We start from the raw sequence: 48,964 nt of genomic DNA, 5'->3' as shown, positions 1-48,964 counted from the left end.
GTTCGACGACATGCCCCTGGCTACGGCGTCGAACGTCGTAAAGGCCTCCTCGAGGGGACGACCCAATTCCTCGGCGATCCGGCGGCGGATCTCCGGCGCATCCACGGGCGGGACGGCATCCTGGAGCTTCTCCAGTTCACGGATGTAGTCCTCGCTCAACAGGTCGCCCCGTATGGACAGGGCCTGGCCGAGCTTGATAAAGGTGGGGCCGAGTTCCTGCAAAACCAGGCGCAGGCGCTCGGGAGGCGACCGGTGGAGGATTTCGTCCTTCCGGCCCCGCCGTACCAGGCGGCGCGAGCGGGCGACGAGTTCAGTCCGCCCGAGCTGCGACAGCAGGTAATCGAAGCCGTGCCTGGTAAGCGTACCCGCGATGGCGCGGTAGCGCCGGGCATACCGGTGGTGTCGTCTGATCCAGGAGAACATCCCTATCCATCCCCATCCTTGTGCGGCGGGCCGGAAGACCCCTCTCCCGTTAACATGCGTTTCTAATCTTCACCTTTAATCACGGCCGAAGGATCAGCGCCACCTTGCGCGTCAGCCCGATCTCGGCCAGGGTCTCCACGACGGCGTGAATATCCTTGTAGGCCTGGGGGATTCATCCAGGACCTTCTGCTCGTTCGCGGCACGCAGAACAACTTCTCCCAGGGCTGACCTCAAGGCGAAGTCAGCCTGGCACGCCATGGCGGCCAGGTTGTAACGGCCTTCCTTCGGGTCAATGGGCACGCAGGCCGGCCCCCCGGCCGGGAGGTCTATACCGTAATGAGGCGCCGCCGCGGCCATAGTCCTTGTTAGTCGGTACTGTCTTGCCCTTGGCAGCGAGCATGGATTGTGGTAAGGTGTGGGAAAAACGGAATGGGAGGGCGTTTGCCCTGACACCCGCCCTGCTTCGCAACGGTTTTCTGGCGGCCGTTATCCTCTTTGCGGCGGCGGCGGCCGCCGGCGCTTATTTTTCGGACGCCGTGGGCCGGTTCCTGGAACCATCCCTGGATGGCTTAAAGGAAATGGCCCGGGCCAGCCGGGCGCTGGCCCCGGGCACACGGGAGGCCGTCCTGGCCGCGGGAATCTTCCTCAAGAACCTCTCGGTGGCCCTGATCCTGCTGGCCGTCGGGCACATCCTCCTGGCCCTGCCGGCACTCCTCGTGATCGCTACCAACGGGCTGATGGTGGGCTTTATGGGAGTGGTCCTGGGACAACAGGGCATCTCCCCCTGGGCCTATGTCCTCGGCCTGGCGCCGCATGGGGTGATCGAGTTGCCGGCGCTCCTGCTTGCCGCCGGGTACGCCCTGTCCACAGCCCACCTCCAGCTTTACGGGCGGGATGCGCCGTCCGTCGGCCGGCGGATGGCCTTCCTGCTGAAGGTTGTCCTTCCAATGCTGGCCGTGGCCGCCGCGGCCGAGGTCTACGTCACCCCGCACGTCCTGGCCCGGGTGCTAAGGTAATAACGCGGGGACTAGGCTGAAACCGCCCGGTTCTCCTTTTTCTCCTCCGTTACATCATCCGCCGCTTTTTTTGCCACGGCCTGGACACCGGGGAGACAGCATTTGCTCTTGGCAAGCTGCTCCAGAATGGTGAACGCGATATCCCGTACGAGTTCGCTGAGCTGCTGGTAACTGGTCAGGAACTCCAGGTGCAGGTTGCTGGTGGCTTCCGTCTCCTTGATCCCCTCCGTCAAACGGTGGACGTGTGCCTGCCGCAGTTCCCGAACCAGGGTCGCTATCCGGGGCTGACCGGTTACCGCCTGCTCCGCGAGACAGAAGTCGTCCTGTACCAGCGCTTTGTGCGTCACCCGCATCAGGTCGCTCACCTGGCTGATGACCTTTGACAGTTCGTCCCTGCCCCGCGCGGAGAACTCAACGCCCTGCGCCATTTTGCTCTCGATAAGGAACTTGATATTCCGCTCCACGATGTCAGTGATCTTCTCCAATCCGTCCAGCACGTGTATAAGCCCCATGGCGTACTCCATTTCATCGCGGCTCAGCGGCTGGCGCAGGACACGCGTAAGGTAGGACACCGCCGTCTTGCATAAGGTGTCCATTACTCTTTCTTTATGGGTAATGCGGTCCAGGAGGTCCGTGTTGCCCTCCAGGAGAGCACGTTCCGCGTCGCGCACGACCCTCAATGTCTCGGCGGAAAGGCGTACCGTTTCCTTGCGCGCCAATCCGATGGCCACCGAGGGGGCGCTGATGACCTCCTCGCGGAGGTACTTGGGTTCCAGTTCGGGGATCTTCTTGTCCGGCAGCAGCCTTTCAAGTATCAGACAGCCGAAGTTGCTGAAGGGCAGGAAGACCACCGCCAGCCCCACGTTAAAGAAGGTATGGGCGTTGGCGACCTGGAACGCCACCGAGGGCGTGACGTGGGTTAACAGCGAGCCGTACCAGGGCACGACGGGGAAGAGCAAAGCCGTACCGCCCATCTTGGCCAGAAAATGGGCCATAGCGACCCTTTGCGCCTCCCGGCGGGAACCGATGCTCGCCAGCAGGGCCGTGAAGGATGTGCCCACGTTGGCCCCGAGCAGGAGATAGATGGCCCCGTAGAGGTCGACCATGCCCTTGGTGGCCAGGACCATGACAATCCCGAGCACCGCGGCGCTGCTGTGCACCAGGAAGGTTACCAGGGCGGCCACGATCACGGCCAGCACCGGGTTGCTGCTGACGGCCAGGAGGGTGTCCGTAAAGGCCGGTACATCCTGCAGAGGATGCATCGTGTCGCCGATGATCTTGAGGCCGAGAAACAGCAGGCCGAACCCGGTGATGGCCTGACCGATCCGGCGGTGACGGTCCCTCTTGGCGAAGAAAACGATAGGAGCGCCCAATCCCACGATCAGGAGCGACAGTTCAGTAAACTTGAGGGCGATAAGCTGGGCGGTGATGGTCGTGCCGATATCGGCGCCGAGGATCACCGGCATACACTGCCTCAGGGTAATGACGGCCGCGCTGGTAAGGCCGACGAGGATCACGGTCGTCGCCGTGCTGCTCTGGAAGAGGACGGTGACAACAACACCCGCCAGAACACCAAAAACCGGCCTCTTGGTCACCGATTCCAGCATCTGGCGAAGCTGACGGCCGAGGATCTTCTGCAGGCCGTCACCCATCACCTGGATGCCGTACAGGAGGATGCCGACCCCGCCCAGGAAACCGAAAGCCATGAAAGCCCATGATGCGTCTGTCAAAGCGTATCGCCTGCCTCTATTTGACGATCAGGACGGGGCAACGTGCGCTGTTAAGAACCTTGTAGCTTACACTTCCAAGCAAAACACCCCGTAGCGGTCCTGAGCCGCGGCTGCCCATGACAACGACATCATAGCCCTTCTCCTCGGCGTACCGGATAATCTCCTCCGCGGGGTCACCGAAGACCACCAGCTTTTCGACGCGTACGGGGCGCTCCTTAAGCTTCTCCAGGGCGACGGCGTAGGCCTCTTCGAGGATGCTGTGCCCCTCCCTGGTCGCCGTCTCGATCGCCGCCTGTTCCTGCCGTTCCACCTCGCCCAGCCCTCCGGTCAAACCCCCGCCGGGCCCGTGGAACCATTCCAACGCCGACGGTGCTTTCCCGACGTAAACCAGGGTCAGTGTTCCGGGAGCATCGCGCAGGAGGATGTCTACCGCCACGTGGACCGCACGAATAGAGTTCGCCGAACCGTCAACGGCGGCCAGGATCTTGGTCAGCATTCCAACATCACCCCGTGTAATTTATAGTCATAACAGCTCCGACTTGTTACCGTTTTCACTAACCAATAAGATAATGTGTTTTCTGATTATTTGCAAGAGGGGGGTTGTATGAATAAAGCTGCCCAAGGATAAACAAACTGCACACTAGGTGTTGAGTGATGAGCCATAAGAAGGATTTCGACCGGCTGCGCACCCTGAGGCAATACGACTACTTGCAGTGGGAAACGGCCAAGGAGATAGGGCTGGCCGATGAGAATAAGTCGGTGAACGGTATCGTTCCGCCATCCCAAGCGCCCGACCCCGGGCGCGGACCCGCCGCCCTGGTCGAGGCCGGAGAAGAGGCCCTGGCCCGGGAAGGCCGGTGCAAAGCGGAAGCGAACCTCGCCGACCGGGACAACCGTTAAGAGGGACGGCCCCTCAGGCCGACGGCGTGCCGAAGGCCACTATTCGCCGCTCCGCCGGCAGGGCCACCTTAATCGGCCGGCCCGTCTCGATGTATACCCGGGGCACCCTGGACGAGACGGCGGTCCAGCGGCACTGAACAGTCGCCACGTCGCCCTCCTGGACATCCATGCCGCTTATGTCGACCAGGCAGTGTTGCATGCCAACCCGCCCTACCAGCCGCGCGGGACGACCGGCCAGGCGCACGCCGTTCCCGCGTGACATGGCGCGCCAGCCTTGCAGCCCGGCCATAACCACCCGGCTCAACCAATCCAGCGGGCGCGCCACCGGGCGAACCGGGTCAAGCATGAACCCGTCGGCCAGGCCGACGGCCAGGACGCCGACGGTCATATCGCGGTTGGCGATGAAGTCGCTGCCGTACCCTACCCCCTCGCCCCGCGCCACCCTGCGGACCTGCACCACCCTCGCCTTCAAGCTCCAGGTGAGCCTGACGTCGAGGCCGGAACCATGCGCCCCCACGCCATAGAGAAGGTTCCCCACCCTGACCATGTCGAGATAAGACTCCGGCAGCCCGACGACTCCGGCGCTGTTCGCGGCATGGGCTATGGGCGGCCTGAGCCCCCGCCGTGTCAACTCGGCGAGAACGGACTCGAACTGTTCCAACTGTCTCCTGTTCCTCCGGGCGTCCGGGTGCACGAAGTGGGTATAAACGCCCTCCAGGGCGATCCCTTCGATCTCCGCCAGGCGGGCGCAAAGCTCCGGCGCCTCCGCCGGCCCGACCCCGCCGCGCCGCATGCCGGTGTCCACCTCCAGGTGTACCGGCACGGTCCGTCCCGCCCGCCGGCCGGCGGCGCCCAACGCCCGGGCCACATCCTCGGCGGCCACATTGACCGCCACGTCCAGGGCCACCGCCTCGTCCACCTGCTCCAGGAGCGGCGACGCAAAGACCATGGTCGGCGCCTTGATCCCGGCGGCGCGCAGTTCCCGCGCCTCCGCCAGGCTGAAGACCCCCAGGCGGTCGGCCCCGTGCGCCATGACGACCCGCGCCACCTCGACCGCACCGTGCCCGTAGGCATCAGCCTTCACCACCGCCAGCAGCCGTACCCGGGGGCCGATCATCTTACGCACTTCCCGTACGTTATGGGCCAGGTTGTCCAGGTCAATCTCCACCCAGGTCGGCCCGACTTCCGGTAAAAGCCGCGCTTCGCTCACCGGCGGCCACCCCCCGCCAGGCGCTTCCGCAACTCCGCCAGCCGCCCCCGCCAACGACGGTAGCGCGGTTCGCCCCATTGCCAGAGGTTATAGATAACGGGCGCGAAGACGTAGTCGAACTCGCCGACGAATTCCACGAAGTCACCGTTGAAGCCTTTCTTGAAGCGGTACAGGCCGTAGAGGGGGTTGTCCGGGTTCAGATCGCCCGAAACCCCCCGAAAGTCGTACATCCGGCAGCCGAGTTCCTTCGCCCAGCAGATCATAGCCCACTGCAGGGCGTAGTTCGGCATCGCGTCCCGGTGCCGGTTTCCCGAGGCGCCGTAGATATACCAGGCCTTGTCCCCGATGGTGAAGGCCAGCGTGGCGGCAATCGGCTCCCCCTGGTAATCGGCCATGAACAGCCGCCCGTAGCCGCGCTCGATGATGTGGCGCCAGATGAGGTCGAAATATCCCGCACCCCGGATAAGGAAGCGGTCGCGCTCCGCCGTTTCCCGCAAGAGGGCGTAGAAGGCCGGCAGATCCTCGGCCGTCCCGGTGCGCACCGTCACACCCCGGCGCCCCGCCAGCCTTATATTGTAGCGCGTCTTCGAAGAGAACGAGGCAAAGATTCCGTCCAACTCCCGCTCCAGGGAAAGCCGGAAGACAAACCGGGGCTGCACGCCCTCGAAGTTCGGACCCCGCGCCAGTTCACGGAATCCCTGGTCCAGCAGGAAGGCCGCCGTCGCCGGCTCCGCCGGCAGATCGGGGTCGATCTTCCAGAAAACGGCTCCCCGCTTTTCGGCTAATTCCCGGACCGCCCGGCACAGAGCGGCGAAGGCCTCGGCATCACCGAAGTCGACCACCGGCCCCCGCGGGGAATAAAAAATGGGACGCCTGACGACGGGCAATTCCCGCTCGAGGATGCTGACCGCGCCCCGAATACCGCCATCATCATCTTCCAGCACAAGGCGGTGTGCCCGCCAGCCGGTGCCGGCCTTGACCGCACCCCAGGCCCAGGATTGCAGAATATGACCCTTGGCGTGCCCGGCTACAAAAGCATCGAACCTTTCGCGCTCCTTCTCCTCAAGTACACGCCCCCGCAAACCAACACCCTCCACCCAAACGGCAAACAGCCATACACAAACTCCCCTTGCGGCGCGGCATCTTTCACCGGTCCGAGGGGAAGACGATCACCGTTTTCGAGAATGTTGGACAGGATTCGCCGCACGGGGGGTGGATTCCTGCCTTGCGGATACGGGTCGCGGGAGGCGGGGTACGGATGCGGGCGGATGAAAATCGGGTTGGGTCACCGGGCCGGCACCGCCGCGCAAGGGGGCGGTGAGCCCGGTGCGCGCGCCACGCGGCGCTGTGCCGGCCTGGCTACGTCAGGGCGTCACCAAGGCGCACCGCCTCGGCCCGCACCCCGGGCACACGGAGCAGATCCTGGCGAAACTTCTCGGCGCCGGCTTCGTCAGCCTGGAAAGTGACGCTGATAATCCCCCGTTTCCGCGAGGGGTCCGGAATCCCGCTGCGGTTGAGGATCACCGACCCGTAACGGGTGAGCACTTCCTGCACTTCGGGTCCGTGCACGGCGCGTTCTTCGATCAGGACACCCATCAGGTAGATCCCGTCAAGCATACGTGGACTCTCCCCTTTCCTGTCTCTCCCGTTTGGCACCTAGGGTCACCGGAGAGGCGCAGGAATATGCCAGGCACGCTTATCCTGGTGCGGTTGCCGGATCGCCGGGGGCCCCCTTGGCGTCCGGCGCCTGCGCCCGCTGCAGCAGGTCGACCAGTTCCGCAGGCCCGCCGACCGGAGCCAGGCAATGCCTGCCGATACAGACGTACGCCTGGGGTTTCGCGCCGGCTGCGTATCCGGCTTCCCGCAGCGCCTCGTCGTGGCGCCCGGCCTCGAGCAGGCGCACGGCCTTCCCCGGCCGGTAAGCGGCCAAGGCAGCGCGATGCAGCGCCGCCGTCTCTTTGCCTGGTCGCCCGACCACCCTTACCGTCGTCGCGGGAGCCAGGCATTCGTAAACGGCGAGGGCCAGGCCGGCTGCGTGGATGCCGGCCTCGCGCCCGCCGGCCAGGGCTGTCTTCACCGCGGCGACGGCTTCCCGCCGGTCGTCTTCCGTTCCGGTCAGGGCGGACTGCTCAACCAGCCACCGCGCCGCGCGGGCATTGCTCTGGAAATCGACCAGGGGGACGGCCAGGGCCCCCGGCGCCCCCGGGTCGGGCGGGATATCGTAGAAGCCCCCGTTTGGGGCCCGTAGCCGGGCACGGCAAACGGCGGCCAAAGCCCGCGAACGCTCCAGCCAGACCCCGTCCCCCGTGCCCTGGTAGGCCGCAAGGCAGGCCCTCCCGGTCGCCACCTGGTCTTCAAGCCGGCCCACCAGGCTCACCAGGCCTTTGTCATCGATCACGTGGCCCATCCCTTGCCCTTCACGGTAGGCGCGCCGCCAAAGGGCGTTCAGGGTGGCAAGCGCCATCTCCTGCCAACGGCCCTCCCCCGTCACCCAGGCCAGCTGGCAGAGGCTCCGGACCAGAAGGGCGTTGAAGTCGGTGTAAATGCGGCGGTCGATGTAGGGGCGCCCCATCCGGCGCCGCTCCGGCAGGTCGCGCATATAATACCCCTCGTCGGCGTCCTGGCTTCCGGCCCAGCAACGGGAGTCCGGAAGGTGGAGGTTTTCCTCCAGGTAGCGCATGACGTCCCTGGCCACGTCCAGGAAGTGGACGTCCCCCGTCACCTGGTAGGTCAGCGCCAGTACCCCCAGGAGGCCGGCGTTGTCTTCGAGCATTTTCTCGTAATGAGGAATAAGCCAGTCCCGGCTGGTACTGTAACGGAAAAATCCCCCTTCGACCGGGTCGTACATGCCCCCGCCCGCCATCACCTTCAGGCTGAAGGACGCCATTTCAAGATCATCCTCGCGGGACCCATGGTAATAAAGGTTCAGGGCCATCTCCAGGGCCTCCACCATGGGAAACTTGGGCGCGCGTCCGAACCCCCCGTACCGGCGGTCGAAGGCGCGGCGCAACCGGCCGGCGACACCTTCATAAAACTCCAGCGTGAGTTCCTCCGTTACGGCGAGCTCCGGCCCACGCAGGATCGGCTCATCCGACCGGAAGGCCTCCGGCTCCTCGGCGAACAGGCGGCTCGCCTTCTCCAGCAGCGGGCGGAGTTCGTCGGGCGGCATATAGGTCCCGCCGGTCACCAGCCGACCCTCGGGCGTCAGGATGGCCGTCGTCGGCCACCCGCCGAGGTTGTACCGGGCATTGACGTCCGGCCGCTGGTCCGTGTCCACCCGTACCGGGATGAACCGCTCATTCACGAGAAAAATGATCTCCGGGTCGGAGTAGCTGGTCTCGTCCATAACGTGGCACCAGTGGCACCAGACACCGCTGATCGACAGGAGGACCAGCTTTCGCTCCACCAGCGCTTCAGCGAAGGGGGCATCCCCCCATTCCCGCCAGTTGATCTCGTGCGCCCGGTTCGGGCGCGGTGAAAAGTGAAACCGCTGCTCCGCCACTGCAGACCATCCCTTCGAGCCTAGTTTAACCCCACCCGGCCATAACCCCGACAATCACATCGCTGACACAATCTTCCTGAATCAACCTTACACCAACGTTAAAACCTAAGACATACAAAGTCAAACGAATAAAGGGAGTGACTTTTGCATGGATCCGAAGCTGGCATCATTCCCCAAGGAGATCGCCGAGAAGATCCAGGAGGGCAGAGGAGCCGGGCTCTCCAACGAACAGATCGCGGAAGGAATCGTTCACCTGGGGAACGTCGTCGCCAAGTTCGTTAAGCCTGATTCTCCGGAAGAGGCTTTAATGGAAAAGATGTGGCAGGTCAGCACCGACGAAGAGAAGCGCACCATGGCCAACATCGTGCTCCGCATGGCGGACCGGCTCTAGCACCCGCCTCTTTCATTCCTTTAACGGGCGGATGCCTTGCGGCATCCGCTTCTTTGGCTCCTCGGGATGCCATGCTTTTCCTGGCGCAGTGCCGAGCCGCATGCTACTCTCAGGAGAGAAACCCCGCCGTCCCGGTCAGGATTGCGGGCAGGGGGGCTCGATACCCGCGGGCACAATGAGGAGGGGCTGCCATGAGCGCCAAGGGACTCCCGGTTGTCGAACCGCCCCCGGAAGCCGCGGCGCCCGCTGAACGCTCGGCGACCGTGGCCGTGGGAGGCGTTACCTGCGCGGCCTGCGTGGCGCGGATCGAGCGGCGGCTGAACGCCATGGAGGGCGTGCGTGAAGCGCGGGTCAACCTGGCCGCCGGCAAGGCCACCGTTATGTACGATCCGCGCCGGGTCGGCCTGGCCGCCATCGTCCGCGCCATTACGGACCTGGATTACACCGTCGAGACCGCCACCCTCAACCTGGACATCACCGGGATGTCCTGCGCCGCCTGCGCCGCCCGTGTGGAGCGCCGGCTGGCGGCCGCCGACGGGGTGCTGGCGGCGAGCGTCAACCCGGCCAATAACCGGGCCCTTGTAACCTACCTCCCTGCCGTGACCGGGCTCTCCGACTTGAAACGGGCGGTCGAGGAAACCGGGTACGGCGTCGCGGTTCCCGAATCCCCCCGGGCAAGCGACGGCAAGATTCCCGGCAGCGGCGAGGCCGCCCGCCAGAGATTCTGGCTCATTGTAGCCGCCCTCGCCGCCGCTCCCCTCTCATATGCCATGTTCGCCGAGGTCTTCGGGCTGCCCCTGCCCATGTTCCTTATGGACCGTCTTTTCCAGTTCATGTTGGGCACCGTCGTCCAGTTCGGCCCCGGTTTTCAATTCTACCGCCGCAGCTACCTGAACCTGCGCCATGGCAGCGCCAACATGGACGTCCTGGTCGCCCTCGGGACCACCGCGGCTTATGTCTACAGCGCGGCCAACACCTTTTTCCTCAACGGTTTCGTCTATTACGAGACCTCGGCCATCATCATCACCCTGGTTCTTCTCGGCCGCTGGCTGGAGGCCGTGGCCAAGGGCCGCACCTCACAGGCCATCTCCAAGCTGATCGCCCTGCAGCCCAGGACGGCCCGCGTCATCCGGGACGACGCCGAAATCGATATCCCGGTGGATGAAGTCCGCGCCGGCGATCTGGTCGTGGTCCGCCCCGGTGAACGGCTGCCGGTGGACGGCGTCGTCCGCGAGGGGCACTCCAGCGTGGACGAGTCCATGCTTACTGGCGAAAGCCTGCCGGTGGAAAAGGGACCGGGCGACCGGGTCACCGGCGCCACGATCAACCGCCACGGAAGCCTGATCTTTGAGGCGACCAGGGTCGGGCGGGACACCGCCCTCGCCCAGATCATCCGCGTCGTCGAAGAGGCGCAGGGATCCAAGGCCCCCATTCAGCGTTTCGCCGACGTCGTCGCGGCTTATTTCGTGCCGGCCGTGGTCGGCATCGCCGCCGTGACCTTCCTGGCCTGGTTTTTCGGCACGGGCGCCCTACGACCGGCGCTGCTGAACATGACCGCCGTCCTGGTCGTCGCCTGTCCCTGTGCCCTCGGGCTTGCCACCCCCACGGCGATCATGGTCGGCACGGGCCGCGGGGCGGAGATGGGCATCCTGATCAAGGGCGGAGAATCCCTGGAAAGGGCGTGGAAGCTGAATACCGTCGTCCTGGACAAAACGGGCACCATCACCCGGGGACACCCGGCGGTGACGGACATCGTGCCTTTCGGCCGGGACCTCGACCCGGACGGACTCCTTGCCCTGGCCGCCGCCGGCGAGAAAAACTCCGAACACCCTTTGGCCCAGGCCATTGCAGCCTACGCGGCCGAACGTGATCTTTCCCTCCCGCCGGTCTCGGACTTTGCGGCGGTTCCCGGACTTGGCGTGCGGGCCACGGTCGGCGGCCAAAGCCTGCTCCTGGGCAACCGCCGCCTGCTGGAGGGCGAAGGGATCGCCCTAGGCCCGGCGGATGAGGTGGTATTGGATCGCCTGGAGAAGGAGGGCAAAACCGCCATCCTCGTCGCGGCCGGCGGCCGCCCCCTGGGCACCGTGGCGCTGGCCGATACCGTCAAGGAGCATTCCCGGGAGGCCGTCACCCGGTTAAAAGAGATGGGATTTAACGTCGTGATGCTCACCGGAGACAACGAGCGCACGGCCGGGGCCATCGCCGCCCAGGTGGGCATCGATGAGGTCCGGGCCCAGGTGCTGCCCGAGCATAAGGCCGACGAGGTCGCCCGGCTGCAACGGGAGGGTCGTACCGTGGCCATGGTCGGCGACGGGATCAACGACGCGCCAGCCCTGGCCACCGCGGATCTTGGCATAGCCATCGGCACCGGAACCGACGTGGCCATTGAAACCGCCGACGTCGTCCTGATGGGCGGCGACCTGCGCGGGATCGTATCGGCCATCCGTCTCAGCCGCCGCACCATGGTCAAGATCCGGCAGAACCTTTTCTGGGCGCTGATTTATAACACCCTGGGGATCCCCCTGGCCGCGTCCGGCGTCCTTAACCCGATCATCGCCGCCGCCGCGATGGCTTTCAGCTCGGTCTCCGTTGTCACCAACTCCCTCCTCCTGAGACGTTTCAGTCCTTGAGTCCGGTTCCGGGTTCCACGGTTGACCAACCGGCCAGGTCCATCACGATTCAGTACCGGCTGACCGCCTCCAGGAGCAGGGCGAACCCCACAACGGCGGCCGCGGCCGCCCACCCGGCGGAAACGACGCCCGCCGCCGCCAGGATCAGCAGGCCGGCCCCGAGGATACCCCGAACGGCCTGATCGACACGCCCGATGTTGCGCTCCCAGTCCAGCCGCAACGTCGATACCCCCTTCCATCGCCTAGCGTTTGCGCGCCGCGCCCGGTATATACGAAGGGCATCGGAGGGCGGAGACGGGGGTACGACTAAAAAAAGCAATTCCCGATAGAGAGGAGAACAGCCCATGGCCCCGTTGCGCATCGTCGTCATCGGCGGCGTCGCCTGCGGCCCCAAGGCCGCGGCCCGCGCCCGCCGGCTTGACCCCGAAGCCGAAATTACGGTCCTCGAGCAGGGAGAACACATCTCCTACGCCGCCTGCGGCATACCCTACTACATCGGCGGCCAGACCGAGCACCTGGAGGCGCTGCTGAGCACGCCCGTCGGCATCAAGCGCGACCCCGCCTTCTTCCGCCGCGTGAAGGCCGTTGACTTCCTCACGCGGACCCGCGCCGAGTCAATTGACCGCAAGAAGAAAGTGGTCCACGCCGTTAACCTGGAAACGGGCGAACAGCTTTCCCTGCCCTACGACCGCCTGGTGATCGCCACCGGGGCGCGCCCGGCCCGACTCCCGGTCCCCGGAACCGACCTGCCCAACGTCCACCACGTCTGGACGCCGGACGACGCCCAGGTCATCCGCAGCAAGCTGGCCACCGGTAAGATCGGCCAGGTGGTGATCGTCGGCGCCGGCCTGATCGGCCTGGAGGTGGCCGAGTCGATCCTGCGGGCCCGCGGCCTGCCGGGAGGTCCGCCCCGGGTGGTCGTGCTGGAGGCCATGCCCCACATCACCCCGGCCCTGCTCGATCCGGAAATCGCCGCCCTCGTAACCAAGCACCTGAACATCAATCGCCTGCAGATCCGCGTCAACGAGTTGGTCCAGCGCATCGAACCCGCCGAGAACGGCTCTATGAACGTTATCACACCAAACGGCGCCGTCCCGGCCGACCTCGTCCTGGTGGCCATCGGCGCGCGCCCCAACGTCACCCTGGCACGTGAGGCCGGCCTGGAAATCGGCGGGACCGGAGCAATCAAGGTCAACGAGCGCATGCAGACCTCCGATCCCGACATTTACGCGGGCGGCGACTGCGTCGAGAGCACCCACCTCATCACCGCCAAATCGATCTACACGCCCCTTGGTTCGGTGGCCAACAAGCAGGGCCGGGTTATCGGCACGAACATCGTCGGCGGCCGTGAAACCTTCCCCGGCGTTCTGTCGACCTCGATTTACAAGGTCTTCGACTATACGGTCGGGCGTACCGGCCTGACCGAGAAACAGGCCCAGGACTTCGGCTACCAGGTCGAAACCATTCTCGTCGCCGGCTCGGACCGCGCCCACTTCTACCCGGGGCATGCCGCCGTCCACGTCAAACTGGTTGTCGACGCCCCCTCGCGCAAGCTTCTGGGCGCCCAGATCGTCGGCCCCGGCGAGATCAACAAGCGCCTGGACGTCATCGTCGCCTGCCTGCACATGGGGGCGACGGTGGATCAGCTCGCCTACTTCGACCTGGCCTACGCGCCGCCGTACAACACCTCGATGGACGTGCTGCACCATGCGGCCAACACCTTGCGCAACAAGCTGGACGGCCTGGCCCGGACCATCGAGGTCCCGGAGATGAAGGAGATGCTGGAACGCGGGGAGGATGTCGTCTTCGTCGATGTGCGCACCAACCGCGAGTTCTCGGACGTCCCCCCGATCCGCGACCAGGTCAAGTTCATTCCCCTGGCCAAGATACGCGAACTCCACGAAAGGCTGCCACGGGACAAGACCCTGGTTCCCTACTGCACGGTGAGCATGCGCGCCTGGGAGGCGCAGCGCGTCCTGGATGGACTCGGTTTCAAGGATGTCCGTTTCCTGGAGGGCGGCCTCTCCTCCTGGCCGTACTAACACCAGATGCCTCTTAAACATAACCCCGCCCTCACGGCGGGGTTTTTTGTCACCCTGGACCTCATTTGATTCTTCAGGGAACATCCCAGAGGTCAAGGGCATTACTACGGAAGACATGGCGCAGGGCCATTTCCGGCAGGCTTAGTCTCTCCAGGAAACGGGGGAAGGTTTCGTAGTCACCTTCGATCACCGGTGCGTCGCTGCCGAAGATGATGCGCTCGGGGTAGCGGCGCAGGATCGCCTCCAGGGTTTCGGTCGGCAGCCCCATATGCCGGTCGGTGACCGCGGCCAGGTCGAAATAAAGGTTGGGATAACGGTCGGCAAGGCGCAGAAAGCGCGGGTGCTCCCACATTCCGAGATGAGCGACCTGGACCTTTAGATCCGGGTAGCGCCGCATTAAGGCCGCGAAGCGTTCGTAACCCAGCCAGGGGGTCGGGTAGGGTGCGCCGCCGGCGTGGATGAGCACCGGCCGGCCCCGGTCCAGGGCCGCCTCGTAGACCGGGAAAAGCCGGGCGTCGTCGGCCGCTACCTCCTGCACCGCACAGTGGACCTTGAGGCCCGCGAAACCAAGTTCGTCGAGGCAGCGCCTAGCCTCCGCCGCCGGGTCGGGATCGTCCGGATGGACCGTCCCCAGGGGAAGGACCATCGGGTGTTCACGCGCCAGATCCGCCAGCCAGTCATTGAGGAAGGTGGCCAGGCCCGGTTTGTGGGCGTAGGCGCAGCCCACCGCCCGCGACACTCCTTTGCGCGCGAGGTAAGCCAGGATCTCTTCCCCCATCAACCCGTCAACCGCCAGCCGCCAATCCCGTTCCCGGAACCAGCGGTAGATCGCCTTCTGCACCCCGGGCGGGAAGAGGTGCACGTGGCCGTCAACCAGCCCGTCCCTTACCCCCGGGCGGCTGTTCCCGCTCCAATCGTCCAATGTGCTTGCCCTCCTTAACAAAGAAGCGGCCCTTGCCAGGCACAGACGGGCCGTGCTACCGCCGGCCACAATCGCGTCGACACTAAGAAACCGGCAGCAATAGCAGGGTCAAAAGTACGTATGCGGACCCGGACTTTACCCACCCGTGTTACGGGCTGCCCGGTGAGGCGGGGTTTGCTCACGCCGGAGGACCTGCTGCGGCTGACCGGAGGCACGCCGGCCGACGTCAAGGCGCAGCCGGCACGACGCAGACTTGAAGGCGGCGGCGGCGGGGACCGTCGAATTCGGCGAAGAAGACGCCCTGCCAGGTGCCCAGGGCCAGGCGCCCCCCGGCCACGGGGATGCTTATGCCCGACCCGACCAGGACGGCCTTGATATGGGCATCGCTGTTGCCCTCGGCGTGGCGGTAATCCCCCCGCCGCGGCACAAGCCGCGCGAGGTGGGCCAGGAGGTCCTCAGCCACCGCCGGGTCGGCGTGCTCGTTGACGCAGACCCCCGCCGTGGTATGCGGCACCCACAGGTGGCACACTCCGTCCGGGACCCCGCTCTCGGCAACCACACGGTTGACCTGCGCCGTCACGTCCACCAACTCCTCGCGCGCATGGGTCACGACTTCAACGGACCGCCACGGCATTCGTCCACTCCCCATCCCCCGCCAATCGCGGCAACAACACCGGCAGAAGCGACCGTGCGTCCTCATGCCGCACCGTGACATGGGCCAGGACCTCGACCTCCGGGGCGGCGTTGAACGCTACTCCGAGGCCGACCAGCGGGAAGACCGCGGCATCCCCGGAGCCGTCGCCGACCATCGCCACTTCTCCCGGCATGACCCCGAAACGGCGGCAAATCGTCGGCAGTTGCCCCGGCTTCCCGTCCCACCCCACGTTAATGGTAACCCGGCCGTCAATGACTCCGCCGGAGAAACCCAGCTCATTACAAATACAAAGATCAAATCCAAGCGGGTCGGCCACCCGGCGCACGAGAAGGTCCAGGCCGGAGGAGAGAACCGCCAGGCGGCAGCCCCGCTCCCGCAGGGTATTCACCAACTCCGGCACCCCGGGGCGCAAAGGGATGGCGGCCACCGCCTCCTCCAGGCGCGCACGCGGCACCCCCCGCCAGGCGGCGACGTCGCGGTCGGCGAACTCCCGGTAGGTGATCCGCCCGGCCAGGAAGGCGCTGAGCGAGCGCAAACCGTGGCTCTCCCAGGTCCCAAGGTGCTCGTGGATATACTGCCAGACGCTGTGCACCGGCGTCAGCGTCCCATCCATGTCAAACACCACGGCCTTGAGCGGCCGCCTTATCTTCTGCCTGATGAGCGTTCACCCTTCCCGCTTCAAATCACGCTCATATATTCTCCCCCGTATCCCGAATACCTCCCCGGGAAGACCGGCAACTTCCCGCAAGGGGCCGTTAAAAGGCCGGCGTCCCCTGGGCCGTTTAGGTCCCCGGGGACGCCGAAGCCGGCAGTATTAAGTGTTAGAGATTTCTCGTTTGCGATCTCTTACGGTGCGCCTCGGCCATCAGTACCATAAAGCCCAAGGCGAAGACCATGACCATCGCCAACGACGTACCGAGCCAGGACAATGTCATCGCCTCCTTTCCCTATTAACTGACCGGAGCCGCCTTTTGTGACAACGGTCTCGAGTCCCATTTCCGCCGGGGCTTTCGTCACATTCCGGGCACGGTTATAATGTAGCCAGAGCAACAAGGGTGAACGGGAGGGTCCAGCCGTGCCGTTTCTGCGCTACCTGGGCATCGCCCTGCTGGTTGTCGCCGGGCTCCTGCTCTATTACTACTGCGCCCCATGAGGGCCCCGTATCTGGCGCTAGTGCGGCGCCTTGCATGCCAAAGCAAGAAGGATATTCCCTGTGCACCGCTCTGACCGCTTCGCCGTCCTGATGTTCTCCCTGGGCCTTCTGGGCCTCGCCCCGGCGGCGCTTCTCATCCTGCGGCAGTAGACCGGGGAGACCCGAGCACCCCGTTTGGTTAACGGGCCGTTCCCGGGGGCAAGCTAAAAAAGGGTGAACACCGGTGGCCTTTGAACCCGAAGCCGTATTCGTCCGCGAGCGGGCCCTGGACTGGCCCCGGGGCCGGGAAATCGCGGCCTATTTCCGTGACAGGGGAGTCCCGGTAACCGTCCTTGGTCCCCGGCAGCGCGTCCCGGTTCCGCCCCTCGAAGGCCCGCGCCGGGGCTACATCCGCGCGAAGCGCACCCTTGTGGTGACCACCGTCAATGCGGCTCGCTTTCTGCCGTCCAAGCCCTCCGCCGACTACCAGCTGCCGCTTTCTTCAGGCTGCCCGAGCTTCTGCGAGTACTGCTACCTTCAAACCACATTGGGAAAAAGGCCCTATGTGCAGGTCTACGTCAACCTGGAGGAGATCCTCTCCCGTGCCCGGGCATACCTGGATGAGGCCGGGGGACGGATCCGCACCTTCGAGGGCTCCTGCACCTCGGATCCCCTGCCCGTCGAGACTTACACCCGTGCCCTGCGCGACGTCATCACCTTCTTTGCCTCCCGGCCCAACGGGAGATTCCGCTTCGTTACCAAGTATACCGATGTCGGGCCGCTCACACGGCTGGCCCACAACGGCCATACGCGCTTCCGGTTCAGTATCAATACCGATCGCGTGGTGCGGGCTTACGAGCACGGGACGCCCCCCGTACCGCAACGCCTGGCGGCGTTGCGCCTGATCCTGGAGGCGGGTTACCCCTCGGGATTCATCGTGGCGCCGCTTTTCCTCGAAGGGGACTGGAAGAGCGACTATGAGGCTCTCTTCCATCTGATAAGGCAGACCTGCGGGGACCTGCGCGGAGCTGACTTTACGTTTGAGCTGATCACCCACCGCTTCACCGACCGGGCCAAGGCAACGATCCTCGAGATGTTCCCGCACACCTCCCTGCCCCTTGATCCGGGCCGGCGACAATACCGCCGGGGACAGTTCGGTTACGGCAAATACCTCTACCCCCGCGACGTCCTTAAGGAAGCCGAGGTCTTGTTTGAGGACCTCATCGGCCGCCTCTTCCCCGGGGCGCGCCTGGATTACTTTGTATAGTCACGTCCTGCTAAAAGAAGCCCGCCGGTTGTACCCGGCGGGCTGCCCGCACTGTTTGCAGAACATTCGCACTGGACTTCCCTCTCCTTGGCCCAAGTATCGTTGCTTAATATCCCCCAAAGGCCGGCACTAAACAACCGGCCCCCGTTGACCAGGAAGCCGGCCGTGCCTATGTCCGCTCATCTTTCTCCTTCACCACGAGCCGCCTCGCCCGCCACACCATCTCCCGGCCGTACCTGGCCCGGAGACCGTCCAGTGCCCGGCTGACCTCCCGTTCCTTCTCCCCGCCCCCGGAGGGAACGAGGGAGAGTTGCTCGCCCGGCGTAAGATTCGACGCCCGTACGCCGATCAGCCGCCAGGGGGGCGTACCGCCGTGGCGGTCGAACAGCTCGCGCGCCGCCTTATAGATCACCGTATCCCGGTCCGTGGCGCAGGCCAGGGTCCGGGCCCGGGTGATGGTCCGGAAGTCGGCGTACCGGAGCTTCAGGGTGATCGTCCTGGCCGTCAGGCCCTTCTTCCGTAGGCGATAACCAACGCCCTCGGCCAGTTCCATCAGGACCGACCAAACGTATTCCCTTTCCGCCACGTCGTGGGGGAAGGTCGTCTCCTCGGACACAGATTTGACCTGGTGCACGGGCACCAGCCGGCGGTCGTCCAACCCGTGTGCGTAGTTCCGCAGGGTGGCGCCGAATTCGCCCAACAAGGCCTTCAGTAACGACGCGGGAGCACACGTCAGGTCCCCCACCGTCCGGATGCCGGCGCCCGTCAGCTTCTCTTCGCTCCTCGGGCCGACGCCCGGAAGGACCTTTACGGGCAGGGGCCAGAGCACGGCCGGCACGTCCGCCGGCCAGAGGGCCTTGAGGCCGTCAGGTTTCGCCATCTCGCAGGCGATCTTCGCCAAAAGCTTGTTACCGGAAACGCCGACCGAAACCGGAAGACCCAGTTCCATTCGGACGGCATCACGGATCTGCGCCGCCGTTTCCACGCCCCTTCCGGCTTTCACGGCCAGGTAGGCCTCATCAATGGAAACGGCCTCGATGTCCGGGGTGAAGCGATGGAACACCTCCATCACCTGCGCCGACACTTCCCGGTAGCGGCGGATGTCAACCGGAAGCAACACCGCCTTCGGGCAGAGTTCAAGCGCCCGCCGCACCGGCATCGCGGAGCGGACGCCGTACTTCCGGGCCTCGTAGGAGCAGGTGGAAACCACCCCCCTGGCCCCGGGGTCCCCGCCGACAATAACCGGCCGGCCGCGGTACTCCGGATGGTCATGCTGCTCCACCGCGGCAAAAAAGGCGTCAAGGTCGCAGAGGAGGATGTCGCTGGTCATGCGATAATTGTAAAACGAAAGCCCTTGACAGCCAACAGACCCGCCAAAAATGAGGTGTAACTGAACGGGTTTGTACCGGGGGTTTATGTTATCCTAAAGACTGATACTGACGGCAGGGAGGCTCGCAAATGGAATCGACGGCCCTTATCAAGGAAAGGCGCAGCGTGCGGAAATACGAGCAGCGCGAAGTACCGCGCCATCTGGTGGAGGAAATCATCGACTGCGGCCGGCTGGCGGCGACCGCGAACAACAAGCAGCCGTGGGTATTCATCGCCGTAACCGAAGCGGAAACCCGCGGGAGGATCGCTGCCCTTACCGACTACGGCAAATTCATCGCCGAGGCCCCGGTGTGTATCGCCGTGTTCTGCAAGAGGACCGAAAAATACTACCTGGAAGACGGGTCCGCGGCGACGCAGAACATGCTGCTGGCCGCCACGGCCCTGGGGCTGGGATCCTGTTGGGTGGCCGGAGACAAGAAGAAGTATGCGGAAGGCGTCAAGCTCATCCTGGGGGTTCCCGAGGAGTTCACGCTCGTTTCGCTGATTCCCGTTGGCTACCCCGCCGACCGCGGGGGACGGGCGTCCAAGCGGTCCCTGGCGGATGTCCTGCGTTGGGAGCGCTATTGAGCCCAAAACTCCCCGTCCATTGTCGGTAGTACTTGTAGTGCCGGCAGAGTATGCCATCCGCCCGACCTAACTGTCATTAACTCCGGCCCGCGTGCCGTTCGAGGCGGAATCGTTGCCGCCGCCGCCCGATCCCCGATAGAATACGGCCAAAGTTCAAAGAACACGCAGTGTTACTGGCGGCAAAGGGTGGGCATAACCACCGGGGAACACTGCGGTGGAAAGCCGTCCGCCTGGGCAGGAAGCAGTCACCTGTGCCAGGCGTTGCTTTTATTGGCTTGCCGCGGAGGGGTGGCGGTTGACATGGAACGGGTGCTTACGGTATGTCCGTACTGCGGCGTGGGCTGCGGCCTTTATCTGCTGGTGAAGGAAGGGCGGATTACGGGGGCCGAGGGGGACCCCGCGCACCCGGTGAGCGAAGGCGAACTCTGTCTGAAGGGCTCCTTCGGTCACCGGCACGTGCACGACCCCCGCAGGCTGCAAACGCCTCTCATCCGAAAAGAAGGGAGGCTCACTCCGGTGGGCTGGGCGGAGGCCCTGGAGTACGTCGGCGCGAAACTGGACCTCCTGCGCCGGCACAACCCGGATGCTTTCGCTCTCATCGCGTCGGCGAGGGCCACCAATGAAGATAACTACGTCGCCCAGAAATTCGCCCGGACGGTGATCGGCACCAACAACGTGGATCACTGCGCCCGTTTGTGACACGCCCCGACCATCGCCGGTCTGGCGAGGAGCCTGGGCAGTGGAGCGATGACCAATTCGCTTCCGGAAATCGGTTCATTAACCGAAGCCATCTTTATCATCGGCTCAAACACAGCGGAATGCCACCCCCTGGCGGCCCGGCAGGTTCTCAAGGCGCGGGGACGGGGAGCGAGGCTGATCGTCGCCGATCCCCGGCGTACCGAGATGGCCGCGCGGGCCGATATCTGGCTGCGCGTGCCGGTGGGACGGAATCTTCCCGTGATCAACGGCATGATGCACGTGATCATCCGCGACGGCCTGGTCGACGCCTCCTGGGTCGGCAGCCGGGCCGGCGGCTTTGAAGCGCTTGCGGCGGGGCTGTCCCCGTGGACCCCGTCCCGCGTGGAGGAGCTGACCGGCGTTCCCGCCGCGGACCTGGAAGCGGCGGCCCACGCCTACGGGACCGCCGCCACGGCGGCGATACTGTACGGTATGGGCGTCACCCAATTCGTGCACGGCACGGACAGCGTAATGGCCCTGGCCGACCTGGCGGTCATCACGGGGCAGATCGGCCGGCCCGGAGCCGGGCTCTTTCCTTTGCGCGGCCAGAATAACGTCCAGGGAGCGTGTGACATGGGCTGCCTGCCGGATGTTCTGCCGGGATATTTCAGCGTTTCCGACCCCTCGGCGCGACATCGCTGCCGGCGGCTGTGGGGCGTGGAGCCTCCGGCCGGCCGCGGCCTGAGAGCGACGGAAACAGACGACGCCATCCTGCGTGGAGAAATCACGGCTCTGTACATTTTCGGGGAAAACCCGGTGCTGAGCGAACCGGATGCCGGCCGCTTTCGCGAAGCCCTCGCGCGGTTGGAACTGCTTGTGGTGCAGGACATCTTTCTTACGGAAACGGCCCGGCTGGCCACGGTGGTCCTCCCGGCCGCCGGCGCCGCCGAAAAGGATGGGACCTTCACCAACACGGAACGCCGGGTCCAGCGTGTGCGGGCCGCCGTTCCTCCACCGGGGGAGGCCAGGCCGGACTGGCGGATCTTCACCGCCCTGGCGGAGAAGATGGGCTGCGCCCCTTTTTCGTACCGGTCCGCCGGGGAGATCTGGGACGAGGTCCGCCGCCTGGTGCCGGAGAAGTTCGGCGGCATCTCCTACCGGCGATTGGACAGTCCGTCGGGTCTCATCTGGCCGTGTCCGGACGAGAGCCATCCCGGCACCCCCGTGCTTTACGAGGGCGGCGTGTTTCCGACCCCGTCGGGGAAGGCCCTGCTCCATCCGGTTCCCCATCAGGCGTCATCGCCCGGCGGCGTGGTCGAAAAGCCCGACGACGACTACCCTCTGGTGCTCACCACGGGCCGGCGGGTTTACCATTACCACACCGGAACGATGACCCGCAAGGAGTGGGTGCTGAACCAGATGGGGCCCGAGGAACTCGTCGAAATCAACCCGCGGGACGCCGGCCGGATCGGCGTCACCGACGGCGGTCTGGTCCGTGTCTCCACCCGGCGCGCGTCCTTGGCGGCGCGCGCCTGGGTCACCGAACGGGTGCCGCCCGGGACCGTTTTTATGACCTTTCATTTTTGGGAAGCATGCGCCAATGAGCTGACCGGGCGGGCCCGCGACCCGGTTTCCGGAGTGATCGAGGCCAAGGCGTGCGCGGCGAGGATGGAAAAGATTTCCTCGGTCGAGGCGCGGGCCATCCGCCGCCGGAAAAAGGAACAGTACCGCACCGACCTGGAGCCTCCGGTGAACCGCCAGACTCGCAAGAAAGGAGACGGGGCCGATGCCCAGGAGACTGGTCGTCCCTGATCCGGCCCGGTGCCTCGGCTGCTACACCTGCCTGGCGGCCTGCGCCCTCGCGCACAAAGAGGAGGGCGTGACGCCGGTACCGCGTCTGTTCCTTACGCCGCTCCCGCAGGGCAGCGTTCCCTTACCTTGCCGTCATTGTGACGAGGCGCCCTGCGCACGGGTCTGCCCGGTCGGCGCGATCGAACCGCAGGCTCAGGCCGTTGTCCTCAACGAGAAAAAGTGCGTGGGCTGCGGTATTTGCGCCCTGGCCTGCCCCATCGGCTGTATTGAGATTCAGGTCGGGCGTCAAATGTCTCCCTCCGCCGTCGGACTGGCGACGTCCATCCCTCTCCCCGCGCCGGCCGGTGAGCAGGACGAGAAAAAGGTGCGAAAGGTCGCCGTGAAATGCGACCTCTGTTACTTCCGGCCCGACGGTCCGGCCTGTATCAGGGCGTGTCCCACCAAGGCCCTGGTGCTTCTCGATGCCGGGGACGTTCACCTTTTGGCGGTGGAACGGCGGAAGGCGCATTTCGGCGCTGCCGCCGTCGATGTCCAGCGTATCTATCCATAAGGAAAGGGGGAAAACAGGAGAATGGCGGTGGCGAAAATCCAGCCTTTCCCGGTCTACCGGAGGGATCTCTGCGTGGCATGCGGCGCCTGTGCTGCGGCGTGCCGGACGGGGGCCCTGGTGATAAGCACGGCGCCCATGGCCGCCAGTATCATCTGGCGCTTTCTTCCGGAGGTGTGTATGGGCTGCGGGCGGTGCGCCAGGTACTGCCTCACCGGGGCAATCACCTTCATGCCCGGAGCGGAACAACCGCCGTCACCGCCTAAAGCAGTGATAAGAGCAGCCTTCTCCCTCCGCCGGTGCTCATCGTGCGGTGTTCCCTATGCTGCGGCCCCCCAAATCGAGCATCTCTCCACCCTCGTCCCGGATGGTTTCCTGGGGTTGTGCGTCGCCTGCCGGCGTCACCGCGCGGCCTTGTCCCTTGACCTGGTAAGCCTGGCGGGACTCCCGCACGCGCCTGTCACCGGCCCGGCCGGCCACTGCAAATGATCCAGCAGGACACGCAGGACATCTTCCGCTCCCGCCGGGGTATTGCCCCTACGGGCACCCGCTGTGTCCGACCGGTATAAAACGCCTGGATCAAGCGGGATATTCCCGATCAGAGGGGCCACATCCAGCGTCTGGCGGAGGAAATCGTCGTCGGCGATCCCGGTGCTCTTGTTGCCCACAAAGAAGACGCGGGGGATGGCGAGGTCCGCGGCCAGCGCGGCAAGGTTGCGCGCCGTGTCCACCGCCGCCCGTGTCGGTTCCACGACCACCAACAGCGCATCCATCCCGCGGGAGGCCCCGCGTGTCAAATGCTCGATGCCGGCGGCCATATCGAGGATCACCGCATCGGTCTTGTCCAGGAGCAGACTCGTGACAACGGCGTTCAAGAACGCGTACTCGCGACAGTAGCACCCCGTTCCACCCCGCTTGACATTACCCATGCGGAGAAAGCGAACCCGTCCCAGATGATAGCACAGGGTATCGAGAATGTCGTCCACCTTCGGATTGAGGGTGAAAAGGCCTCCGCCGGCGCCGGTGCAGGATTTGATCACCTTTTCCAAGTCGGCCAGAGATCGGATCGTCGCCAGATCATCCTCGGGGATACCGATGGCGAGGCCCAAATTGGCGTCCGGATCGGCATCGATGGCGTAAACCACGGTGCCCCGGCCGGCTACGAGCCAGACCAGGGCCGCGGTCAACGTTGTTTTACCGACGCCACCCTTGCCACAGACGGCGATCTTCATACTTTCACCTCTTCAGCAAAAAGAAAACCGCGGCGCATGGCCACACCCGTGGTCGGGTGGCGCGCCATCCCCGCCCGCCGGAGCCTATCTCCTGGGACCGAGGAATCTGACGGCCGTTCCCGACGCGGTGATGAGCACCTCGCCTCCGCCAATGGGGCAAACGTGAAAGGCGATCCCCACCGTCGCGTCCGCCCCCAGGGCGCGGGCCTCTTCCGCCAGCCTGGCGAGAATGGAGGACCGTCCCTGCTCGAAGATCGCCGGGCACCGCACGCCGGAGCCATCGTCCAACCAGCAACGCGCTTCGGCTCCGACTATCCCCAGGATCTCAAGGGTTTTTCCCGGAACACCGGGCGTGGTTGTCAGGACCATACCGGCACCTCCCCGCCATGTTCTCCTGAAACGGTCACGATCGCGTTTTCCGGGCACGCCGGGATGCATTGTTCGCAGTTGGTGCAACGATGGGTGACGATTCTGTAAGGCTGGTTATCAGTCCGGTACGCCACGTAACGTCGTCCCACGATCGCCTTTTCCGGACAGGCTTCCCGGCATTGATCACACATTACGCACCTTTCCGGATCTATCCGGTGGGAAACCAGACCGGGACAGACACCGGCGGCACACTGCTTTTTCGTTACATGCTCCTCCAGGGGATCCCCGTGACCTTCAAGCAATCTCCCCAACTCCGTCCAGGCCGTCCGGCCGAACTTGCAGCGAATGACGGACGGCAACCGCCGGCAGCACTCCCGGAGGCACACCTCGTCGGATGCTCCGGCATGCCCGCTGCGGATACGGCCGATGGCGGCCGCAGCCTGCTTCAAGGCGACGGTGCAGGGGATGCACCAGGACCGCACATGCTTACCGGAACCACACGTTCGGCCCGAGGCGAACGCCAGCAACCGCTCTTCGCTCTCCGTCACCCGGCAGACGGTATCCATCGTGCTACACCCCCTCCCTCGGCCGTTTTTTACGGGCACAGGCGCCACCTCTCAGACGAAGGCGCCCCTGCAATCCCAAGCGCCTTTTGAGGTCCTCCACGCGTCCCCGGCTCACCGTAACCGTACTGTGATCCGCGTCATTCATGACCAGGGTGTAGGCACCGTTAACGTCGGGCCAGATCTCTTTGATCTTGTTAACGTTGACCAGGTACGCGCGATGGGAACGGAAGAAAACATCGTTCGGCAGGCGTTCACAGAGCTGTTCCATGGTGCATCTGATCCGCACCTGATCGGCATACGTGCGCACAAAAGTGGAATTGTTGGCGGCGAAGGCATAGACAATATCCTTCACCGCCACCGGTACGGCGATGCCGTTCCTCTCACCCGTCAGCCATTTCGGTGGGGGTGCTTCCTCGCACAGTGTCTTGCGCAACCGGGCGATGGTCTCACGCAGCCGTTCATCGCTCACCGGTTTCAGAAGATAGTCGAAAGCTCCCAGAGCGAACGCCTTGACGGCGTGGTCCTCGAAAGCCGTGACGAAGACCAGTCGCGGGGCCTTGGTCATCGACTTCAATCTGGACGCCAACTCTATACCGCTGGTGCCCGGCAGCTTGATATCAAGAAAAATGACATCGTAGTCGACGGCGTTGATCAATTGCCAGGCATCATCGGTGTTCGTGGCTTCGCCGATCACTTTCATGCAGTCGCATTGTGACAACAGGTGGCGCAATTCCGTACGCGCCGGGTATTCGTCATCCACAATCAACGCCTTCATTATCACCGGCCCCACCCCGTTCAGCCATAGTCTTGTTGTCGTGATTCAAAAGCGGTGTTCCGGGCGTGAGGTTTTCTTAGAAAAGCCCTAATACGTTGCCGTCCGCATCGAGATCAACTCTTTCCGCCGCCGGAACCCGCGGAAGACCGGGCATCGTCATTGTTTTCCCGGTCAACACCACCAGGAACCCGGCCCCCGCCGCGGGCCGAATTTCCCGCACCGTGAGCTTCCAACCTGTAGGACGGCCGAGCAGCTTTGGGTTATCGGAAAGCGAACTCTGTGTCTTCGCTACGCAAATCGGAAGGCGGCTTAAGCCGAGGCCGTCCAGGTCGGCGATCTGCTGAGCGGCCTGATCGGTGTAGACAACACCGTCGGCGCCGTACACCTTGCGGGCGACGGTCTCGATTTTCGCCTTTACCGGCAGGTTCCAGTCGTAAAGCGCTCGGAAGGCGAACGCTTCACCGGAGTTTTCCAGGACATCGAGCACTTTAACCGCCAACTCCTCTCCCCCGGCGCCGCCGGCCGCAACCACTTCCGAAATCGCCACGGGTACGTCCTGCTCCGCGCAATGGCGCTGGATCAGATCCAGTTCCGCCTGATCGTCGGTCGGGAACCGGTTGACCGCGACCACGACCGGGAGCCCGAAATTATTCCTGATGTTGTGCACGTGCCAGTCGAGGTTGGCCAGACCGCGGCGCAGGGCTTCCAGGTCGGTTCGGCCGACCTCGGCCAGCGGCACCCCGCCGTGCAGGTTCAGGGCACGTACCGTGGCCACCAGCACCACCGCATCGGGTTTGAATCCGGCGTAAGGGCATACGATGTCAAAGAACTTCTCCGCCCCGAGGTCGGACCCGAAACCGCCCTCGGTGACCACGAAGTCCGCCAACCCAAGCGCCGTCCTCGTCGCGATGATGGAGTTGTTCCCGTGGGCGATATTGGCGAACGGCCCTCCGTGAATGAAGGCCGGTTGACCCTCGATCGTCTGCACCAGGTTGGGTTTGAGGGCGTCCTTCATCAGGGCCGTCAACGCCCCGGCCACTTTCAGGTCACGGGCGAAGACCGGTTTTCCGTTCCGGGTGTAGGCGACCAGAATCCTCCCCACGCGCTCCTTGAAGTCCTGCGGCCCCTCGGCCAGGCACATCAGTGCCATTATCTCCGAAGCCACCGTAATGTCGAAGCGGGCCTCGCGCGGCACGCCGTCGGCCGGCCCGCCCAGGCCGCACACGATATTGCGCAGGGCACGGTCATTCATGTCCACCACCCGTGGCCAGATGACTCGCTTGGCATCGATCTGCAGTTCATTCCCGTTGTACAGGTGGTTGTCAAGCACCGCCGCCAGGAGATTGTGCGCGGCCGAGATGGCGTGCAGGTCTCCCGTGAAGTGAAGGTTGATATCCTCCATCGGCACCACCTGGGAGTACCCTCCGCCGGCCGCGCCCCCCTTGATGCCGAAAGTCGGCCCCAGCGACGGCTCGCGCAGACAAACCATCACCCTCTTGCCCAGACGCCCGAGCGCCTGGGTCAGGCCGATCGCGGTGCAGGTCTTCCCCTCGCCGGCGGGCGTCGGGGTGATGGCCGTGGTGAAGATCAGTCTGGCGCGGGGATGCTCCTTCGCCCGCCGGTAAACATCGAGGCTGACCTTGGCCTTGTACCTGCCGTATGGCTCAATTTCATCGGGCGTCAAACCCAGATCGGAGGCCACCTCCTCAATCGGCCTCAACCTGGCCCGGCGGGCTATTTCAATGTCCGGCAGCATCACTGTCGCCCCCTCCTTGAGTTGTACTGATTCGTGGCCGCGGGTAAAGCCCTGCTTCGGCCACAAGTTCGGGCACCACGTCCTCCCAGTTGACGGCCATAATGTGCACTCCGCTGACACCCTCGATATCGCGCAACTGCCGTATAATCTCCAGGGCGATGCGCCGGCCCTCGCCCAACGGGTCGGCGGCCCGTTCCATGCGCCTGATCAACTCATCGGGTACCGTGATCCCGGGCACGCGGCTCATATAGCGGATGGCGCGGTCCGACTTCGGCGGTATGACCCCGGCCAGGATGAAGGCCCGTTTATGCCAGCCGGCCGCCCGTACGGCGGCCATCCACTCGCTGAAGGCCGGAACATCGTAGACCACCTGGGTCTGAATGAACTCCGCACCGGCCGCTATCTTCTTGCCCAGGCGGAGGACACGGAGTTCGACGGGGCCGGCGAAGGGGTTCTCCACCGCGCCGATGAAGACGCGCGGGGGAGCCTTGATTTCCTCGCCGCACAGAAAGAGCCCCTCGTCGCGCATTCGCCGTACCGCGGCCGTCAGTTGGACGGAGTCCAGGTCAAAGACCCCTTTGGCCTCCGGATGGTTGCCGAACCGCTGGTGATCGCCGCTCAGGCAGAGGACGTTTCTGATCCCCAGGCTGGCCGCCCCGAGCAGGTCCGACTGCAGAGCGATGCGGTTGCGGTCGCGCGTCGTCATCTGGAGCACCGGGTCGCCGCCGGCCTGCAACACGTGTACGGCGGCCGCCAGGCTGCAGAGCCGCACCACCGCCGTCTGGTTGTCGGTCAGATTCTGCGCGTCGGAGTATTCCTTCAGCTCGGCGGCAAGCCGCCGGATCCTGGTGCCGTCGGCATGTTTCGGCGGGCCGATCTCGGCGGTAACGGCGAAGATGCCGGCCCGCAGGACGGCCTCCAGACGGCTTGCGGCCGCATTCTTTTTTTTGTCCGTTTGAGGGCCGGTGCTCATCGCATTGCATCCTCCCGTATCACCCTGCGCAGTCCCCCTGAACGCGAACTAACCCAGTTCTTGGGTGGTCTGATCGACCGCAGGTCGTCAAGGCTCTTCCGCTCCTTCATCCGACGGTAGATCATTTCCCAGGCGCAGGGAAGGTCGGGGTCGACCTCGCACATCCCGCCGCTCGAACCGCCGCACGGACCGTTCAACAGGCTCTTGGCGCAGCGCGTAACCGGGCAGATCCCCGCGGTCTGATCGAGCACACACTCCCCGCACATTGCGCAGCGCTCCTCCCACACCCCGGGGGCTGTCGTACCCCCGCCGCCGACGGTATCCACCCCGGGGATCACCGGCACGCCGGGGTATCTCTCGGCGATGAACTGCACGCCGACCCCGCAACCCAGCGAGATACACGCCTCTACCTGTTCCACAAGAGGGTCGAGCGGCGCAAGGTAGGCGGTATCGCACTGGCGCGCTACGGTCGCCTCCGTGACCATCAAAGGCAAGCCCTCTTTGAGGCCGGCGATGCGGAGCAGGTGAGCAAGGCAGGAGACCTCCTTCCTGCCGCCCGCCTGACACACCGTTACACATTCCTGGCAGCCGATCACCGCCAGGCGCCTGGCGCCGCCCAAACCCGCCAGGATAGATGAAACCTGCCTCGGCCGGGCAAGAATCATGCTCTTCCCCCCCTATCGAGCGCCGCCGCTCCCCGCCACCGGGCCCAGGGCGCGGATGACGTCCGTCATTTCCTGCATCAGGCCGATGAAGGCGCTCCCCATGGCGGCGGAGATGTTGAACATCCGCAGGCGTTCCGGTTCCAGGCCGATGTCCCACAGGCGGTTCCTCAAGATCCGCACCCTTTTACCGGCCCGGAGATTACCGCTTTGGTAATGGCAGTCGCCTTCGAGGCAGCCTGATACGCACACTCCGTCGGCGCCGTTGGCGAAAGCCCACAGGATATGCTCTTCGCTCACCCGGCCCGAGCAGGGCACCCTGATAATCCGGATGTTCGCCGGATACTGAAGGCGGAGCACGCCGGCCAGGTCCGCCGCCCCGTAGGCGCAGTGGTGGCAGCAGAAAGCGATGATCCTCGGCTCAAAACTCATTCCTTCCGCCTCCGTGTAACGTGTGTTCGCTAGGAGTGCCGCCGCCCCGCGCTTCCGAGAAACGCGTCGCTGTAAATCTCCTTGCCCAGCAACACGCGCCCCGCGGCGATGGTTTCCCTGAGCTGTCCGTCGCCGACGTCGGCGATGGCGGCGTCCAATCCGGCGGCCATAGCCATGGCTGCAAAGGTGCGGTTGAGGAGGGGCCGGTGCGGACAACCCTGCGAGACGTTGCTGAGGCCGATCACCGTCCGTGGCGGGGGATCGGACAGCGACTTGACCTGGCGTATCGTCTCCAGCACCTGCACGGCATGCTCCTGCCCCACATTGACGGGCAATACCAGCGGGTCGATAAAGAGATCCGCCACGGGATAGCCGAGTTCATCGGCGGCGACCACGATCTCCATCGCCATGGCCAGGCGGTCGGCGGCGTCCCTCGAAACGCCCTGCCGGTTCATGGTCAACGCGATCAGATAGGCGCCGTACTCCTTGGCCATCGCCAGATACCTCTCCAACTGGTCGCGCTCGGCCGTGGTCGAATTGATGACCGGTCTCCCCTTGGTGACGGCCTTCAGGCCGGCTTCGATCACCGGGAGTTTGGCGGCGTCGATGCAGAGCGGGGTATCGACGACTTCTTCCACCGTTTTCACCAGCCAGGGCATTACCGCCGCCGGGTCATCCACGGCCGGCCCGGTGTTCAGGTCCAGGTAGGCGGCTCCCTGCCCACGCTGGGCTATCGCCAGCCGCTGGATCGGTTCGGGATTCCGCGTCTGGATGGCCGTCGCCACATCCCGGAACAGCCCGTTGATACGCTCACCGATCAGCATCATAGCGGCATCTCTCCCTCAGCCAGAGATCCGACGTGTTGTCGCACCGCGCGCAGCGCCCCGGGATGAAGCATCACCAGCATATCGGCCCCGGAGAGGACCAGGGCGGCCGCGGTGAGGGCCTCCCAGACGACGCCCTGGACGATCCCGTCGGCGGGGCCGTTCTTCGCCTCTTTGGCCCGCCATGCCTCACAGCCGCAAAACACGATCATCGGGGAGGCCAGGCTCGCCTCGCCCTGCAAGGCGGCCAGGCGGATGCGCTCCATAACGGAGTAAGTGTATTCGAGACCGTACCCCAACCCGCCGGTGGTGGGGTCCATCACGATCTGTTCCTGCGGCATGCCCAGGTCGTTGAGCAGGACGCAGACCTGTTTCTGCATGTTGACATCGACCGGACTCTGGGCGATCACGGCATGCCCGTTGACCATGGCCGCGGCGGCGATGGTGCGGTAGTTGTCGCCGGTCACCGGCCCCACCAGGCAGCGCGTGCCGGCACAGGCCTCGCAGACGCTCTGCAACACGGCGTTGTCCTTGGCGGCATTGCCGCACCCCAGTATGACCAACGGTACCTCTGCGGCCGCCAGCACCTCCCGGGCCAGACCGGCGCACGCCTCCGGCGAGGCGTCGCCGTGCTCGGGATCGGCGCCGCGGAGCCGCAGGCAGATGAACTCCGCTCCCCAGTCCCGGACGGCGCATCGGGCCCAGGTCAGCGGGTCGCCCGCCACGGGGCCCAGGACCTCCTCCAGGGGGGCGGGCCACGACTCCGGCACCACGTCCCATACCTCCGCCCCCACCGCGGGGAGATGGGCGAGCGGTCCGTCATAGGTGAGGAAGGGCAGGGCCCCCGCTCCGCCGATCGACAGCCGCCGGCTGCCGCCCTCCGTGTTCAGCTCCCCCAGTTCTACTTCATTGATCCTGAAGGGCGGATGTTCCCGGTAAAGCTCGAACGGCATGGCAATGTCACCTTCTTTCGCAAGTTCCGGTTCGGCTGCAACAGTTCATCGAGCACGGGCTCCAACCAGCGCACCGCCGCCGCCTCATCCGGCAGCCCCAGAAGCGGCTCTCCGGCCGCGTCGCCGGCGGCGAGCCTGAAGTCGTACGGCAGGACGCCCGCGAACTCAAGGCCCGTGGCGGCAGCCTCCTCGCGCATCGCCGGGCTCAGCTTCCCCTGCACCTTGCAGATCATCAGGCATTGCCGTTTCACACGCAGGCCGAGTGCGGCCACGAGGCGGGCCACGCGTCCGGCGGACCGCACCCCGCGCATGCTGTTGTCGCTGACCACGAGGAGCAGATCAACGAGATCGGTGGTGCGGCGGCTGAGGTGCTCGAGCCCGGCCTCATTATCGACCACGACGAAGGCGTAATTGTTCTCCAGCTTCTCCATGACCGCACGGAGAAGGGCGTTGGCGTAGCAATAGCACCCGGGGCCGTCCGGCCGCCCCATGGCGATGAGGTCAACCGGGCCGCCGTCCGCTTCCATGAGCGCCTCCCGTACACGCGCATCAACATAAGATGTCTTGTCCATCCCTCCGGCCATGGGGGACGTCCCCTGAATCTCCTGCAAGACATCCATGAGGTCGACGCATGGAGACAGGCCGAGGGCCTCGCCCAGATTGGCGTTCGGGTCGGCGTCCACCGCCAGCACCGGCCCCGGTCCGTGCCGCATAAGGTAACGGATCACCAGGGCGGCGACCGATGTCTTCCCCGAACCGCCTTTCCCTGCCACGGCGATTTTGCATTCCATCCGACCACACCCCCTCCGGTTCGTATCCGGATCGCCGTCAGCCGGCCCGGCCCGACGTGTAGGCGCGCAGAAAGGCGGGTATCCCGGCCGCCTCGCGGGGACCGACGCTGACCTCCCATCCCGAAAGGTCGGCGAGCCGTCCGCTCAGCACGGCCACATAGCCGGGAATGATGACCCGCCGGTGATCGACTCTTTCGCCGACGGCGGTCTTATCCAGCGCCTCACTGATTTGCTCCGCGCCGAACTTCCCGGAGGCCCAGGCCGTAAGGACGGAGGTGCCGTCGGTGTCCACCGTCACCAGGTAGCTCCCGATCCTGCTTGCCTCGACCTCGTTGACCACCGAGAAGTAGGTCAGCGAGAAATTGGTGGTCACAAGCACCGGGGCGTTGCGGCCGGGGTTTCCGATGGTGTAGCACGTGGCCTCGACCTGGATCGGTTTTTGGGGGTCGGTGTAGATGTCTTGCCGCAATGTCAGCAACGGCAGGACCACGGCCGGCTCAACCGTATCCACGACGACGATGCTCGCGTACTTGGCGACATAGGTCCCGGCCTCAAGGACGGCCCGGTAGGCATCCCCGTTTCCGCTGACCGAGGTGAGAATGGGCAAGCCGAAAGGACGGAAGCGCTTCTTGATCGCCATCCGCCGGATGGCGGTGGCGGCCCGTAACGTGTCGCCGACACCGGAGCAGGCCGCATGCAGAATAATATCCCTGTGTCCGGCGCGGATGATCTCTTCACTGAGACCGGCGAGACGCGCGGGGTCTTGCGCCGTCACGACCAGGGGACAGTTGTGCTCCCGCGCCAGGGAAGCCATGGCCTCCCGGTTGCTCTCGGTCGCTCCCCAGAGAAGAGGGCGTTCCGCGGCGCAAACGCCGAGCGCATCCCGCATCGCCGCAGGATCAGGGGTCGCCAGGATGAGCGGCAGCGGGCTGTGCGCCCGCACCAGCCGCACGGCCCCGACGAAAGCCTCCGCTTCCGGACCGGTCTGGCGCACGGCGACCATATCGACGCGCATCGTCAGGCCCACCCGTTCAAAGGCCAGGCTGTGAATACGCTGCAGCCGCTCGACCAGTTGCGGCTCGGGGAGATCGTCCCGCACTTCGATGGCGACCGCCGTGGGGTGATAAAAGGTCTTTTCATGGCGGAAGAGGACCACTTCCCCTCCCAGCTCGACCGCGTTTTCCCCCCGGCCCACGGCGATCAGCCGTACCGGCGGTTCGGCCGCCGCGCCGAGGGTGGCGCGGGCCTCATCCGAAGCATGGGCACAGGCCTCCAGGGAGGCCTTCCCGGCGGCCAGGGCCATGGCGAAGGCCATGCACGTCGCAAACCCGCAGTCGCGGCAGTTGGTTTTCGGTAAAAGTTTAAAGATTTGCAGTCCCGTCAACGCCATCCTCGCGACACTCCTTCAGCGATTACATGATCGGTGCCAGGCTTAAGGCCGGATGTTGCTTTGCCTCGAGGAACGGGAAAATATCGTCCGGCGAGGTGCCCACCGTTTCGTCGGCGACGCGCTCGTAGAGGTCCGGGATCCCGATCTCGGCCCCGCGGCGAAGAAGCCCTGCCCTGAGGTACTCCTTGAGCTGACGCGGCATCCAGACCACGCGGGGCAGACCGCCGTCGGCCTGAATGAAGCGCCGGCTCAGGATGTAAGCCCTGGCGAGTCCCATGAAGCCGGGGGTCTGCTCGCCTCCTCCCACCATCCCGGCCAGGGTCGAAAACCGCATCCCGATGGGCGTATCCCCCGAATACTCGCGGTTCACGATAAAGATCCCGTTGGCCTCGGGGAGGACGGCGGCGATGGCTTCGAAGCACCCGCAGGAGGTCATCGGGTTTTCCATCATCGAGTAGAGGTTGAGGGCCGTGATCTTGCCCTGGGTGTAGCGCTCCATGGCGCTGTTGACGCCGCTGAATTGCCCCCGTACCTCATCGATGCATGTACCGATCGCCACCGGCTGGTTGGGTCCGGTCTGCTTGAGCTCGTAGGAGGCCCGCGCGTCGAGCCAGTTCACCGCGCCGCACAGCCCCAGTCTCTCGGGCGTGACGACGCAGATGTGGGCGGGGGCGAACGATTGACAGAGACTGCACGTATAGAACGTGTCGACGGCCTCATCGGTCAGGGAGCCCAGCCGTTCGTCACGGCGCCTGTACTGCGCGCGCGCCGTTTCCTGCTCGGTGAGCACCAGGTCCGGCATGGAGTAAAGTGTCACCTGGACCTTATCCACGAGCGACCCGAACTCCGCCTTGACCCGGTTGGCGACGGCCTCCCCGATGTGGCGCAGGCGCAGGCCGGCGGCGAAGGCTTTCTTGGATATGCGGATGCGGACGATATCGCGCTGGCCGATGTGCACGACGCCCTCCAGGTAGTTAACGAAATAGTGCAGGCGTCTCTCGAGGACGGGCTCGAACTCCTCCTTCATTTTCCGGCCCGCGACCTCCACAACGAGACCCAACGGAAGAATACCGCCCTCACCCAGGTTATCCAATTCGGGCCCGACGACCTGTACCCGGCCGTCCTCCACCTCGCTCATCGGGCGCGTCACGAGGAACTCAAAGGCCGGAGCGCGTCCGGCGCCGATTTCCACAAAGGTGTCGGGCCGGCGGATGATCTCGCCCTCAAACGCCGGGCCGAAGGCCACGGGCACCTCGAGTTCGGCCGCGGCCACCTTCAGTCCCCGCACTTCGACGGCCCGGGCCACAATCCGGTCGTGCGGGACGCCCGAGACCACGTGTTCATAGGTGCAGACACCGTAGGGCAGGATCTGGGGGATGTCGGTGTCGGCGATAACCGGAAATCCGAAGTTGATCGCTCCGGCGGCGGTGGCATACCACTCGTCGGTGACCGGGCCGAGCGCCAGGACGAAGGCGAAGACGCGGTCCTTGTTGTACATGAGCACGCGGTGATAGTCGCCGGGACTCACCCCGCCGAACGAGAGGGCCACCCGCGTGGCGAACCCGAGGGAGAAGATATGGGCGTACACCTCTTCACCGAACGGGACCAGCCGGGTGGGCCAGCCGAGCTGCACGTCCGCCGCGGCCAGTTGTTCCGCGAAGCTGGCGCCGTCCGTCCGTCCCGCCATGAAGACATAGAGGTTCTTCTGCTGCATCTCCCGGGCGAGTTTCACCGCCGTGGCCGTATCCGGCGCCGCGCCGACGACGGCGGCGAAACCGGGGGCGCGACCGTCCACGAATTCGATGCCGCGCTCGCGCAGAATGACGTCGTCTGCGGCGCCCAGCCAGATACCACCCGGACTTGAACCGGTGACATACCGCAGGGCCTCGATGATCTCCTCGGCGAACAGTGTCGCCATGCCCGCGTCCAGCGCCGGGCCGAGGTACGGAGTCCATCGCTCCCGCGCCGGCAAGGGAGGGAGAAGCTCCCTCGCCAGCGCCAGCACCGGTTCGGCATCGGCCAGTCGGGTCACCTTCCGCCCGGTGATACCATAAATCACGGGAAGATAGTACCCGGTGTTGGGCAGTTCGACGGGATGATCCGCCCCCAGGGTGTCTAATGCTTCCTGGAGCCGTTTTTCGGCGCGCCGCACGATGCTGTGCGCGCCGCGAATGGCTGCCGTGGCAATGTTCCTGGACAAGGAAAACGCCTCCCCTTCGCCGTCAACAGGGTGTGTAAACCGAGTATAATCGCGGCATACGCCGGGACCAAGATCCTGAGCGTTAATCGCCGTGGTCTTCCGGCGAGACGCAGTTATGCCGGATGACGGGTCACTTGGAGCGGGTGACGCCCGTTCAATAGGTCGTTACACACCGTCCGGGGCATCCCAGGGACCGGTGGGGACGGTCGCCTGCCGCTTCGCCGCCAGGAGGGTGTTAACCAGGAGCATGGTGACCGTCATCGGCCCGACCCCGCCGGGCACGGGCGTGGCAGCCGAAGCGCGCCGGACGACGCTGTCCCAGTCGACATCGCCCACCAGGCGCCCGTCGACGCGGTTGATGCCCACGTCGACCACCACCGCGCCCTCCTTAACCATCGCCCCGGTCACCAACCGCGGACGGCCGACCGCGACCACCAGGATGTCGGCCTGCCGCGTCAGGGCCGTGAGATCCGGTGTCCTGGAGTGGCACACCGTGACCGTGGCATGGCGCTGCAGCAGCAAAGCCGCCGTGGGTTTGCCGACGATATTGCTGCGACCGATCACGACGGCATGGCGGCCGGCGATGGGAACCCCCGCCCGTTCCAGAAGAGTGATTATTCCATGCGGCGTGCACGGAACGAGGCACGGCTCGCCCGCCTGGAGTTTCCCTACGTTAAGCGGGTGAAAGCCGTCGACGTCTTTTTCCGGCCGAATAGCGCCGGTCACAACCAATGAGTCCAGGTGCTCCGGGAGGGGCAGCTGGACCAGAACCCCGTGCACGCTGTCGTCCTCATTCAACTCGTCAAGGAGGTCAAGCAACTCCCGCATCGAAACGCCGGCGCTGAGACGGTGGACCCGGGATCGCATGCCGACCTCGCGACAGGCGTTCTCCTTGTTACGGACATAGGTCTGTGACGCGGGATCATCGCCGACGACCACCACCGCCAGGCCGGGAGCGAATCCCCGTTCGGCGGCGAACACCTCAACCTCCCCGGCGACCTCCGCGCGGATCACGGCGGCTGTCGCCTTACCGTCCAAAACCCTGGCTGTCATTGTGATCCTCCTATCCCGCCCCGATCTGCCGGCGCATCTCCATATCGAACAGCACGCGTTCTCTGGCCTGCTCAATGCCGAGCGCCCGCCTCCGGGCGTCGATGTGCTCGACGATCCGGCGGGCCATCAGCATCGGATCCGGCTCAAAGAACCACCTGCCGCCGGTAAGCCTGGCGATATCCTCAAAAAGGAAGCGCGAGAACCTCTCGCTACCGAGTGTGGGGAATCCGACGCCGAAACCGACCGTTACGCCGCTGGTTACAAAGTACTGTCCGATGGCGATCGCCTTTTCGCTCATCCATTCGGGCGCGCATCCGGCGAGCGGGAGGTCGGCGATATCGTCGCCGAGGCCTCCCTGCCGCACCATTTCCGTGGCCGCCACCAGCAAACGGCTGTTGTCGACGCAGGAACCGCAGTGCAGCACCGGCGGAATGCCCACCGCTTCGCAGACCTCCCGGAGGCCGGATCCGGCCAGGTCGGCCGCTTCCGGGACCAGGAGCCCTTCCTTGGCGCAGTTGATGGCCGCGCAGCCGGTGGTGAGCACCAGGACATTGTTCGCGATCAGTTCCCTGACCACGGCGGTGTGCAGGTCCCCGAAGCGCACCCGCGGGTTCGAACAGCCCACCACGGCCGCGACACCCCGGATGCGCCCGTTGATGATGTTCTCGTTGAGCGGGCCGTAGCCGGCCCGGAAACGGCCGCCGAGCATGTAACGGATCGCCTCGTGCGAGAAGCCTGCGACCACATCCATCTCTTCCCGCGGGATTTCAACCACGCCGCGCCGCGGGAAGTTTTCAACGGCCTTGATGATCAACTCCCGGGCCGTCTTGTCGGCGTGCGCGGGATCAAACTCGACATGTGCAACCCCTTCAATGCGCGCCCTGGGCGAGGTGGTCACCAGCGCGGTATGATAACACGCCGCGACATTGGCAAGGCCCTGCATCACGCATTGCACATCGACCATCATCAGATCCACGGCGCCGGTAATAATGGCCAGTTCCTGCTGAAGCACGCTCCCGGCCACGGGAACACCCTGGCGCATCAGGAGTTCGTTGGCGGTGCAACAGATGCCGACAACGTTGATTCCCCGCGCTCCGGCGTCCCGGGCCCTGGCCAGCAGGTCCTCGTCGCGTGCCGCCTCCACCACGGCCATCGGCAGCATCGGCTCGTGCCCGTGCACCACGATGTTCACATGGTCCTCTCGTAAGACGCCGAGGTTGACTCTCCCGCGCGTCGGGCGGGGCGCGCCGAAGAGCACGTCCTGCAATTCGGTGGCGATCATGGAGCCGCCCCATCCATCGGCGAGAGCCGTCCGCATACCCTGGAGCATCAGGTGTTCGAAGTCCTGGTCCACGCCCACACTGGTGCGGTGGAGCATCTCCACGACCTCGCGGTCGATCCCGCGGGGAATGACTTCGAGGCGGCGCCAGATTTCGTAGCGCTTCGCGGGCGCCCGGCGGGCAAAAAGCAGCTCGCCGTCTTGACTCCCGAACTCGCCCTTCAGCATCTCGGCGACTTGTCTCGCCAGTCCGCCGGGCCCGGTATCCTTCGGGGTGAGGCCGAGAACCCCGGCCAGCGCCCGTACCTTTTCCGGATCCCGGACGGAGTAGATGGCGTTCTCACTGTGCAAGGCCTCCAGCGCGGTGGCGATCACCTCCCGGGCGTGGTCGCAGTGCGCGGCGGTGCCGGCGGCGATCATGCGTCCGAAATTCCGCGCGGCGATGGTGGCGGGAGTAGCTCCGCAGACGCCGCTCCCCGCTCCGGGGCCGTTTTCCCTCACCTGACAGGGACCCATCGCGCAGATACGGCAGCAGGTCCCGCCGGACCCGAAAGCACAGGTCCTGCGTCCCCGGACGCGGTCAAACACCGTGGGGACACCGTCGCGGCCCGCTTTAGCGATCATCTGCCGGGTGGCCCGGCAGACGGTCAGGTGGTTCTCTCTGTTCATCGGTCTCCATCCCTTCCTTGCGATCCATTCGCCGGGGTCAACCGGATCGGTGTCGGCCCCAGGGGCCATCTGTCGCCCATGACGGCCCGGGCCAGGGGTGTGTCCGGAGAGACCAGGACGACCCCCCGCTCCAATCCCTCGTCCAGTTTCACCCTGGTGCCGGCGCGTCCGGAGGGCGACCGGACCATAACCTCCGTTCCTTCCTCCAAGCCCAGGGCCGCGCCGTCCTCGGGCGCCAGGGAGACGTAATCGCCGCCGTAGGGCTCGAGTACGGTGAAGTCCTGCAACCGCAACCGGGGGTGAAAGAGAGGACCGGTTCGGGACGCCCAGCCGACGAGCCATAACCCGGACGAGTCCTCGCCGGCGGCGCCGTCGATCCCCACCGGCAGAAACATTGCTTTCGGCGGAGAGGACGCCAACGGCGATTCCTTTCCCGGCGGGCGCCGCTCATCCCCGCCGGCCGGCCGCGGCTCCAGGCGGGAGGCGATTTCCATCAGGATTTGCAGGTTCGTTATCTCCGCAGGGGCAGTTACCGCCTGCCTGAATCGAACAGGATTACCCGTAACGTCCGTGATACTTCCGTTCTCCTCCGGGATCCCGGAGGCGGGCAATACGACATCGGCCATGGCGGCCGTCGGTGTCAGGAACATGTCCTGAACCACGAGGAAATCGGCCTTCTCCATTGCATGACGGACCCGCTCCGGGTCCGGGAACGAGGAGACGGGATCCTCGGCCAGCACGTACCAGGCACGGTGGCGCTCCATGGCCGACAGGATATTCTCGGCGCCGGGGGTGGCGTCCCGGCCCGTCCCGCCCCTCGGGACCGTGCCTATGAGTCCGTAAGCATTGGCGACAGCGGCGACGGGGTGAAGGCCGCGTTCCCCTCTCCCCGTGAACAGGGCCAGGTTGACGGCCGCCCGGGCCGTACTGCGGTCCACGCCGTCCACGGCGAAGACCGTTACCGCCCTCGCTGCCGGATCTCCGAAGAGGCCGGCGGCGGCGCTGACGTCCACGTCACTGACCCCGCTGCCCGGGTCCCCCTCCGGGACCGTGTCGAGCGTGGCCAGGAAGTCTGCGAAGTTGTCGAGTCTCCGGCCGGGCAGCCGGGCCTTCCCGTCCTCTCTCAACAGCGCCGCCGCCATCCTTTGCAGGACCACGGCAGTCATTCCGGGACGGGGACGCAACCACACCCCCGCGGCCCGGGCCAGCCGGCCGCGGTAGGGGCCCACATAAATCAGCTTTGCGCCGCGCCCCAGCGCCCGGTTGATCGAGGCCCAGAGAGCGGGCGCCCGCCGGACGGCGTCGCCGATGACCAGAAGCACATCGGCGGCGGCCACATCCGCCAAAGCGGCATACCTGCCGCCGCTCACGGCCTGCAGATCACACAGCACGTCCAGCCCTCCGAAGCTCAGGGTGCTGTAGATGCGATCCGTCTGCAACCCGCCCCGCATGACCTCAAGAAAGCCGTGCCCGGTTTCTCTTGAAACGTCGGTGCCGAGAACTCCCCCGACGGCACCGGAACCCCACTTCCGCCACACCGTTTGCAGCCCCCGCGCCGCGGCCTCCAGGGCCTCCTCCCACTCGACGGGTTCCAGGACGCCGCCCTTTCTCACCATGGGCGCCGTCAGCCGTTCGGGGTGGCTGAAGCGTGTCCATCCGAACCGGCCGCGGCCGCAAAGGAAACCTGTCGGCCGGGGGGAGCTCGCTCGCACCACAGTGTTGTCCTTGAGGTGCAGGTCCACGGCACAGGCGGCGCCGCAAAGGTTGCAGACCGAAGGAGCCTTGCGGAGTTCCCATTCCCGGCCCCGCCCGCGCCCCGGCTTTTCCGTTAAGGCTCCCGTGGGACAGACCCCGACGCAACTCCCGCAGAAGTCGCAGCCGGACTGCAGCAACGGCCGGTCCCAGGGCGTCCCCACCTTCGTGTCCAGGCCCCGGTAAATGAAGTCGAGAATGCCGGCGCCCTGAAGTTTGCAGATCCGGATACAGCGACCGCAGAGGACGCAGAGGTTCGGATCGCGTATGATGAACGGATTGGCATCGTCAACCGCAAACCCGGGATCCTCATACGGGAAGCGATCGTGTTGCGCTCCCAGTTCGTAAGCATACCGCTGGAGGAGGCAGCGGCCGCTCGCCTCACAGGTCAGACACCCCCGGGGATGCCGCGACAGGAACAGCTCCACCACAAAACGGCGCGCATCCCGGATCTCGGCGCTGTTCGTGCGCACGACCATTCCCGGGGCCACCTCGCGCTTGCAGGCCACCACCAGTCCGCGGACTCCTTCGATCTCGACCAGGCAGAGGCGGCACGACCCGGTGCTCGGGAGTTCCGGACAATAACAGAGATGGGGAATATCGATGCCCAGGGCGGCCGCGGCCTCGATGACCGTGGTACCCGGGGCCGCCGCCGCTTGCCGCCCGTCAATGGTAAGAGTGATCAGGGCCGGTTCCTTCGTCGCCGGTGCCGTCATTGGCTCCACCCTCCCCGGTTGCCTCCGCGATGCATTCCATCGGGCATACGGACACACACGCCCCGCAGTTCACACAGAGAAGCAGGTCGATGGCGAGGCCGTTCTCCGTTTCCATAATGGCATGCTGTGGACACGTTTCCTCACAGAGACCGCATTGCACACATTCGGGTCCGATCGTCAAACGCTTCAATGTCTCGCAGCTCCCCGCCGGGCAGCGTCGCTCAAGGATGTGGGCCAGGTACTCTTCCCGGAAGAAACGAAGCGTCGAGAGTACCGGTCCGGGCGCAGACTTGCCGAGTCCGCAGAGCGACGTCCTGCTGATCAGACGACCGAGATCGTCCAGTTTCCGGAGATCGGCTTCCTCTCCCTTTCCCTCAACGATCCGGTTCAGGATCCTAAGCATCTGATAGGTCCCGATACGACAGGGCGGACATTTGCCGCAGGATTCCTGTTGCGTAAAGGAGAGAAAATAGCGGGCCAGATCCACCATGCAGGTGGTCTCGTCCACGACCACCAGCGCCCCGGATCCCATGGCGGATCCGACACCCTTGAGCGACTCGAAGTCAATGGGCAGGTCAAGGTGTTCCTCGGCGATGCACCCTCCACCGGGTCCCCCGATCTGCGCCGCCTTAAAGCGCTTCCCCTGCTCGATACCGCCCCCGATGTCGAAGACCACCTGCCGGACGGTCGCTCCCATGGGCACCTCGATCAACCCGGTGTACTTGACCTTGCCGGAAAGGGCGAAAACCTTGGTGCCCTTCGAACCCTCGGTACCGATACCCGCGTACCAATCGGCGCCGCGGTTCAGGATCAAGGGGACGTTGGCGAAGGTTTCGACGTTATTCAGGCAGGTGGGGCAGCCCCACAACCCGGCTTCCACCGAACGAGGCGGGGTGACGCGGGGCATACCCCGTTTTCCTTCAATGGAAAACATGAGTGCCGTCGATTCGCCGCAGACGAAAGCGCCGGCCCCGCGCCGGATTTCGATATCGAAGTCAAGGCCGCTGCCCAGGATATTCTTGCCGAGCAGCCCGAACTCGCGGGCCTTTTCGATGGCGATGCGCACGTGCTCGAGGGCCAGGGGGTATTCCTCGCGCACGTACACGAAACCCTCCCGGCAGTCACCGATGGCGTACGCGCAGATGATCATCCCCTCCAGGACGGCGTGAGGATCCCCTTCCAGCAGGCTGCGGTCCATGAACGCTCCGGGGTCGCCCTCGTCGGCATTACAGATGACGAACTTCCGCGTCCCGGTGGCCGCCCGCCCGGCCTCCCACTTCCGGCCGGTGGGAAAGCCGGCGCCGCCACGTCCGCGCAGCCCCGCACGCTTGATGAGGCTGATCACCGCCTCCGGTGACATCGTCTCCAGCACCCTGGCCAGGGCGCGATAGCCGCCCGCCGCGATGTAGTCCTCGATGGAGGTCGGGTCGATCAACCCGCAGTGCCGCAACACCAGGCGGGTTTGTCGCTGATAAAACGGCAGTTCGGAGGTTGAACCGATCGGTCGCCCGGTCTCCGGGTGCCGGCAGGCAAGGTGTTCGATCAGTTGTCTGCGTCGTACCGTCAAATCCACCAGTTTTGCCGCGTCGGAGGGCGTAACCCCTCCGTAAAGCCAGCCCTCCGGATCGACCATCACCAACGGGCCGTGCTGGCAGAACCCCTGGCAGCCGGTTCGCCGGACACTCACCTGAATTCCGGCGCGGCGAAGCTCCTCGGTCACCGCGTCGGCCACCCGTAATGAGCCGGCGGCCCGGCAGGCCGAGCCGGTGCAAACCCTGACCACGGGTTCGCCGGACGCGTATTGCGCCGCCAGGCGTTCCCGCAGCGCGGCCAGGTCCGCCGCACTCGCCAGTCTAGTCATTGCCGCCGTTCCCCTTTCGCAGGTCGGCAAGCACGCGTTCCATTTCTGGCGCCGGGACGACCTCGTTGTTCACCGTAACGACCGGAGCCAGCCCGCAGCAGCCGACGCAATTGACCGTTTCCAGAGTGAAGCTGAAATCCGGACTCGTCTCACCGTTCCTGAGGCCCAGCAGTTTCTCCACCTGCTGCAGAACGTTCCGGCTCCCCTGGACCTGGCATGCCGTTCCGGTGCATACCCGCACGGTATTCCGCCCCCGGCGTATAAAATGAAAACGGTCATAGAAGGAGGCAACCCCCCAGATGTGGGACAACGATACGCCCAGTTCCTCCGCCAGCACCCGCAAGGCATCCTCGGGCAAGTAGCCGAAGACTCCCTGGACATCCTGCAGGGCGTGGACAAGCATGCCTTCCCGCCCCGCATAGGGAGCCACGATGCCGCGAGTCCTCTCTAGCAGCGTGGTACCGCACTCTGTGACCAAATTCTCTCCCCCTTCACTCAGGCGGTTCACCAAAAGGCGTGAATTATAGGAGATATGGTAATTAGATTCGCCCGCCCCGGGCAACAAAAAAGCAGCCACCCGCTGGAAGTCCGCGGTGTGCTGCTTCTTACGACGTGTGGGTGATAGTTTTCAGCCTTTGGTGTTCAACCCTGATCTCTTCACCCCGTGCCGGCGGCCCTTCCCGGCGGGGCGGTTACCGTTCGGGGAAAGCGGACCGCACCGGCGCCGCCGGACGCGGTTGACGTACGGTCGGGGCGGGCCGCCGCTACGTTGCGGTCTAAGGATCAGCCAACCCATGGCCCGCAACCGTAGGAAACAACGATTCATCGGTGTGGGGAAGGAAGAGGGCCCGCATGAACTCGTCCATGAAGCCGGTCTCCATGCTCAGATCCAGGTAAGTCATGCGCTCGGCCGCCGCGGCGACCCGCGTCCGCACTTCGGCTGCCAACAGCGCCGCCCGCGCTCCCTTGAGAGCGGTGTTGCCGAGATATGAGTACCTTTCCGGCGGAAGGTCGGGCAAGAGCCCGATGGCCACCGCATCAGCGAGATGCAGGTAACGCCCGAAACCGCCGGCGATCACGACACGCTCAATCTCATTCAGCCCGATGCCGACTGCATTGAGCATGCTGCGAATGCCGGCGAAGACCGCGGCTTTCGCCCGAAGGATATTCGCGATTTCCGCCTCTCCGAGAGTAATGGCCCGCCCGCCCGCCGTTTCGGCCGGCCAGGCGATCACGAACTCAGGCCCGTCCGGTCCCGGCCGCAGCCGCGGTGTATCCACACCGTTGACGAAGCGCCCTGCACGGTCGACCACTCCCGCCCGCCGCAGCGCAGCCACAGTCCCGATCAGTCCGCTGCCGCAGAGGCCGGCCGGGGGAGCGTCGCCGACCGTACGCCGGACAACCTCGTAACCTCCGGCGGTGATGCCGACCCGCTCGATGGCCCCGGTCTCGGCGCGCATCCCGCAGGCGATTCCCCCGCCTTCAAAGGCCGGGCCCGCCGAGCACGCGCAGCCCACCAGCCACTCCCGGTTGCCGAGCACCATCTCCCCGTTAGTACCGACATCCAGGAAAAGGGTCAGTTCGTCGCTGACGTCAACCCCCGCGGCCACAAGGCCGCCTGTAATATCCCCGCCAAGGTAGCTGGCCACTCCCGGCAGCGTGTGCACCAGCGCCCGCGGGTGCAGCGCGAGCCCCAGTTCAGCCGCGCGAACAGCCGGCCATTCGTCGGCCGCCGGAACGTACGGCTCCAGCCGCAGGTATCTCGCATCCACCCCGAACAGGAGGTGGATCATGGTCGGGTTGCCGGCGCAGACGGCGGACCGCACGTCCAGCCCACTCCGCCCGAGCCCGGCCAGCATCGCCTGCAACACGCTGTTGATACTTGCCGCGGCCTCCCGCTGTAGATGCGCGAGGCCGTCCTTTTCCTCAACCGTGTAGACAATGCGCGAAATCACGTCGTCCCCAAAGGCCGCCTGACGGTTGTACGCCCCCGCCTCCGCCACCACCCGCCCGGTGGCCAGGTCCACCAGTTGCCCGGCCACCGTCGTGGTTCCCAGGTCAAGGGCCAATCCGAGGACGCCGTCGGTCGCGTAGCCCGGCGTCAGGGCCGAGACCTCTACGCCGTCGGCGCTTTCGGCCAGCCCTACCGTCACCCGCCACTGCCCCTCGCGCAGGACGCCCGGCAGATCCCGCAGGACATCCAGTCCGACCCGGAGCACCCTGCCCGGGACAACGGCTTCCAGGGCGCCGCGCAGCCGCGCCAAATCGTCCTTGGCATCATTCACCGTCGGAGGATCGAGGGCCACATTTACCGTCCGGTAGAGGGCCGACAGCGTACCAGGCACCGCATCCCGAAGTTCCGGCAGTAGGCGTTCGTCCCCCGCAGCCTCGATCAGGACCCGGTGTTCCCTCAGCCGCGCCGTCTCCGGGATCTCCACCACGAGGTCGCTCAGCGGGCGGCACCGGCAGGCCGGAACATCCGCCGGCCCCTCCAGCACGGTGTCCCCGTCGGACCCCAGGGCCACCCTCCCCTCGCGCAGCGTTACGCGGCAACGGCCGCACGTCCCGGCGCCGCCACAGGCCCCGCGGAGGACGATTCCGGCCGTTGCCGCCAGGGTGACCAGCTTTTCCCCCACCACATCCTCCACACTGACGTCATCAGGCAAAAACCGTACCCGCACAACCGCTTTCCCCCACCATGATGTTTTATCATAAGGATTGGCCCCGCTGGACTGCTAGTCCTTTCCCTTGATCACCGCCAGCGGCCGCATACGCGCGACCATGCGCGCAAGCCCGGCAGCGGCCAGGACGCCGACCACCTGCTCGATATCCTTGTAGGCCGAGGGCGCCTCATCCACGATCTCCCGGTAGTCCCAGGCGTTGTAAAGGACGTCGCCCATGGTCCGCTCGAATTCATCCCGGCTGATCGCCTTTTCCGCCGCCGTGCGGGAGAGCACCCTCCCGGCCCCGTGATTGATCGAGAAAAAGGTCTCGGCCGCCTTCTCGGTCCCGACCAGAACATAGGAGGCCGTCCCCATGCTCCCGGGTATGAGTGCCGGATGCCCGACATCCAGGTAGACCGGGGGGTTGCCCGGGTGCCCCGCGCAAAGCGCGCGGGTTGCTCCCTTCCGGTGCACCAGCAGGCGCCGCCCCCGGTGCGTCTCCCACTTGGCGATGTTGTGCGCCACGTCGTACACCGGCCGCAGCCCGAGCGCCTCCGGCGGGGAGCCCAGCACGTCGTTGAAGGCGCGCCGCACATCCGTCATAATGATCTGCCGGTTGGCGAAGGCGAAGTTCACCGCCGCCGACATGGCCCGGTAATAGTCACGCCCCTCGGGGGAGTCAACCGGCACGCAGGCCAGTCCCCGGCTCGGGAGTTCGATCCCGTAATGAGGCGCCGCCTCCGCCAGCCGGCGGGTGTAGTCCGTGCAGATCTGGTGGCCGAAACCGCGGCTCCCCGTGTGGATCATCACCGTCAGTTGGCCGGGGAAGAGCCCGAAGCGGCCCGCCAGCTCCGCGTCGTATATCTCGGTCACTTCCTGGATCTCGACGAAGTGGTTCCCGCCCCCAAGCGTCCCCAACTGCACCGCGCCCCGCCGCTGCGCCTGCCGCGAAACGGCCCCGAGGTCGGCCCCGGGCAGGAAGCCGCCCTCCTCGATATACTCAAGGTCCTGGCGCGCGCCGAACCCCTCGGCGACCACGGCCGCCGCGCCCCGGGCCGCCACCGCCTCAAAGATTTCCCCGCTGAGTCCCTTATGTCTCCCCTTCTTGCCTACGCCGGTGGGCACGTAGTACTCGATCCGCTCGATCAGACGCCGCAGGAGCGGCCTGTCGCAGTACCGTGCCTCCAGGCCGCTGCGAAGGAGACGGACGCCGCAGTTAATGTCCATCCCCACGGCACCGCAGGAGATTACCCCGTCGGGTTCCACGGCCATGACGCCGCCAATGGGCAGGCCGAAGCCCTCGTGGATGTCCGGCATGCCGAGAACCGGCTCCACCACTCCCGGAAGGGAGGCGGCATGTGCCAGTTGTTCCAGCGACTTATCCTCGTACAGCTGCGGCAGGAGTTCTTCGCTGATGTAAACCACTGCATCAACCAGCATCTTCCCCCGGCGGGGCAAACGCCAGCGGTTCTCCCCGTCCTTCTTCAGCTTCAACTCCACGCTCACACCTCCATCGCGAGGCCGCCGCCCCGGCAACGTCTCGGCCGCCGTGCACCCTAGGCCCAGTATTTCCGGTCCAGGTTGCGGTACTGCACGGCCTCGGCGACGTGGGGAGCCTGGATGTCGGCGCTCCCGTCCAGGTCGGCGATGGTGCGGGCGACCTTCAATATACGGTCATAGGCCCTAGCGCTCAACTGGAGTTGGCGGAAGGCCAGACGCATGACCTCGTGCGCATCCCGCCCCAGCCGGCAGTGGTGGCGGATCTCGCGCACGCCCATGCGGGCGTTGCAGTCCGCGCCGCTTCCGTCCAGCCGGGCGCGCTGCACGGCCCGTGCCCGCTCGACCCGCTGCCGAACCGCAGCCGAGTTTTCCCCGGGCGGGGCGGCCGCCAGGTCGTCGTATGCCACCCGCCCGACCTCGATCTGGATGTCGATGCGGTCCAGCAGCGGTCCCGAGACGCGCCCCAGGTAGCGCTGGATCTGGGCCGGGGTACAAAGGCACTCCTTGCCGGTATCGCCGAAATGCCCGCAGGGACACGGGTTCATTGCGGCTACGAGCATTATCCTCGCCGGAAAGCTGACGGCCGCCGAGACGCGGGCGACGGTGATCGTCCCGTCCTCCAGGGGCTGCCGCAGCGCCTCCAGAGCATCCCGCGGGAACTCCGGTAACTCGTCGAGAAAAAGGACGCCGTTATGCGCCAGACTGATCTCGCCGGGCCGCGGCACCCTTCCCCCGCCTGCCAGGGATACCGCCGAGGCGGTATGGTGCGGGGCGCGGAAGGGACGCCGGGTCACCAGGTGCTGCCCGGGAGCGAGGCGCCCGGCCAGACTGTGCACCTTCGTGCATTCGATGGCCTCTTCCGGCGTCAGTGCGGGCAGGATGCCGGGCAGCCTACGGGCGAGCATGGTCTTGCCGGCGCCCGGGCTGCCGACCAGCAGCAGGTTATGCCCTCCGGCGGCGGCGACCTCCAGGGCGCGGCGTGCCGCCGGCTGCCCCTTGATGTCCGCCAGGTCGAGTCCGCTCTCATCCCCCTCGGCCAGCAGGGCGTATACGTCGGCCGTACAAGGAGTGATCCCTTCTTCCCCCTGCAGGAACCGCACGACCTGGGCCAAGCTGACCACGGGATAAATCCCGGCCCCGTCCACCAGCGCCGCCTCCACGGCGTTACCCGCCGGCACGGCGGCCCGGGGGAAACCTCGGGCCACGGCCGCCGCCACTGCGGGCAACATCCCGGTCACCGGGCGCACGCTGCCGTCCAGGGACAGCTCCCCGAAGAGCAGGATGCTCCCGGCGGCGTCCGCCGGCGCCTGTTCCGTCGCCGCCAGGAGGCCTACGGCGATGGCCAGGTCATAGCCCGGCCCCTCCTTCCGTATATCGGCCGGAGCCAGGTTCACCGTAATCCTGCGGGAAGGGAACTCGAACCCCGCATTCTTAATCGCCGCCCGTACCCGATCCTTCGCTTCGCGGACGGCCGCATCCGGCAGGCCTACGATCTCCCAGCCCGGAAGGCCGCCTCCCGCGTCAACCTCCACGCGTACGATATGCCCTTCAAGTCCGGTCAGGGCGACGGTGTGAACTATGGCAAGCATAGATATACTCCCGTATCGTTTCTCGGCTGGTCTTCGGTATCTGCGTTATACCATTCGCCTCCGGCCTAGCCCAGTCCTGCTATCTGAGAAACCGGGGGCCTTACGGTAGCGAACGGGCGGAACTGGAGAAATAATCCCGCATACCC

Annotated in this window: 44 protein-coding genes and 1 riboswitch; of the genes, 10 read left to right on the top strand and 34 right to left on the bottom strand. The window is 65.6% G+C overall.

Annotated features, from left to right (window positions below; genetic code table 11):
- On the bottom strand, positions 1-423 hold a 423-nt coding region (locus QMC81_06255; protein MDI6907071.1), incomplete at its 3' end, for a hypothetical protein.
- A 111-nt stretch (positions 424-534) separates the two neighbouring features.
- Positions 535-723 carry a hypothetical protein gene (locus tag QMC81_06250; GenBank protein MDI6907070.1) on the bottom strand — a complete coding sequence of 63 codons (189 nt, stop codon included), beginning with the start codon at positions 721-723 and terminating at the stop codon, positions 535-537.
- A gap of 113 nt (positions 724-836) precedes the next feature.
- On the opposite strand from QMC81_06250, the gene QMC81_06245 reads away from it, so the two are divergent.
- Positions 837-1,439 (top strand): stage II sporulation protein M, encoded by a 603-nt coding sequence (locus tag QMC81_06245; GenBank protein ID MDI6907069.1) that lies wholly within the window; start codon positions 837-839, stop codon positions 1,437-1,439.
- Between the two features lie 11 nt (positions 1,440-1,450).
- Here QMC81_06245 and QMC81_06240 read toward each other — a convergent pair whose 3' ends face one another.
- Both QMC81_06240 and QMC81_06235 read right to left on the bottom strand, forming a co-directional pair.
- Complete coding sequence (locus QMC81_06240) at positions 1,451-3,169, bottom strand: Na/Pi cotransporter family protein (protein MDI6907068.1); 1,719 nt, start codon at positions 3,167-3,169, stop codon at positions 1,451-1,453.
- Between the two features lie 16 nt (positions 3,170-3,185).
- The gene (locus tag QMC81_06235) at positions 3,186-3,665 is read right to left on the bottom strand and encodes a universal stress protein (GenBank protein ID MDI6907067.1); all 480 of its coding nucleotides are present in this window, start codon (positions 3,663-3,665) and stop codon (positions 3,186-3,188) included.
- 158 nt (positions 3,666-3,823) lie between these two features.
- Between QMC81_06235 and QMC81_06230 the strand changes: the two genes are divergently transcribed.
- The gene (locus QMC81_06230; GenBank protein MDI6907066.1) at positions 3,824-4,069 is read left to right on the top strand and encodes a hypothetical protein; all 246 of its coding nucleotides are present in this window, start codon (positions 3,824-3,826) and stop codon (positions 4,067-4,069) included.
- 13 nt (positions 4,070-4,082) lie between these two features.
- Here QMC81_06230 and alr read toward each other — a convergent pair whose 3' ends face one another.
- The 4 genes from alr to QMC81_06210 form a co-directional block, all read right to left on the bottom strand.
- Positions 4,083-5,279, bottom strand: coding sequence for an alanine racemase (gene alr / locus QMC81_06225; GenBank protein MDI6907065.1), 1,197 nt, complete (start codon positions 5,277-5,279; stop codon positions 4,083-4,085).
- A complete protein-coding gene (locus QMC81_06220) occupies positions 5,276-6,361 on the bottom strand; it encodes a peptidoglycan bridge formation glycyltransferase FemA/FemB family protein (protein ID MDI6907064.1) in 1,086 nt (361 codons plus the stop codon). The genes alr and QMC81_06220 overlap by 4 nt, the downstream gene beginning before the upstream one ends.
- Positions 6,362-6,638: 277 nt before the next feature.
- The gene (locus QMC81_06215; GenBank protein ID MDI6907063.1) at positions 6,639-6,896 is read right to left on the bottom strand and encodes a hypothetical protein; all 258 of its coding nucleotides are present in this window, start codon (positions 6,894-6,896) and stop codon (positions 6,639-6,641) included.
- 79 nt (positions 6,897-6,975) lie between these two features.
- A complete protein-coding gene (locus tag QMC81_06210; protein MDI6907062.1) occupies positions 6,976-8,781 on the bottom strand; it encodes a DUF255 domain-containing protein in 1,806 nt (601 codons plus the stop codon).
- A 148-nt stretch (positions 8,782-8,929) separates the two neighbouring features.
- Between QMC81_06210 and QMC81_06205 the strand changes: the two genes are divergently transcribed.
- Together QMC81_06205 and QMC81_06200 are read left to right on the top strand one after the other, a co-directional pair.
- Positions 8,930-9,172, top strand: a complete 243-nt coding sequence (locus QMC81_06205; protein MDI6907061.1) for a DUF3243 family protein — start codon at positions 8,930-8,932, stop codon at positions 9,170-9,172.
- Between the two features lie 191 nt (positions 9,173-9,363).
- Positions 9,364-11,802: a heavy metal translocating P-type ATPase gene (locus QMC81_06200; protein ID MDI6907060.1), complete on the top strand. Its 2,439-nt coding sequence runs from the start codon at positions 9,364-9,366 to the stop codon at positions 11,800-11,802.
- Positions 11,803-11,851: 49 nt separating this feature from the next.
- Here the strand turns inward: QMC81_06200 and QMC81_06195 are convergent, their stop codons facing one another.
- Entirely contained in the window at positions 11,852-12,022 is a 171-nt protein-coding gene (locus QMC81_06195) for a DUF2892 domain-containing protein (GenBank protein MDI6907059.1), read from the bottom strand.
- Positions 12,023-12,146: 124 nt separating this feature from the next.
- Between QMC81_06195 and QMC81_06190 the strand changes: the two genes are divergently transcribed.
- Entirely contained in the window at positions 12,147-13,844 is a 1,698-nt protein-coding gene (locus QMC81_06190) for an FAD-dependent oxidoreductase (protein MDI6907058.1), read from the top strand.
- Between the two features lie 73 nt (positions 13,845-13,917).
- Here the strand turns inward: QMC81_06190 and QMC81_06185 are convergent, their stop codons facing one another.
- The 3 genes from QMC81_06185 to QMC81_06175 all read right to left on the bottom strand — a co-directional run bounded on the left by QMC81_06185 (position 13,918) and on the right by QMC81_06175 (position 16,046).
- Positions 13,918-14,766 carry an amidohydrolase family protein gene (locus QMC81_06185; GenBank protein MDI6907057.1) on the bottom strand — a complete coding sequence of 283 codons (849 nt, stop codon included), beginning with the start codon at positions 14,764-14,766 and terminating at the stop codon, positions 13,918-13,920.
- Positions 14,767-14,992: 226 nt separating this feature from the next.
- Positions 14,993-15,400 (bottom strand): secondary thiamine-phosphate synthase enzyme YjbQ, encoded by a 408-nt coding sequence (locus tag QMC81_06180; GenBank protein MDI6907056.1) that lies wholly within the window; start codon positions 15,398-15,400, stop codon positions 14,993-14,995.
- On the bottom strand, positions 15,381-16,046 hold the full coding sequence (locus QMC81_06175) for an HAD family phosphatase (protein MDI6907055.1): 666 nt from the start codon (positions 16,044-16,046) through the stop codon (positions 15,381-15,383). Before QMC81_06175 ends, QMC81_06180 begins: the two co-directional genes overlap by 20 nt.
- A gap of 751 nt (positions 16,047-16,797) precedes the next feature.
- On the opposite strand from QMC81_06175, the gene splB reads away from it, so the two are divergent.
- The gene (splB, locus tag QMC81_06170; protein ID MDI6907054.1) at positions 16,798-17,820 is read left to right on the top strand and encodes a spore photoproduct lyase; all 1,023 of its coding nucleotides are present in this window, start codon (positions 16,798-16,800) and stop codon (positions 17,818-17,820) included.
- A gap of 169 nt (positions 17,821-17,989) precedes the next feature.
- Here the strand turns inward: splB and dinB are convergent, their stop codons facing one another.
- Positions 17,990-19,150: a DNA polymerase IV gene (gene dinB, locus QMC81_06165; protein ID MDI6907053.1), complete on the bottom strand. Its 1,161-nt coding sequence runs from the start codon at positions 19,148-19,150 to the stop codon at positions 17,990-17,992.
- Between the two features lie 128 nt (positions 19,151-19,278).
- Here dinB and QMC81_06160 point away from each other — a divergent pair, with 128 nt between their 5' ends.
- From QMC81_06160 to QMC81_06145, 4 genes are all read left to right on the top strand, one after another.
- Entirely contained in the window at positions 19,279-19,776 is a 498-nt protein-coding gene (locus QMC81_06160; protein ID MDI6907052.1) for a nitroreductase family protein, read from the top strand.
- 159 nt (positions 19,777-19,935) lie between these two features.
- Positions 19,936-20,019: riboswitch (ZMP/ZTP riboswitch) on the top strand.
- A 57-nt stretch (positions 20,020-20,076) separates the two neighbouring features.
- Entirely contained in the window at positions 20,077-22,266 is a 2,190-nt protein-coding gene (fdhF, locus tag QMC81_06155; protein MDI6907051.1) for a formate dehydrogenase subunit alpha, read from the top strand.
- Positions 22,241-22,816: a 4Fe-4S dicluster domain-containing protein gene (locus QMC81_06150; GenBank protein MDI6907050.1), complete on the top strand. Its 576-nt coding sequence runs from the start codon at positions 22,241-22,243 to the stop codon at positions 22,814-22,816. The genes fdhF and QMC81_06150 overlap by 26 nt, the downstream gene beginning before the upstream one ends.
- Before the next feature lie 21 nt (positions 22,817-22,837).
- Complete coding sequence (locus QMC81_06145; protein ID MDI6907049.1) at positions 22,838-23,302, top strand: 4Fe-4S binding protein; 465 nt, start codon at positions 22,838-22,840, stop codon at positions 23,300-23,302.
- Here the strand turns inward: QMC81_06145 and QMC81_06140 are convergent.
- The 21 genes from QMC81_06140 to QMC81_06040 form a co-directional block, all read right to left on the bottom strand.
- Positions 23,215-24,045 (bottom strand): AAA family ATPase, encoded by an 831-nt coding sequence (locus QMC81_06140; GenBank protein MDI6907048.1) that lies wholly within the window; start codon positions 24,043-24,045, stop codon positions 23,215-23,217. The two genes, QMC81_06145 and QMC81_06140, sit on opposite strands and share 88 nt — an antisense overlap.
- Before the next feature lie 84 nt (positions 24,046-24,129).
- Positions 24,130-24,414, bottom strand: coding sequence for a heavy metal-binding domain-containing protein (locus QMC81_06135; protein MDI6907047.1), 285 nt, complete (start codon positions 24,412-24,414; stop codon positions 24,130-24,132).
- Positions 24,405-24,980, bottom strand: coding sequence for a 4Fe-4S binding protein (locus QMC81_06130; GenBank protein MDI6907046.1), 576 nt, complete (start codon positions 24,978-24,980; stop codon positions 24,405-24,407). The genes QMC81_06135 and QMC81_06130 overlap by 10 nt, the downstream gene beginning before the upstream one ends.
- 4 nt (positions 24,981-24,984) lie before the next feature.
- Positions 24,985-25,755, bottom strand: coding sequence for a LytTR family DNA-binding domain-containing protein (locus tag QMC81_06125; GenBank protein ID MDI6907045.1), 771 nt, complete (start codon positions 25,753-25,755; stop codon positions 24,985-24,987).
- A 76-nt stretch (positions 25,756-25,831) separates the two neighbouring features.
- Positions 25,832-27,511, bottom strand: a complete 1,680-nt coding sequence (locus QMC81_06120; GenBank protein MDI6907044.1) for a formate--tetrahydrofolate ligase — start codon at positions 27,509-27,511, stop codon at positions 25,832-25,834.
- The gene (locus tag QMC81_06115) at positions 27,495-28,484 is read right to left on the bottom strand and encodes a methylenetetrahydrofolate reductase (GenBank protein MDI6907043.1); all 990 of its coding nucleotides are present in this window, start codon (positions 28,482-28,484) and stop codon (positions 27,495-27,497) included. The genes QMC81_06120 and QMC81_06115 overlap by 17 nt, the downstream gene beginning before the upstream one ends.
- Positions 28,481-29,149, bottom strand: coding sequence for a methylenetetrahydrofolate reductase C-terminal domain-containing protein (locus QMC81_06110; protein ID MDI6907042.1), 669 nt, complete (start codon positions 29,147-29,149; stop codon positions 28,481-28,483). The genes QMC81_06115 and QMC81_06110 overlap by 4 nt, the downstream gene beginning before the upstream one ends.
- 12 nt (positions 29,150-29,161) lie before the next feature.
- Positions 29,162-29,578, bottom strand: a complete 417-nt coding sequence (locus tag QMC81_06105) for a hydrogenase iron-sulfur subunit (GenBank protein MDI6907041.1) — start codon at positions 29,576-29,578, stop codon at positions 29,162-29,164.
- 29 nt (positions 29,579-29,607) lie between these two features.
- Positions 29,608-30,405, bottom strand: a complete 798-nt coding sequence (locus tag QMC81_06100; GenBank protein MDI6907040.1) for a dihydropteroate synthase — start codon at positions 30,403-30,405, stop codon at positions 29,608-29,610.
- On the bottom strand, positions 30,402-31,355 hold the full coding sequence (locus QMC81_06095; protein ID MDI6907039.1) for an acetyl-CoA decarbonylase/synthase complex subunit delta: 954 nt from the start codon (positions 31,353-31,355) through the stop codon (positions 30,402-30,404). The genes QMC81_06100 and QMC81_06095 overlap by 4 nt, the downstream gene beginning before the upstream one ends.
- Entirely contained in the window at positions 31,304-32,146 is an 843-nt protein-coding gene (locus QMC81_06090) for an AAA family ATPase (protein ID MDI6907038.1), read from the bottom strand. Before QMC81_06090 ends, QMC81_06095 begins: the two co-directional genes overlap by 52 nt.
- Positions 32,147-32,183: 37 nt before the next feature.
- Positions 32,184-33,536 carry an acetyl-CoA decarbonylase/synthase complex subunit gamma gene (gene acsC, locus QMC81_06085; protein ID MDI6907037.1) on the bottom strand — a complete coding sequence of 451 codons (1,353 nt, stop codon included), beginning with the start codon at positions 33,534-33,536 and terminating at the stop codon, positions 32,184-32,186.
- A gap of 22 nt (positions 33,537-33,558) precedes the next feature.
- Positions 33,559-35,736, bottom strand: coding sequence for an acetyl-CoA decarbonylase/synthase complex subunit alpha/beta (gene acsB, locus QMC81_06080; GenBank protein ID MDI6907036.1), 2,178 nt, complete (start codon positions 35,734-35,736; stop codon positions 33,559-33,561).
- Positions 35,737-35,901: 165 nt separating this feature from the next.
- Complete coding sequence (gene folD, locus QMC81_06075) at positions 35,902-36,789, bottom strand: bifunctional methylenetetrahydrofolate dehydrogenase/methenyltetrahydrofolate cyclohydrolase FolD (GenBank protein MDI6907035.1); 888 nt, start codon at positions 36,787-36,789, stop codon at positions 35,902-35,904.
- Between the two features lie 10 nt (positions 36,790-36,799).
- The gene (gene cooS, locus QMC81_06070; protein MDI6907034.1) at positions 36,800-38,737 is read right to left on the bottom strand and encodes an anaerobic carbon-monoxide dehydrogenase catalytic subunit; all 1,938 of its coding nucleotides are present in this window, start codon (positions 38,735-38,737) and stop codon (positions 36,800-36,802) included.
- On the bottom strand, positions 38,734-41,205 hold the full coding sequence (locus QMC81_06065; GenBank protein ID MDI6907033.1) for a molybdopterin-dependent oxidoreductase: 2,472 nt from the start codon (positions 41,203-41,205) through the stop codon (positions 38,734-38,736). The genes cooS and QMC81_06065 overlap by 4 nt, the downstream gene beginning before the upstream one ends.
- Positions 41,156-43,066 (bottom strand): NADH-quinone oxidoreductase subunit NuoF, encoded by a 1,911-nt coding sequence (locus tag QMC81_06060; protein MDI6907032.1) that lies wholly within the window; start codon positions 43,064-43,066, stop codon positions 41,156-41,158. The genes QMC81_06065 and QMC81_06060 overlap by 50 nt, the downstream gene beginning before the upstream one ends.
- Positions 43,059-43,544 carry an NAD(P)H-dependent oxidoreductase subunit E gene (locus QMC81_06055; GenBank protein ID MDI6907031.1) on the bottom strand — a complete coding sequence of 162 codons (486 nt, stop codon included), beginning with the start codon at positions 43,542-43,544 and terminating at the stop codon, positions 43,059-43,061. The genes QMC81_06060 and QMC81_06055 overlap by 8 nt, the downstream gene beginning before the upstream one ends.
- A 298-nt stretch (positions 43,545-43,842) precedes the next feature.
- Positions 43,843-45,747 carry an ASKHA domain-containing protein gene (locus QMC81_06050; GenBank protein ID MDI6907030.1) on the bottom strand — a complete coding sequence of 635 codons (1,905 nt, stop codon included), beginning with the start codon at positions 45,745-45,747 and terminating at the stop codon, positions 43,843-43,845.
- A 54-nt stretch (positions 45,748-45,801) separates the two neighbouring features.
- Positions 45,802-47,169, bottom strand: coding sequence for an RtcB family protein (locus QMC81_06045; protein MDI6907029.1), 1,368 nt, complete (start codon positions 47,167-47,169; stop codon positions 45,802-45,804).
- A 116-nt stretch (positions 47,170-47,285) separates the two neighbouring features.
- Positions 47,286-48,818, bottom strand: coding sequence for a YifB family Mg chelatase-like AAA ATPase (locus QMC81_06040; protein ID MDI6907028.1), 1,533 nt, complete (start codon positions 48,816-48,818; stop codon positions 47,286-47,288).
- Between the last annotated feature and the right edge of the window lie 146 nt (positions 48,819-48,964).

The sequence above is a fragment of the Thermoanaerobacterales bacterium genome, assembly GCA_030019475.1.
Taxonomy (GTDB): domain Bacteria; phylum Bacillota; class Desulfotomaculia; order Desulfotomaculales; family JASEER01; genus JASEER01.
The sequence above is the reverse complement of the archived record's forward strand: the minus strand, read 5'-3'. Positions and strand labels throughout refer to the sequence as shown.

Excerpts from the sequence above, each read along its gene's own strand:
- QMC81_06235 (MDI6907067.1), bottom strand. The coding sequence starts at position 3,665 with ATGCTGACCAAGATCCTGGCCGCCGTTGACGGTTCGGCGAACTCTATT.
- QMC81_06230 (MDI6907066.1), top strand. The coding sequence starts at position 3,824 with ATGAGCCATAAGAAGGATTTCGACCGGCTGCGCACCCTGAGGCAATAC.
- QMC81_06215 (MDI6907063.1), bottom strand. The coding sequence starts at position 6,896 with ATGCTTGACGGGATCTACCTGATGGGTGTCCTGATCGAAGAACGCGCC.
- QMC81_06205 (MDI6907061.1), top strand. The coding sequence starts at position 8,930 with ATGGATCCGAAGCTGGCATCATTCCCCAAGGAGATCGCCGAGAAGATC.
- QMC81_06200 (MDI6907060.1), top strand. The coding sequence starts at position 9,364 with ATGAGCGCCAAGGGACTCCCGGTTGTCGAACCGCCCCCGGAAGCCGCG.
- QMC81_06190 (MDI6907058.1), top strand. The coding sequence starts at position 12,147 with ATGGCCCCGTTGCGCATCGTCGTCATCGGCGGCGTCGCCTGCGGCCCC.
- QMC81_06180 (MDI6907056.1), bottom strand. The coding sequence starts at position 15,400 with ATGCCGTGGCGGTCCGTTGAAGTCGTGACCCATGCGCGCGAGGAGTTG.
- dinB (MDI6907053.1), bottom strand. The coding sequence starts at position 19,150 with ATGACCAGCGACATCCTCCTCTGCGACCTTGACGCCTTTTTTGCCGCG.
- QMC81_06160 (MDI6907052.1), top strand. The coding sequence starts at position 19,279 with ATGGAATCGACGGCCCTTATCAAGGAAAGGCGCAGCGTGCGGAAATAC.
- QMC81_06150 (MDI6907050.1), top strand. The coding sequence starts at position 22,241 with ATGCCCAGGAGACTGGTCGTCCCTGATCCGGCCCGGTGCCTCGGCTGC.
- QMC81_06145 (MDI6907049.1), top strand. The coding sequence starts at position 22,838 with ATGGCGGTGGCGAAAATCCAGCCTTTCCCGGTCTACCGGAGGGATCTC.
- QMC81_06140 (MDI6907048.1), bottom strand. The coding sequence starts at position 24,045 with ATGAAGATCGCCGTCTGTGGCAAGGGTGGCGTCGGTAAAACAACGTTG.
- QMC81_06135 (MDI6907047.1), bottom strand. The coding sequence starts at position 24,414 with ATGGTCCTGACAACCACGCCCGGTGTTCCGGGAAAAACCCTTGAGATC.
- QMC81_06130 (MDI6907046.1), bottom strand. The coding sequence starts at position 24,980 with ATGGATACCGTCTGCCGGGTGACGGAGAGCGAAGAGCGGTTGCTGGCG.
- QMC81_06125 (MDI6907045.1), bottom strand. The coding sequence starts at position 25,755 with ATGAAGGCGTTGATTGTGGATGACGAATACCCGGCGCGTACGGAATTG.
- QMC81_06120 (MDI6907044.1), bottom strand. The coding sequence starts at position 27,511 with ATGCTGCCGGACATTGAAATAGCCCGCCGGGCCAGGTTGAGGCCGATT.
- QMC81_06115 (MDI6907043.1), bottom strand. The coding sequence starts at position 28,484 with ATGAGCACCGGCCCTCAAACGGACAAAAAAAAGAATGCGGCCGCAAGC.
- QMC81_06110 (MDI6907042.1), bottom strand. The coding sequence starts at position 29,149 with ATGATTCTTGCCCGGCCGAGGCAGGTTTCATCTATCCTGGCGGGTTTG.
- QMC81_06105 (MDI6907041.1), bottom strand. The coding sequence starts at position 29,578 with ATGAGTTTTGAGCCGAGGATCATCGCTTTCTGCTGCCACCACTGCGCC.
- QMC81_06100 (MDI6907040.1), bottom strand. The coding sequence starts at position 30,405 with ATGATGCTGATCGGTGAGCGTATCAACGGGCTGTTCCGGGATGTGGCG.
- QMC81_06095 (MDI6907039.1), bottom strand. The coding sequence starts at position 31,355 with ATGCCGTTCGAGCTTTACCGGGAACATCCGCCCTTCAGGATCAATGAA.
- QMC81_06090 (MDI6907038.1), bottom strand. The coding sequence starts at position 32,146 with ATGGAATGCAAAATCGCCGTGGCAGGGAAAGGCGGTTCGGGGAAGACA.
- acsC (MDI6907037.1), bottom strand. The coding sequence starts at position 33,536 with ATGGCGTTGACGGGACTGCAAATCTTTAAACTTTTACCGAAAACCAAC.
- folD (MDI6907035.1), bottom strand. The coding sequence starts at position 36,789 with ATGACAGCCAGGGTTTTGGACGGTAAGGCGACAGCCGCCGTGATCCGC.
- cooS (MDI6907034.1), bottom strand. The coding sequence starts at position 38,737 with ATGAACAGAGAGAACCACCTGACCGTCTGCCGGGCCACCCGGCAGATG.
- QMC81_06065 (MDI6907033.1), bottom strand. The coding sequence starts at position 41,205 with ATGACGGCACCGGCGACGAAGGAACCGGCCCTGATCACTCTTACCATT.
- QMC81_06060 (MDI6907032.1), bottom strand. The coding sequence starts at position 43,066 with ATGACTAGACTGGCGAGTGCGGCGGACCTGGCCGCGCTGCGGGAACGC.
- QMC81_06045 (MDI6907029.1), bottom strand. The coding sequence starts at position 47,169 with ATGCTGGTTGATGCAGTGGTTTACATCAGCGAAGAACTCCTGCCGCAG.
- QMC81_06040 (MDI6907028.1), bottom strand. The coding sequence starts at position 48,818 with ATGCTTGCCATAGTTCACACCGTCGCCCTGACCGGACTTGAAGGGCAT.